At 65.6% G+C, this 56498-nt stretch carries 53 protein-coding genes (2 of these 53 only partly in view); 22 read left to right on the top strand and 31 right to left on the bottom strand.

Features of this window, described 5'->3' with window-relative positions:
- The 18 genes from A3AG_RS0122530 to A3AG_RS0122450 form a co-directional block, all read right to left on the bottom strand.
- Positions 1–247, bottom strand: partial view of a hypothetical protein gene (locus tag A3AG_RS0122530; RefSeq protein ID WP_115678552.1) — the 5' end (the start) only. The gene continues 935 nt to the left of window position 1, outside the view; the window shows 247 of its 1182 coding nt (coding positions 1–247); the start codon lies at positions 245–247; its stop codon lies beyond the left edge, outside the window.
- On the bottom strand, positions 244–585 hold the full coding sequence (locus tag A3AG_RS0122525) for a hypothetical protein (protein WP_018007604.1): 342 nt from the start codon (positions 583–585) through the stop codon (positions 244–246). The genes A3AG_RS0122530 and A3AG_RS0122525 overlap by 4 nt, the downstream gene beginning before the upstream one ends.
- Positions 586–1093: 508 nt before the next feature.
- On the bottom strand, positions 1094–2698 hold the full coding sequence (locus A3AG_RS0122520) for a capsule biosynthesis protein (RefSeq protein ID WP_240619934.1): 1605 nt from the start codon (positions 2696–2698) through the stop codon (positions 1094–1096).
- Positions 2586–4706, bottom strand: coding sequence for a capsular polysaccharide biosynthesis protein (locus A3AG_RS0122515; RefSeq protein WP_018007602.1), 2121 nt, complete (start codon positions 4704–4706; stop codon positions 2586–2588). Before A3AG_RS0122515 ends, A3AG_RS0122520 begins: the two co-directional genes overlap by 113 nt.
- Entirely contained in the window at positions 4690–5652 is a 963-nt protein-coding gene (locus A3AG_RS0122510) for a KpsF/GutQ family sugar-phosphate isomerase (RefSeq protein WP_018007601.1), read from the bottom strand. Before A3AG_RS0122510 ends, A3AG_RS0122515 begins: the two co-directional genes overlap by 17 nt.
- A gap of 63 nt (positions 5653–5715) precedes the next feature.
- Positions 5716–6549, bottom strand: coding sequence for a 3-deoxy-8-phosphooctulonate synthase (gene kdsA / locus A3AG_RS0122505; protein WP_081610769.1), 834 nt, complete (start codon positions 6547–6549; stop codon positions 5716–5718).
- Between the two features lie 4 nt (positions 6550–6553).
- Complete coding sequence (locus tag A3AG_RS33595) at positions 6554–7165, bottom strand: acyltransferase (protein WP_240619933.1); 612 nt, start codon at positions 7163–7165, stop codon at positions 6554–6556.
- Positions 7166–7178: 13 nt separating this feature from the next.
- Positions 7179–9419, bottom strand: a complete 2241-nt coding sequence (locus tag A3AG_RS33590; RefSeq protein ID WP_081610768.1) for a capsular polysaccharide export protein, LipB/KpsS family — start codon at positions 9417–9419, stop codon at positions 7179–7181.
- Positions 9420–9421: 2 nt separating this feature from the next.
- The gene (locus A3AG_RS0122495) at positions 9422–11176 is read right to left on the bottom strand and encodes a polysaccharide biosynthesis/export family protein (protein WP_018007598.1); all 1755 of its coding nucleotides are present in this window, start codon (positions 11174–11176) and stop codon (positions 9422–9424) included.
- Positions 11177–11179: 3 nt separating this feature from the next.
- Positions 11180–12313 carry a KpsE/RkpR family capsule polysaccharide export protein gene (locus A3AG_RS0122490; protein ID WP_018007597.1) on the bottom strand — a complete coding sequence of 378 codons (1134 nt, stop codon included), beginning with the start codon at positions 12311–12313 and terminating at the stop codon, positions 11180–11182.
- On the bottom strand, positions 12310–12972 hold the full coding sequence (locus A3AG_RS0122485) for an ABC transporter ATP-binding protein (RefSeq protein WP_018007596.1): 663 nt from the start codon (positions 12970–12972) through the stop codon (positions 12310–12312). The genes A3AG_RS0122490 and A3AG_RS0122485 overlap by 4 nt, the downstream gene beginning before the upstream one ends.
- Positions 12969–13760, bottom strand: a complete 792-nt coding sequence (locus tag A3AG_RS0122480; RefSeq protein ID WP_018007595.1) for an ABC transporter permease — start codon at positions 13758–13760, stop codon at positions 12969–12971. The genes A3AG_RS0122485 and A3AG_RS0122480 overlap by 4 nt, the downstream gene beginning before the upstream one ends.
- A 1003-nt stretch (positions 13761–14763) precedes the next feature.
- On the bottom strand, positions 14764–15852 hold the full coding sequence (locus A3AG_RS0122475; RefSeq protein WP_018007594.1) for an MBL fold metallo-hydrolase: 1089 nt from the start codon (positions 15850–15852) through the stop codon (positions 14764–14766).
- Positions 15853–16011: 159 nt separating this feature from the next.
- Positions 16012–17457: an FAD-binding oxidoreductase gene (locus tag A3AG_RS0122470; protein ID WP_018007593.1), complete on the bottom strand. Its 1446-nt coding sequence runs from the start codon at positions 17455–17457 to the stop codon at positions 16012–16014.
- 25 nt (positions 17458–17482) lie between these two features.
- Positions 17483–18289 (bottom strand): 4-hydroxy-2-oxoheptanedioate aldolase, encoded by an 807-nt coding sequence (gene hpaI / locus A3AG_RS0122465; RefSeq protein WP_018007592.1) that lies wholly within the window; start codon positions 18287–18289, stop codon positions 17483–17485.
- 37 nt (positions 18290–18326) lie between these two features.
- Complete coding sequence (locus tag A3AG_RS0122460) at positions 18327–19799, bottom strand: NAD-dependent succinate-semialdehyde dehydrogenase (protein ID WP_018007591.1); 1473 nt, start codon at positions 19797–19799, stop codon at positions 18327–18329.
- Positions 19800–19832: 33 nt separating this feature from the next.
- Positions 19833–21356 carry a UxaA family hydrolase gene (locus A3AG_RS0122455; RefSeq protein ID WP_018007590.1) on the bottom strand — a complete coding sequence of 508 codons (1524 nt, stop codon included), beginning with the start codon at positions 21354–21356 and terminating at the stop codon, positions 19833–19835.
- A gap of 23 nt (positions 21357–21379) precedes the next feature.
- The gene (locus A3AG_RS0122450; RefSeq protein WP_018007589.1) at positions 21380–22384 is read right to left on the bottom strand and encodes a tripartite tricarboxylate transporter substrate binding protein; all 1005 of its coding nucleotides are present in this window, start codon (positions 22382–22384) and stop codon (positions 21380–21382) included.
- Positions 22385–22527: 143 nt separating this feature from the next.
- Here A3AG_RS0122450 and A3AG_RS0122445 point away from each other — a divergent pair, with 143 nt between their 5' ends.
- On the top strand, positions 22528–23463 hold the full coding sequence (locus tag A3AG_RS0122445) for a LysR substrate-binding domain-containing protein (RefSeq protein WP_026164402.1): 936 nt from the start codon (positions 22528–22530) through the stop codon (positions 23461–23463).
- Here A3AG_RS0122445 and A3AG_RS0122440 read toward each other — a convergent pair.
- Entirely contained in the window at positions 23460–24224 is a 765-nt protein-coding gene (locus tag A3AG_RS0122440; RefSeq protein ID WP_018007588.1) for a sulfite exporter TauE/SafE family protein, read from the bottom strand. The two genes, A3AG_RS0122445 and A3AG_RS0122440, sit on opposite strands and share 4 nt — an antisense overlap.
- Positions 24225–24631: 407 nt before the next feature.
- Between A3AG_RS0122440 and A3AG_RS0122435 the strand changes: the two genes are divergently transcribed.
- From A3AG_RS0122435 to A3AG_RS33585, 3 genes are read left to right on the top strand one after another with little or no spacing between them, the layout of a single operon-like run.
- On the top strand, positions 24632–26065 hold the full coding sequence (locus tag A3AG_RS0122435) for a cytochrome ubiquinol oxidase subunit I (RefSeq protein ID WP_026164401.1): 1434 nt from the start codon (positions 24632–24634) through the stop codon (positions 26063–26065).
- Positions 26066–26069: 4 nt separating this feature from the next.
- Complete coding sequence (cydB, locus tag A3AG_RS0122430; protein ID WP_012355904.1) at positions 26070–27077, top strand: cytochrome d ubiquinol oxidase subunit II; 1008 nt, start codon at positions 26070–26072, stop codon at positions 27075–27077.
- The gene (locus tag A3AG_RS33585) at positions 27077–27232 is read left to right on the top strand and encodes a DUF2474 domain-containing protein (RefSeq protein ID WP_018007587.1); all 156 of its coding nucleotides are present in this window, start codon (positions 27077–27079) and stop codon (positions 27230–27232) included. The genes cydB and A3AG_RS33585 overlap by 1 nt, the downstream gene beginning before the upstream one ends.
- 25 nt (positions 27233–27257) lie before the next feature.
- On the opposite strand, the gene A3AG_RS0122420 is transcribed toward A3AG_RS33585, so the two are convergent.
- The 5 genes from A3AG_RS0122420 to A3AG_RS0122400 form a co-directional block, all read right to left on the bottom strand.
- A complete protein-coding gene (locus A3AG_RS0122420; protein ID WP_018007586.1) occupies positions 27258–28022 on the bottom strand; it encodes a fumarylacetoacetate hydrolase family protein in 765 nt (254 codons plus the stop codon).
- Positions 28023–28099: 77 nt separating this feature from the next.
- The gene (locus A3AG_RS0122415) at positions 28100–29548 is read right to left on the bottom strand and encodes an MFS transporter (RefSeq protein WP_018007585.1); all 1449 of its coding nucleotides are present in this window, start codon (positions 29546–29548) and stop codon (positions 28100–28102) included.
- Between the two features lie 110 nt (positions 29549–29658).
- Complete coding sequence (locus A3AG_RS0122410) at positions 29659–31185, bottom strand: amidase family protein (RefSeq protein WP_018007584.1); 1527 nt, start codon at positions 31183–31185, stop codon at positions 29659–29661.
- A gap of 90 nt (positions 31186–31275) precedes the next feature.
- The gene (locus A3AG_RS0122405; RefSeq protein ID WP_018007583.1) at positions 31276–32580 is read right to left on the bottom strand and encodes an MFS transporter; all 1305 of its coding nucleotides are present in this window, start codon (positions 32578–32580) and stop codon (positions 31276–31278) included.
- A 113-nt stretch (positions 32581–32693) separates the two neighbouring features.
- The gene (locus tag A3AG_RS0122400) at positions 32694–33914 is read right to left on the bottom strand and encodes a pyridoxal-phosphate-dependent aminotransferase family protein (protein WP_018007582.1); all 1221 of its coding nucleotides are present in this window, start codon (positions 33912–33914) and stop codon (positions 32694–32696) included.
- A gap of 191 nt (positions 33915–34105) precedes the next feature.
- Here A3AG_RS0122400 and A3AG_RS0122395 point away from each other — a divergent pair, with 191 nt between their 5' ends.
- From A3AG_RS0122395 to A3AG_RS0122360, 8 genes are all read left to right on the top strand, one after another.
- On the top strand, positions 34106–34831 hold the full coding sequence (locus A3AG_RS0122395; RefSeq protein WP_018007581.1) for a GntR family transcriptional regulator: 726 nt from the start codon (positions 34106–34108) through the stop codon (positions 34829–34831).
- Positions 34832–35008: 177 nt separating this feature from the next.
- Entirely contained in the window at positions 35009–37075 is a 2067-nt protein-coding gene (locus A3AG_RS0122390) for a LamG-like jellyroll fold domain-containing protein (RefSeq protein WP_018007580.1), read from the top strand.
- A 99-nt stretch (positions 37076–37174) separates the two neighbouring features.
- Positions 37175–37408 carry a hypothetical protein gene (locus A3AG_RS0122385; RefSeq protein ID WP_018007579.1) on the top strand — a complete coding sequence of 78 codons (234 nt, stop codon included), beginning with the start codon at positions 37175–37177 and terminating at the stop codon, positions 37406–37408.
- A 48-nt stretch (positions 37409–37456) separates the two neighbouring features.
- On the top strand, positions 37457–39613 hold the full coding sequence (locus tag A3AG_RS0122380) for a phosphocholine-specific phospholipase C (protein WP_018007578.1): 2157 nt from the start codon (positions 37457–37459) through the stop codon (positions 39611–39613).
- 157 nt (positions 39614–39770) lie between these two features.
- Entirely contained in the window at positions 39771–40658 is an 888-nt protein-coding gene (locus tag A3AG_RS0122375) for a LysR substrate-binding domain-containing protein (RefSeq protein ID WP_026164399.1), read from the top strand.
- Positions 40659–40801: 143 nt separating this feature from the next.
- A complete protein-coding gene (locus A3AG_RS0122370) occupies positions 40802–41503 on the top strand; it encodes an HAD family hydrolase (protein WP_018007576.1) in 702 nt (233 codons plus the stop codon).
- Positions 41504–41506: 3 nt separating this feature from the next.
- Positions 41507–42526 carry a M14 family zinc carboxypeptidase gene (locus tag A3AG_RS0122365; RefSeq protein ID WP_018007575.1) on the top strand — a complete coding sequence of 340 codons (1020 nt, stop codon included), beginning with the start codon at positions 41507–41509 and terminating at the stop codon, positions 42524–42526.
- Entirely contained in the window at positions 42523–43275 is a 753-nt protein-coding gene (locus tag A3AG_RS0122360; RefSeq protein WP_018007574.1) for an alpha/beta fold hydrolase, read from the top strand. Before A3AG_RS0122365 ends, A3AG_RS0122360 begins: the two co-directional genes overlap by 4 nt.
- On the opposite strand, the gene A3AG_RS0122355 is transcribed toward A3AG_RS0122360, so the two are convergent.
- The 4 genes from A3AG_RS0122355 to A3AG_RS0122330 all read right to left on the bottom strand — a co-directional run bounded on the left by A3AG_RS0122355 (position 43261) and on the right by A3AG_RS0122330 (position 46299).
- A complete protein-coding gene (locus tag A3AG_RS0122355) occupies positions 43261–43848 on the bottom strand; it encodes a TetR/AcrR family transcriptional regulator (protein WP_018007573.1) in 588 nt (195 codons plus the stop codon). The genes A3AG_RS0122360 and A3AG_RS0122355 overlap by 15 nt on opposite strands.
- 208 nt (positions 43849–44056) lie before the next feature.
- Complete coding sequence (locus A3AG_RS0122345; RefSeq protein ID WP_018007571.1) at positions 44057–44677, bottom strand: hypothetical protein; 621 nt, start codon at positions 44675–44677, stop codon at positions 44057–44059.
- 396 nt (positions 44678–45073) lie between these two features.
- A complete protein-coding gene (locus A3AG_RS0122340) occupies positions 45074–45640 on the bottom strand; it encodes a TetR/AcrR family transcriptional regulator (protein ID WP_018007570.1) in 567 nt (188 codons plus the stop codon).
- Positions 45641–45912: 272 nt separating this feature from the next.
- Positions 45913–46299, bottom strand: coding sequence for a hypothetical protein (locus A3AG_RS0122330; protein WP_018007569.1), 387 nt, complete (start codon positions 46297–46299; stop codon positions 45913–45915).
- A 335-nt stretch (positions 46300–46634) separates the two neighbouring features.
- On the opposite strand from A3AG_RS0122330, the gene A3AG_RS0122325 reads away from it, so the two are divergent.
- The 5 genes from A3AG_RS0122325 to A3AG_RS33580 all read left to right on the top strand — a co-directional run bounded on the left by A3AG_RS0122325 (position 46635) and on the right by A3AG_RS33580 (position 49535).
- On the top strand, positions 46635–47561 hold the full coding sequence (locus A3AG_RS0122325) for an alpha/beta hydrolase (RefSeq protein WP_026164398.1): 927 nt from the start codon (positions 46635–46637) through the stop codon (positions 47559–47561).
- Positions 47562–47711: 150 nt separating this feature from the next.
- On the top strand, positions 47712–47996 hold the full coding sequence (locus A3AG_RS0122320; RefSeq protein WP_010812500.1) for a hypothetical protein: 285 nt from the start codon (positions 47712–47714) through the stop codon (positions 47994–47996).
- 119 nt (positions 47997–48115) lie between these two features.
- Positions 48116–48808 carry an alpha/beta hydrolase gene (locus tag A3AG_RS0122315; RefSeq protein ID WP_018007567.1) on the top strand — a complete coding sequence of 231 codons (693 nt, stop codon included), beginning with the start codon at positions 48116–48118 and terminating at the stop codon, positions 48806–48808.
- A gap of 58 nt (positions 48809–48866) precedes the next feature.
- Positions 48867–49235 (top strand): hypothetical protein, encoded by a 369-nt coding sequence (locus tag A3AG_RS0122310; protein WP_018007566.1) that lies wholly within the window; start codon positions 48867–48869, stop codon positions 49233–49235.
- 108 nt (positions 49236–49343) lie between these two features.
- A complete protein-coding gene (locus A3AG_RS33580; RefSeq protein ID WP_081610767.1) occupies positions 49344–49535 on the top strand; it encodes a hypothetical protein in 192 nt (63 codons plus the stop codon).
- A gap of 94 nt (positions 49536–49629) precedes the next feature.
- Here A3AG_RS33580 and A3AG_RS31905 read toward each other — a convergent pair whose 3' ends face one another.
- On the bottom strand, positions 49630–50757 hold the full coding sequence (locus tag A3AG_RS31905; RefSeq protein ID WP_035849422.1) for an AGE family epimerase/isomerase: 1128 nt from the start codon (positions 50755–50757) through the stop codon (positions 49630–49632).
- 133 nt (positions 50758–50890) lie between these two features.
- Between A3AG_RS31905 and A3AG_RS0122295 the strand changes: the two genes are divergently transcribed.
- Positions 50891–51139 carry a hypothetical protein gene (locus tag A3AG_RS0122295; protein WP_018007565.1) on the top strand — a complete coding sequence of 83 codons (249 nt, stop codon included), beginning with the start codon at positions 50891–50893 and terminating at the stop codon, positions 51137–51139.
- A gap of 240 nt (positions 51140–51379) precedes the next feature.
- Positions 51380–51658 carry a hypothetical protein gene (locus tag A3AG_RS0122290; RefSeq protein ID WP_018007564.1) on the top strand — a complete coding sequence of 93 codons (279 nt, stop codon included), beginning with the start codon at positions 51380–51382 and terminating at the stop codon, positions 51656–51658.
- A 36-nt stretch (positions 51659–51694) separates the two neighbouring features.
- Here A3AG_RS0122290 and A3AG_RS0122285 read toward each other — a convergent pair whose 3' ends face one another.
- Complete coding sequence (locus A3AG_RS0122285) at positions 51695–53329, bottom strand: acyl-CoA synthetase (RefSeq protein ID WP_018007563.1); 1635 nt, start codon at positions 53327–53329, stop codon at positions 51695–51697.
- Between the two features lie 210 nt (positions 53330–53539).
- Here A3AG_RS0122285 and A3AG_RS0122280 point away from each other — a divergent pair, with 210 nt between their 5' ends.
- Positions 53540–54256 carry a Crp/Fnr family transcriptional regulator gene (locus tag A3AG_RS0122280; RefSeq protein ID WP_026164397.1) on the top strand — a complete coding sequence of 239 codons (717 nt, stop codon included), beginning with the start codon at positions 53540–53542 and terminating at the stop codon, positions 54254–54256.
- A gap of 119 nt (positions 54257–54375) precedes the next feature.
- Positions 54376–55020 (top strand): hypothetical protein, encoded by a 645-nt coding sequence (locus A3AG_RS0122275; protein WP_018007561.1) that lies wholly within the window; start codon positions 54376–54378, stop codon positions 55018–55020.
- Between the two features lie 53 nt (positions 55021–55073).
- On the opposite strand, the gene A3AG_RS34610 is transcribed toward A3AG_RS0122275, so the two are convergent.
- Positions 55074–55376 (bottom strand): hypothetical protein, encoded by a 303-nt coding sequence (locus A3AG_RS34610; protein WP_240619929.1) that lies wholly within the window; start codon positions 55374–55376, stop codon positions 55074–55076.
- Here A3AG_RS34610 and A3AG_RS0122270 point away from each other — a divergent pair.
- Positions 55375–56498, top strand: the 5' portion of a protein-coding gene (locus A3AG_RS0122270; protein ID WP_240619927.1) for a hypothetical protein. The gene runs 343 nt beyond the window's last position; the window shows 1124 of its 1467 coding nt (coding positions 1–1124); it begins with the start codon at positions 55375–55377; its stop codon lies off the right edge, out of view. The two genes, A3AG_RS34610 and A3AG_RS0122270, sit on opposite strands and share 2 nt — an antisense overlap.

Here is a 56498-nt window from a genome sequence, read left to right as displayed (position 1 = left end):
AAACCGAATGGCCATCCCATTCACTGTCGACGTTCCAGGCGCTGACATGCTCACTTAGCCGCGAGCGGCCTCCCACGGCGACCGAACCGCCATGATGGACGGCCTGCTTCGCCGACTCTTCGCGATACAGGCGGTGATAGAACGCCGCGCCGCGCGGATCGAAGCCGCTGACGTAATAGACCTTGCGGCGCCTTACGAGGCCAGAAGCGGCCTGCGCCGGTGTTTCCTGAACGGCTGCACTCATCATTGCGTCCGGTTGTGCAGCTTCTTCTTCAGTACCAGATCGACGATCGGCTGCTCACGCTTGTTGGCGCGCCGGCAGTGGTCCTGCTGGAACTTGTCGGTAAACCAGATGATGGACCGCGCCCACCAGCGATGCTGTTCGCGCCAGGCGTGCGAAGACACCGACTCCCACGCGTAGCCATTGAAGAGCGTCGCATTGACAAAATGATCGAGCGCCCGCACCCCTGCCCGGCCGCGCTCGGTCTTGCCGAAGAAACCGATATAGACGATCAGGAGGTATCCGAGGACGGCCAACGGGACGATAAAGATCATCAGCAGGAAGCCGGCGATGCGTTCTCTCATGGCGAGCGGGGGCGAAGAATGGGGGGCTGGGGGCGCAGCGGGGGTAATGCGGTTGGACCTGCTATCCGGTGCCGCTAACGGCGCCAAGGCGGCCAACAGTATAGCGACAGATCAGGTACGGAACAGCCGGATATCGGACCGGCAAGCCGGGTCGGGAATGCCATGGACTTGACTGTTGTAGTTTTGAAACAATATCCAATTCGCTGGCCGCGATCAGCTATTCGGCGGCGAAAAAACCGGGGGCTTACTCAATGCGCAAATTCGCGCCGGCATCCGGGTTTCCTCCAATTTGTGACTGTCCTGCACCAGCCGTTGAATAGAACACGGAGCTGAACGCTCGACAAAGGAATCGCATGCTGACCCTCAGCCTTGTTCTACTTGCGATAGTTGGCCTTGCCGCCCTTGTGATGGTATCCGCTGCGCAAGACTGGTGGGACGAACACACATGATGGAAACAAGCCGGTGACCTCGTCATGCCGAACTTCAGCCGCGCGGCTGGTCGTATGGGTTATCCGATCAGCAGCGCCGCCAGCACGTTGACGGTTGCGTTGATATCCCAGACCCGGCCGCTATAGGCATCCGCCGTGACGAGCCCGGCGACAAACAGCAGTCGCGCCAGTTTCCGCCTTTGCAGATCCTTGCGACGCTGCTCCGGAACGGGCACCAGCATGTCGTCGGCATAGAACGACGAGTTGATCTGCGACACCCGCACCAGGTAGTTGCGAAAGCGCGAATAGACCCGCATGTCGACGGCGCCGGGATCATTCCAGAAGGAATCCAGAGACCCCTGGTAAGTCAGGCCGGGCTTGGCGTAGAAGCAGCGGCCGAGCGCAATGACGGGGACACGGTGAAACAAGGCCTGCAAACCGGTGGTGGAGTTCACCGTCACCAACCCCATGCATCGGTGCAGCAGCGATGGCAGGTGGGCATCGTGAATATAGAGGATGCGGCCGCTGGCACCGAAGCGTGCGGCGCATGCCTCAATAAAGGCTGCGTAGTCGGTATGACCGCGATCCATCGGATGGTGCTTGAACACCAGCACGCTGTCGGCCGGCGCATGCTCGGCAAATGAATGCGCGGTCCACTCGATGAAATCCTCGATCCGGCGCCAGGGGCTATGCACCCGAATCTGGCTGTCGTTGTACACCTGAAGCGGAGCCAGGAAAAAGTGTGGATGCTCGTTCGCCAGCAACTGCTCGCGCAGCGACCGCTCCTGCCAGCGATATACCTGCTTGCGGTATGCCGCCCGTATCCATTGCCCCAGTTCGTGCGCGCCGAACGGCTTGTGATGCTGGTAATGCGGATAGCGGTGCGCACCGGCCATGCCGCCGGCAAAGTACCAGAACGAGTACAGCGCCATCTTGCGGAACGAATGGCGGAACTTGCGTGGCTTCGGCGGCACCGTGACCTTCGGAATCTCCGGGATCGCAAGAGGGGCAAGCGGGGAATCCGCATTCACGCCGCCGCACTCCAGCGTGATGTAATCCGGGCGAACATAGCCCTCTTCGAACGCCCAGAAAGCAATGCCCAGAGCCTCGGCCATCCGCGCGGCAATGCGGTGGTGGCGGCGACTGGTGCCGAATACCACGATGGCGTCGATACGGCGCTCCGCAATCAGGCTACGGAGGACTGATTCCCACAGCACCATCGGCTGCACGAACCTGACAATGTCACCGCGGCGATAGAAGGCATCGTCGCCGCCGTTAAAGTTGACTTTGGTGACTTGGCAGCCCTTGGCCGTGAGCAGGTCGCGCAGGCGTGCGAAGAACGGGCCGTTCGGTCCTTGCAGCAGCAGGATGCGGTGATGCCTGGCGATCTGGTCCAGGCATGCCGGCTCCGTCGCGACAGGCACGGTGACGTCCTGCGGCGTGGCGCTTCCGCTCCCCGGCAATAGACTGGGGAGGTCGATGCTTCCGGATGGTTTCCTGAACGACAACATTTCCGCGACCCTCTTGCTGCTCTTGTATTCCGTTGTGATTCTGTCTTTGTCCTGCAGCGGCTTATTGCTCTGGCGCAGGTACCCGTCGATGCGCCGTGCAATGCTGTGGATGCGCCAGGCCGGCAGTGTCGGCTCCTCGGGGCCTGCGACTGTCTCGTCCGGCGGCGCCGTCACGCCAGCGGATCCATGGCCGCAGCAGCGACCGGATCAAATGGCGGCGGAGTCCCGAGGCACGGGCCGGCGCCTCATCGCGCCACGACAAGATGTGATCCACCACAATTTCCGGCGTCGCAAATCCATGCTTGCCATCGCGCAAGACATAGCGCGGATAGAGGATCAGCGCACCCGCAACGAGCATGTCGAGTGAAACACGACGTTGCCGGCGCGGCATTTCGCAGCGGTCATCCGTGAGGCCCCAGCCGGCATAGAACGGCGCGCCGTGAGTCGTGACCGGTTTGCCACGCAGCAGGGCCTCGAACCCGGCAAGTGAAGTCAGGACATGGATGCCATCGACAGCGGCGATAAGCCGGTCCATCGGGCAGTCCGTCACCAGTTCGTCGCACAGCGCGGCGAGCGCCTTCTCCTCATCGCGATTGCCGCGCAAACCGCTCATAACATCGGGATGGGGCTTATAGACCAGATACGCGTCAGGTGCCTCGGCGCGCACCGCCTCAAGCAGCGCGCGGTTGGTGCGGATGCCAGGTGCGCCGAAACGCAGCGACGCATCCGCCTCTACCTGGCCGACTACCAGAATCACGCACCCAACACCGGCAGGCCGGGTCCAGTTTCCCGACCCGACGTTGTACTTGGTGAGCCCGGCATGGATGATGGATTTGCGCAGTTGCGCTGCGCGCGAAAGGGTAGCGACGTCGAATTCGGCATCCGCCAACAGTCGCTCCAGGTCGGACTCGGAGGTCGCGTCGTAATAGATGCCGGAACGATCAAACACCCACGACAGCGGACGGACCAGTTGCGCGCCCAGGCCGACGGAACGCAAGAAGCCATCCTCCACCGTGATCACTGCCAGATCGGGTCGCACCGTTGCGTCGACACTCTGGCCCCAGCGCAGCAGCGTCGCGCCTTGCGGTACAGACCGCAGATCGCGATGGAAGACTACCTGGTGACCTTGCAGGAAGTCCTTCAGGATTTTCCGCTTCCAGCGCGAAAAACCGACTGCATGCAGACGCCGCGGAAACTGCTGAGCCATCTGGCGCTGCAGCGCAAGGTAATCGATGGCGTCTTCCACCTCGCAACGGCTTCCGGTATGAGGCTGGACATAGCGCGTGTATCGGACCAGCGTGCCAAATGCCAGTTGCTCTACGGAAACGGGATGCCGCCTGCCCGGGGCCGGCAATGCATCAATCGTCAGGCCCCAGCCAGCATAGAACGGCATGCCGAATGTATGAACCGTCTTGCCGTGCAGGAGCGCCTCGAAGCCAACCTGGGAGGTAACCACGAAGACGGCGCGCGCGCCACAGATCAACGGCACTACGTGGACGTCCTCCTGAAGCCGCTCGACGCGCGGATAGCCGCCATGGTCGAGGATCTGCCCGAGATAACCGCGCTTACGTCCGAGCGCGACCTCAGGGTGCTCCTTGACCAGGATCCTGCAATCCGGATATGCCTGCAACGCAGACTCGAGCATGCGGTGGAAACTGCCTCCGTCGGCCAGGCCATACTGCACCGAGGCATCGTTCGCAGTCTGGTCAACCACCAGCACGTATGGCTGGGCCGGCAGCGATGCCGGCGCCGGCGCATAGTTGTACTTGGAGATGCCCGCGCCGCGCCAGCGTTCGATCAGTTGCCGGGCCCTTGCCTGCTCGGATGGCAGCAACGGCGCGGAAACCAGCTCTTCCAGCCGGGAAGGCTGTGACGCGTCGTAATAGATGCCGCGATCATCGACTACAAGCGAGCAAGTCGGGGACGACGAGCCGGGATACAGCGAGCGCAGGAAGCCATCTTCGAGACACAGGAAGCGCTCGATGCCACGGGAATTCGCGAACGCCTGGGCCTTGCGGGCGGTAGGCCGCCGCCCCCATGCGGCAACGGCAGAGAGCGGTACCGCTGCACCTCGCAACGGATGCACGGGGACCACCGGCTCGCCCAGGAAGGCGGACAGGTGTTCAATTCGGCGAATGCCGTGGGAAAGAACGCCGATCGCGCCCTCAGACGGCAGGCTCATCACTTCCCAGATCGTGGATTTGCAGGATGCCGACAACCCGATCCGATTCATCCTTCACCACCAGTGCACCGATCCTGGCGGCATGGATCCGCGCTTCCGCATCGGCGAAGCGTTCACCCGGCGATACGGTCTTCGGATCCGTGGACATGATGTGCCTGGCCATGATCGCCTTGTAGTCGCGGTCCGAGTCGAACGCGCGGCGCACGTCGCCATCCGTGATAACGCCCTGCAGTTGCTCGCCTTCCATCACCAGCGCCATGCCGAGGCGGCCGCGGTTGATCACATGCACTACATCGCGGAACGATGCGTCCGGGCGACAAACCGGCAGGTTCTCCTTGTGCATGACATCCGTCACGCGGGTCAGCAGTTTCCGGCCCAGGCTTCCGCCCGGGTGGAATCGCGCGAAATCCTCGGGCTGGAAACCTCGCTTGACAGACAGGACCACAGCGAGCGCATCGCCCATTACCAGCGTGGCGGTGGTGGAACTGGTCGGTGCCAGGTTGTTATTGCAGGCTTCGCGTTCGACCGAGATGTCCAGCACCACATCCGCGTGCCGCGCCAGCGTCGAATGTACCTTTCCGGTCATCGCGATGACCGGATTCTGTTGGTGCTCGAGAAACGGCAGGATGCGGATCAGTTCTTCCGTTTCTCCGCTGTTCGAGATCATCAGCACGACATCAATCGGCTTGATCATGCCGAGATCGCCATGAAAGGCTTCGCCCGGATGCACGGAAAACGCCGGTGTACCGGTCGACGCCATGGTTGCGGCGATTTTCTTGCCGATCAGCCCGGACTTGCCCATGCCGACCACCACCACGCGGCCACGCGCATTCAGGATGATCTCGACCGCCTTTTCAAATCCGGCATCGATCCGGCCCGACATGCGGTCAAGCGCCTGGATCTCGGTGGCAACGACGTTGCGTGCCAATGCAATGACTTCAGTCATCGTTCTCTCACATTCCCTAATTGCTATACGTGCCGGTCATTGCCCACCGATGACCCCGACCTCTTATTCGATATGAAGCGGCGCGAACGACTTCACCAGGTCGTCCACTGCCTTTACCTGTGTCAGAAATGGCTCGAGCTTGTCCAGCGGCAAGGCACTCGGTCCATCGCACATGGCATTGGCAGGGTCCGGATGCGCTTCGAGGAAGAGGCCGGCCAGACCGACCGCCATGCCCGAGCGCGCAAGTTCTACGACTTGCTGGCGTCTGCCACCCGACGCAGCGCCATTAGGATCGCGCTGCTGCAAAGCATGCGTGACGTCGAAAATGATCGGCATGTCGTTGGTGACACGCTTCATCACGCCGAAACCGAGCATGTCGACGACGAGGTTGTCGTAGCCAAAGCAGGTTCCGCGATCGCAAAGGATCAGCTGATCGTTGCCCGCCTCTTTGAACTTTTCGACGATGTTGACGACCTGCGTCGGGCTCAGGAATTGAGGCTTCTTGATGTTGACGGGCTTGCCGGTTTTCGCCAAAGCGACAACGAGGTCGGTTTGACGGGCGAGGAATGCGGGTAGTTGGAGGACGTCGACGACCTCGGCTGCCGGTGCGGCTTGCCACGGCTCGTGGATATCCGTGATGACCGGCACACCGAAGGCCGTTTTTACAGCTTCGAAAATCTTCAGCCCTTCTTCAAGGCCGGGGCCTCGATAAGAGTGAATCGATGAGCGATTCGCTTTATCGAAGCTTGCTTTAAAGACATAAGGCACATTTAGCTTTTCTGTAACGCGCACATACTCTTCGCATGCACGAAGCGCTAGATCACGCGACTCCAACACATTTACACCCCCGAAGAGCACAAACGGAAGTGTATTTCCAATGTGAAATTTAGCAATCAATTTCTTAACCCAGCAATGGCCGTTGCCAATTGATACCGGACCTCAATTTTCTGGCGGGCGCCCCACCAATAACAAGACCTGACTCATGAAATTTATCGGTTACAACCGACCTTATTGATACAACGCTGTCGCGACCTACATGAGCGCCTTTCAAAATTGTCGCATGTGCCCCAACCCAAACATGGTCTTCGATCACAATATCCGCAGCGCAATTAATTCGCTCACCACTTGCCACATCAATGATCGCATGCGAATCAGTTGTCCTTACCTCAAGATTCCACGCCAACATACAATCGTTACCGATCGCTATAGCGGTTCCCTCACCGCAAATAAAATTACACCCGCCAATTGTCGTACCCGCACCAATAGTAATGGAATTATTATCCACCAACTTCATTATTATGGAGGCGGTTATTCGGCAACCAGACCCAATCTCCACAATATTACCATTACTCAGCAATTGCATCCGAACATTAACGAGGGATACACCTTGGCCGACGATAATCTTGTTATTATTGCCGGCGACTACAATTTCGCTATTTAAACAACGCCCAGCACCAGATAAATCAACAACATTATCGGCACCAGAATCCTTTAAATTTACCCCCTCAATCACACCCCACCCCCAACTATTTAACGACTACACTATTTCCAATCGCCCTGAATACGGCATGCCTTGAATCACGAAGGAACATAATAGGATTATTCATCAGCTTCCTCGCCTTTCTTCGCCACGATGGCATCGCCTTTGCAGGCGGATGTTTCGGCAGAGCAACTGTCTGCTTCGCCGGCTCCGCACGCGCTGAGGCAGATTTCGGTTGTGCCTCCTTGATTATCTTTACCGCTGCCGACGCCTTTTCAATTGCCAAGACCTGAGCTGAAGAAGCCCGATATCGATCAAATAGGACTGAGTCAGACGAAACCTCAACGGATTCCCGAAGGTGTCTGGTCATTTCGGGCCGCCCCGGGAAGCGAATCTTATAAAAATCAATAGCCGTTGTAGCGGTCATAAACGACCCATCATGCCACTTCACCCTTCTTGTCTTAAATTTACCAAAGGAGTAGAAATCGTTAATCAAGTAGCTAAGGAATCGCAGCGATTTTTCGAAATCTGGCTTAAAACAATTCAGGGCATTAACGACATCATCTTCGTTCAACACCTCACGCGTGAGGCCAGGGGCACTATAAAATGCATGACCACAATGGAGGACCGGTTTGCCGAACGCAAGTCCAAGCACTCCAACCCCGGAATTTACTGCGATCATTGCATCACACAATTCCAAAAGATCTTTAGTGTTGCATTNATCGACACTAATTGCCCCGGGAATGTTGACGACATCTACCTCCAGCGGATGCTGCTTCACAAGCAATACCCAGTCTTGCCGAAGCGCGAAAGGAAGCCTGGCGAGCAAACGAAGAAAATCATCATAAGTTCCCATCGAACCCATGAAGTTTTCAATAACTGTGTCTGTTGGACGTTGCAAGAAGGCTACCAGAATCTTCTTGCCGCGACCGATACCCAATTTTTTGCGCAGGGAAGCTGCACCAAGTCTCGCCGATTGAGCTTCAAGTGATTCATCGTCGCTTACAGCGCGCTGTATATACTGTAGCGTTGCAGTTCGTTTTTCATGCGAAAGCTCCCTATCCCATTTCTCAGGTGAGTAGCTCGAACTATCCGCATTAAACCCGCAAGGATCGAAAAATACTGAGTCGGGCAAAGCCCCCCTCTCTACAACCAAGAAGGGGAAGTTGTTTACGCGAACAAGGTCATAAAGGGCTTTAACCCTGGAATTTGCATAAGGATTATGAAACACGACGCGGTCAAATCTCGACTCCTTGAGAAAATTCATGAATGTCTCAGAAGGCAGATAGTCCTCGTCAATATGAACAATCTCACCGAGAAATGGTGCAATCCAGCGATTGGTTACCCATGGATTGTTCCTGAGAACGAGGGACTTCCCACTCCCATACATCGGCAGCGGATCCGGCTCGATTTCTTTGTCCCGAAAATCTGCAAGCTTCTTCTCGAATAATTGGCGATTTCTAGCCTTGGCTGCCATGTAGTCGCTCTTCTGCTCGACCGGATGCCAAGCATGAAAAAGGACCATCCCTTTCTGGAAGGTCATGTCGCCGAAGAGTCTGTAAATGCTCTTCCAACCCTTGTATTCGACAATAGTCTGGAAATTTCGATAGTCCAGCGCAAATTCGCTGGGCAGTGGAAACTTCTTTCTCCGCCTAATCGCCCGGCATGCGTATTCCAGATCTTCATAGCCCCAACCATTGAAGTCCGGATCATTGCCACCGGTAGCGAGGAAGTAGTCTCGTCGCCAGACTGTAACTGAAGTACCCGTGGAGAACTTTTCGATTGCCTCTTTTTCGTTTTCCAACAGCAACTGAATGTACTTCTGCCGACGAAATTCCGGTTCCATGTCGCGAAAATCCCGCGTCGCTGATTCAGTCAGATAAATCACGCCGAACATGAGAAAATTGTCGGCAGATTCATCAAGGCCATTAATAACAGCCTCGCGCAATACATCGCGATAGAAGCCGGTGTATGGCATGAGATCCGCATCTTGGAACATGATGTAGTCGGATAAGCCACACTGAGCCGACGCATTTCTCGCGCGTCCAATCGAAAAGGGCAAATGCTCTGTTTTTAAACGGTGGTAGCTGTAGCCATGTTTTCTACATTCTACTTCCAGCCGCTGAGCAAGATCCTCGGGGGACCCATCGTCAACCACCAGAATTTCGACGTCTTCCGGAAGATCTCCGTCCATCTTGACGAATGTCAGACGATCAAGGAGATCTGAACGCTCGCTCGCCCAGCGGACAGGTATCGCAACGGTGAGTTTCTTTTCCTTAGTATTCACTTTTATAGCCCCAGTACGACCTTCGCACTAATCGCAATCTGATAAAGAATTTGAAACACATCCTTAGCAAACTGCCGCGTCTTGAAATCAACTTTCGGCAACACCATAATCTCGTCGCCCGCCTTCACCGCATCATCCTTCTTGCCATCCGAGAAACTCCCGTCCCGATGTGCAATGATGATTCGCGATGTATCCGCGTTCTGCGAAAAACCGCCCGCCTGCTGAATAAAGTCGTCCAGATCCAGACTCTTGTCATAGGCAACGGCATTGGGGAACAGCACTTCCCCGCTGACAAGCACCAGCCCGTCCTTGACCGGCACACGGAGGATGTCGCCGTTTTCCAGCAGCAGATCATTGCGGGCGGTCGATTTCGCTATCAGCGTCTGCCCCGAGGGCTCGATCTTCTTGGCGCGTTCCACCCACTGCAGCACCAGTGCCGCTTCTTCCTTGCGCAGCTGGGCCTCTTCAGCCGTACCGGAACGTGCGGTCAGCACGCTCGATTCGAGGCTCTTAAGCGTGGCGCCCAGCAGCGTCTTCTGGCGCGCCTTCACGCTTTGGCGGAAGAGCTGGATGCTTTCGCTATCGGACTCCTGTGTGAAATGCACCTGGCTGAGCAGCTGACCCATGCGGCTGCCATACGGCAGCACGTATTCCTGCGGGCCGGTGTGTTCGCCTTCGACGCGGACGGTGATGGTGCCGGGCCGCTTGTCGGCGGTGAATTCGATTTCGTCGCCGTTGCGCAGGTCGATCTGGTTGCCCTGCGAGATCGGGAAATATTCGACATTGCGCACCGTGCCGGTATTGCGTACCACGCGAACGTTGGTGGCTTCGGGCAGCGGTTTGGCCAGCCGCACGATCTGGTCAAGCCGGGCTTGTTCGCCTAGGAATTCGAAGCGCTTGGCGTTTTCAGCCAGGCCGCTGACCTTGACGGTCTTCTTGCGCGACTGGACGAAAATGACGTCGCCGTTGTTCAACTGCCGCGAAGTCAGGTCGCCCTTGAGCAGGAAGTCATAGAGATTGACGACTTCCAGCGTCTGGTTGCCGCGCTTGATCGCAACGTCCAGGAAGGAGCCGCGGTCAGGGTCGATGCCGCCGGCCTGGTCGAGATAGCGCAGCACGCTGTCGCTGGAGGTGCCGTCGTACATGCCGGGGCGGCGGACCGCGCCGGTAACGTAGACGCGCACCGGCTGCGCGGCCAGCAGGCTGGCGTAGATCGACACCTTGCTGGCAAAGACGCGCCGCAGTGCATTGCCGACGGCGGTCTGCAGATTGCCGTTGGTGATGCCTTGCACGCGGAACGGCCCGATTTCCGGCAAAACAATGTTGCCGCCGGCGTCAACGGTCAGCACGGTATCGACGTTGTATCCGTTCCAGATGCGCAGCTGGATGCGATCACCGACGGAGATGACATGGCTGGGATTAAACACGGAAGCACTGTCGCGGCTGAAGGCGCCGGTGAACAGCTGCGCGCCAAAGGCGTCGCTGGCCATGTTGGCGGTGTAGTCGTTGTTCTGCGGCGCGCTGTCCGGCAGCGGGGTGTCGGCACGTGCCGGGATGGTGGCAACGCCGCCGATCGAGCCGGGATTGCCGACAACTGCGCCACTGGGCGTGGTAGCGCCCTGGGCGGCCAGCGCGGCATATTCCATCGGGCCGACGGCCGGCGACTGCGGCAGGCGCATGCCGCCCTGGGCATGCGCGCCGTGGGCGCCGGCCAGGCTGGCCGCGGCGACCGCGATAGCAAGGATTGTTCGAAGCATGGATCAGTCTCGGTGGTCGCGGATGATGGCGCTGAGCAGTTGCACGACGCCTGCCAGCATCAGCGTCATCAGGACGAACACCACGATGTTGTAGATTCGCCGGGGCTGGAGCGGATACTCCGGCCGGGTCGGGCTTTGCACGACCGCTACGTTCTTGAGTTTTCGCGTGGCCTCGATGCGCGCCTTCTCCAGCGCGCCGATCGCGGTCTTGTAGATGTCGAAGGCAAACTCGGCGGCAGCCTGCAGGCGGTCGTGTTCTTCCACCACCCGGTTCAGCCCGCGCCCCTTGGTCGAGACCATGCGCCCGCGCTGCTCCGCCATCTGGCGCTCGACTGCGGCGATCTGCGCGTCGATCTGCTGGATCGCCGGCGACTGCGGTGTGAAGACATCCTTGAGCGAATTGCGCTTGACGTGCAGTTCGGCCAGCGTGGCCTCTGCGTTGGCGACGACGGTGGACAGGCTTTCCACCTCGCCGCGCGGCGACACCAGGCCGTTGGCGTTCTGGTAGGCCACCAGCGCCTGGCGGGCGGCCTTCAGCCGTTCGCCCTGGTCGTGTACCTGTTTCTCGATATAGACCACCTGTTCGCTGGCGATGCGATGGGTCATTTCGTTCATGAAGCGTTCGCCGTCGGCGACCAGCTCCTGCGCGATGGCGTGCGCCATCTCCGAGGTGTAGCCCTGCACCCGGATCACGAGCACGCGCGCGAAGTCGTCGTATTCGACGCTGACGCGTTTCAGGTAGTAGTCATGGAAACGCTCCAGCGAAGCATCCTCGAACCACAAGCGCGACAGCGGATCCCGGCCGCTGTCGGCGTAGTGCTTGCGCAGCCCCAGCTTCGCGTCGAGCTTTTTGAGCATGTCGGCCGACAGCAGGTACTCGCGCAGCAGCAGCAAGTCCTGAGGGGCCGTATTTCCGACCAGCAACGACGTGAAATCCGCCGCGCTTGCACCCACACCGTCGCTGCGCTCCACCACCACGCGCGCTTCGGACACATACAGGTCGGACGCGATCACGCTCCAGTACACAACGGCAAGCAGGCACGCGGCCACGGCCACTTGCCAGATCCGGTTCAGGGCGTTTACTCGTGTCAGGCGCCCGATCTGCCCCGTGGCGCCCGACGTAATCGTCTTCATCATGCTGGAATGCTGTCCCTGTACGCGTGCAGGGCCTCTTCAACGGAATCGAACCAGTGCGCCTGGCCCTGATGCAGCCAGACTGCCGACTGGCAGAAATTTTTGAGGGTGGATTCGCTGTGCGAGACCATTACCAGCCCTGCACGGCCGGCGAGGTCTTCGAAGGCTTTCTGCGACTTGCGCTTGAACGCTGCGTCGCCGACGGCCGTCAGTTCATCCACCAGGTAAGTATCGAAATCGAAGGCGAGCGACATGGCGAATGCCAGCCGCGAGCGCATGCCCGACGAATAGGTCTTGACCGGATCGTCGAAGGCGTCGTGCAGCTCCGAGAACTCGCGTACAAACTCGAGCTTCTCGGCCAGCGCGCCGTGGATGCCATGAATGCGGCAGACAAACTTGGTGTTCTGGCGCCCGCTCAGCGAGCCCTGGAATCCGCCGCTCAGGCCCAGCGGCCACGACACCCGGCAGTTGCGGACGATGCTGCCGCGGTTGGGCTGGTCGATTCCGCCCACCAGCCGCAGCAGGGTCGACTTGCCCGCGCCATTCGCGCCGATCAGCGCCACCCGGCTCTTCTGCGGAATCCGGAGCGTCACGCCCTGCAGCACCCACTTCGAGCCGTGGATGGTGCGGTAGCGCTTGTGGACATCGGTGATCTCGATCATTGCGCGGTCAGCCGGGTTGCGTACCGCATATGCATGGCCAGGCCAAGGAACACCGTGGCCAGCGCGCAGAAAGCCAGATAGCCCAGGCTGATATGCGCTTCGCCGTGGTAGGCGGCAAACCAGCCGCTGCGCATGGCTTCGAGGCCGTGTGTGATCGGGTTGACCAGCACCACCTCGCGCATACTGCGCGGCAGACTCGATACCGAATACATGACCGCAGAAAGAAAGTAGAGCGGCGTGAAGACAATGCGGATGACTTTACCCAGCCCCGGCAGAAGCGTCTCGATGACTGAGAACATCAGGCCCAGGCCCAAACCGAACGCCCACAGTAGGAACGCCGCCCATAGGACGAGCAGCGGATCGGCAGGCCGCACGTCAATGCCGAGTAGCGCAAGGGCGGCGAGCAGTACGGCGCCGACGATGACATACAGGAAGGCCTCGACCGTGGCGCGTACCAGCACCGTGTCAACCGGTTGGACCTGGCGGTACGCGAACAGGGCTTGGTTAGCGTTGATGGCTTCCATTCCACGTTGAGCAATGTTCCGTACGAGGAAGAAGCCCCAGACGCCAACGAAGACAAACATTTCAATGTTTGCGTCTTGCCGGACCTGATGCCGGATGACCCCGAACACCACCATCAGGAAAATAATGTGGGCGGCCGGCTCGATCAGGATCCAGATCCAGGCCGCGCGCGCCCCCGCAAGGCGAGCGCTGGCCTCGCGCAGGAACAGCGCGCGCCATACGGAAACTGCGATGGAGACGTCCGACCGGACTGAGGTCCGGCTCATTGCAGGCGATTGCGACTTTCTGCGATCTGTACGCAAAAGCGGGCCCGGCCGCCCACGGCACCCGATTGGCACCGACAGCCACCTTGGACCGCCCCCGCCATGCCCGCGTCAGGGACTTCCGTCGCCCTGTAGCTGGCCCGGTGCTCGTACAGGCCTGCCACCAAGCTCCCTGCTGCCGCGCATTCAACGCTTTCCCGAACTGCTGCGCTCATTATTCGCTTCTGTTTTTTGCTGACCCTGACCACTTTTCTGTGGCCGCTTACTTTTTGCAGGCCGCAATAGTAAGCGTCCGGGACGCAGCGCGCAACATCCGGTAACAAAATTCAATTTCTCCCCCAGTAGGGGGATGACGTCACTCAAAAGGCGTTTTTGTGGCTTTCGGTCAACCTGAAGCTAGCTGCTACGAGCAGTATTCCGCACCCACAAACCGGCTTGGCAGAAGGGTTCCAGCAACAATGTAACCAAACGTAGATAAAGACTTCTTAATCGGCCAACGCAATGATTTGCGTTTAATCAACCACCTTTCAAAATCACCTTTTTTAATGTCATTTACAAAATACATTGATTGCCGAAGAAGATAATCGTTAAGCCAAAAGGCTTACGCCCGAACTAATCGCCGTCAAATATCTGGAAATTTCCTGGCGCTGTTTTATTTCTATAGAAACTAGGTATATATATCGTTTCTACTGCAATATACGAGGGAAGTTCCAGGAGAGCGGCAAGGCATACACAGCAAACAACGGCAGCAACACCGTTGGTCGCGCCAGGCGCAGCATCCCGTCTGCAATAGTTGCCACCTCGATCGCGATTGTTCACGGCCAAAGAAACCAATCCAATTACAATGGGATTTACATCGAGATCTCGGCCCGCGACACAGAGGCAATCAGGTTGTGATGGCAGGTCGGTGTCTACCTCGGCGATCGGCGACGCGTTGCGGACTGCCAACGCTTGGCCAAACAAGTGGTCATGTATGTCAATTGCGGGGCCAGAACGACCGCGCTGTTCAGACCATGCGGTACCAGTAGCACTGCCCTTCCCCAACCTCCCGCACCGCCTCCCCCCGCGCCAGCAGGTAGTTCAAATGCGCAACGCTCTCCCCCGTCGCCATCCCCAGCAGCCCACCACTCCCCGTAATCGGCCGCGAGAACAATTCCCCAAACACATCCACCGCCCGCCTGGGTTCGGCCAGCGCGCCGCGCAGCCGGTCCAGCGCCTGCATCTGGCTGGCGCGCAGATAGTCGATCCGTGCATGCAGACCGCGGAACGGTTCGTTGTGCGCCGGCAGCACCAGCACGTCGTCCGGCACGGCGGCGCGGACCTTGTCGAGCGAGGCCAGCCAGTCGGCCATCGGGTCGGCGTCGGGTTCGGTAGGGAACACGGATACGTTGGACGAGATGCGCGGCAGTACCTGGTCGCCCGATACCAGCAGCTTCAGCGCCGGGCAGTACAGGCAGGCATGTTCGGGCGAGTGGCCGGTGCCGACGATGACTTGCCAGTCGTGCGCGCCGATGCGCACGGTATCGCCGTCGGACAGCCGGCGGAAGCTTTCGGGCAAGGCATGCACGTATTTGCCGAAGCCGCCGAAGCGGGTGCGGTACACCTCGATCGCCTCGTCATCCCAGCCGGCCTTGCGATAGAACGCGATGGCATCGTCAGGTGCGGCGCGCCCGGTGTCTGCGGCGAGCACGCGGCACGTCAGGTATTCCAGCCGCGTCATCCATAGCTGGCAGTCGAACTTGCCGGTCAGCCAGCCCGCCATGCCGATGTGGTCGGGATGCATATGGGTGACGAACAGGCGGGTCAGCCCGCCGTCCAGCGCGCCGCCCCCGGCAAACAGCGCGCGCCAGGCCTGCGCGGTCTCCGGGGTCTGCAGGCCGGCATCGACGGCAGCCCAGCCATTGCCGTCGCGGATGGCCCACAGGTTGATATGGTTCAGCCCGAGCGGCATCGGCATGCGCAGCCACAGTACGCCGGGGGCGACTTCGCGGGCGCGGCCGGGTTCGGGGGCGTCCCCGCAGGGGTAGTCGAGTTCGGGCTTTTCGAGGGAGATGGGGGCAGCTGCGAGCGCGATGTCGGGGGATTGGGCGGTCATCGGTGTCTGGGCCGGTGGGCCGGCCATGCTGTGCGCCGTGGATGCGGGCAGCGATGCCCCGGCCCGGTTGCGTTTGGATAGCTGACACCTTAGCCCAGATGCGCGTTTCCTGCCACGCGCGCCCTGCCCTGCTCGTTCCGCCGCTTGCGATGCGGCGCGCTATCGTGCCGCTGGCGGCAGCACCTTGCCGGGATTGAGCAGGTTGAGCGGATCCAGCGCCTGCTTCACTTGCCACATCAGTTCCAGCTCCACCTGAGACTTGTAGCGCGTCAGATCGTCGCGCTTGGCCACGCCGATGCCATGCTCGGCGGAGATCGAGCCGTTTTCCGCGTGGGCCATGCCGTCAACCAGCGCGGAGACCGGTTCATACCATTGCGCCAGGAAGTCCCGCGCGGGCTGGTCCTTGGGGCGCAGCGGGTTGAAGTGGACGTTGCCGTCGCCCATATGGCCGTAGATCACCATGCGGGCATCGGGCACCAGTTCCAGCACCCTGGCCGATGCTTCTTCCACAAACGCCGCGATGCGCGACAGCGGCACCGAGACATCGCACTTGATGCTGCCACCGGTGCGGGTCTGCGCGTCGGAAATCTCTTCGCGGATGCGCCAGAAGGTCTGCGCGTCGGAGAGGCTGGCGGCCACCGCGGCATCCAGCACCAGGCCCTGGCTGAAGCCCGATTCGAGGATCTCCATCAGCGTGGCGTTGAGGCTTTCGGCATCGGTGCCGGAGGTCAGCTCGACCAGGACCATCCAGTCGTGCCGGTCCTGCAACGGCGAGGCGACGTTGCCGAGGTATTCCAGCACCAGGTCCAGCGCCGGCCGGGAGACCAGTTCGAACGCCGTCACGGCCTGGCCGGACAGGCGCTTAGCCTCACCGAGCAAGGTCATGGCAGCGGCGGGGTCCGGCACCGCGACGAAGGCCACGGCACTGCTGCGCGGCTGGGGCATCAGCTTGAGCACGGCACCGGTAATGATGCCGAGCGTGCCTTCCGCACCGACGAACAGCTGCTTCAGGTCGTAGCCGGTGTTGTCCTTGCGCAGGCCGCGCAGCGACGAATAGATGCGGCCATCGGGCAGTACCACCTCGAGGCCCAGCACCAGGTCGCGCATATTGCCGTAGCGCAGCACCGCGGTGCCGCCGGCATTGGTCGACAGGTTGCCGCCGATCTGGCACGAGCCTTCCGAGCCGATGCGAAGCGGAAACAGCCGCTGCTCCGCCTCGGCGGCGCTGCGGGCGGCGCTCAGCGTGACGCCGGCCTGCACGGTCATGGTGTCGTTGACCTGGTCCAGTGCCAGCACGCGGTTCATGCGGCTCAGGTTGACGACCACGGCAGTGCCGCTGTCATCCGGCACGGCGCCGCCCATCAGCGAGGTATTGCCGCCCTGCGGCACCACCGGCACGCGCTGCGCATGGCACCACTGCAGCACGCGGCTGACTTCTTCCGTCGACGATGGCAACACCACCACCTGCGCCTGGCCGCGATAGATGCCGCGGTAGTCGGTGACGTAGGCCTGCGTGTCGGTGTCGCCGCTGCGGCAGGCGTGGGCGCCGACAATGGCCTGCATCGCGCGCAAGGTGGTGTCTGGGGTCGGTAGCTCGACGGTCATGGGACTGAGGCGAAGATAAGTCTGGTCAGTATGCGGCGGAAGGCTTGCCGGCCGTGGCGTCTGCCTGCGGCTCACGGAACGAAGCGGCAAGCTTGCGTGCGGCATTGGCATACAGCATCACGTCCACGCCCGTGGCGACGAAGGTGCAGCCGAGGTCGAGGTAGCGGCGCGCGAGCGCGGGATCCGACGTCAGCGTGCCGGCGGCCTTGCCGCTGGCGATGATGGTGCGCATGGCGCCTTCGATGGCGGCCTGCACGTCGGGATGGCCGGGGCGGCCGCGGTAGCCCATCGAGGCGGCCAGGTCGGCCGGGCCGATGAAGACGCCGTCGACGCCGTCCACCGCGCAGATCGCTTCCAGGTTCCGCAGCGCGGTGACGGTTTCGGCCTGCACCAGCAGGCAGATTTCGTCGTCGGCCACGTCGAGGTAATCGGTGCGCGCGCTCCACTGCGATGCGCGCGCAATGGCGCTGCCCACGCCGCGGATGCCATGCGGCGGGTAGCGCGTGGCGCTGACCAGCGCGCGCGCCTGCTCGGCGGTATCCACCATCGGCACCAGCAGGCTGCGCGCGCCGATATCGAGCAGTTGCTTGATCAGCGGCACTTCGCCGGCCACGGCGCGCACCACGGGCTGGACCGGATACGGCGCCACGGCCTGCAGCGCGTGCAGCGTCGAGCGCAGGTCGTTGGGCGCGTGCTCGCCGTCGATCAGCAGCCAGTCGAAGCCGGCGGTGGCCGAGACTTCGGCCAGGTACGGCGTCGCCATCGACAGCCACAGGCCGATCTGCGCCTCGCGCGCGGCCAGTGCGGTCTTGAAGGGATTGTTTGCGGGCATGGGGATTTCCTGATGCGAAGAGGAAGCGCCGGGCGCTTCAGGCTAGCTGGCCCTGGCAAAGGTACTTGGTATGCATGTAGTCGTCCAGCCCGTGGCGCGAGCCCTCGCGCCCGTATCCGGATTCCTTGACGCCGCCGAACGGCGCTGCCTCGGCCGCGATCGCGCCTTCGTTGATGCCGACCATGCCGGTCTCCAGCGCCTGCGCCACGCGCCAGATGCGGCGGATGTCGCTGGAGTAGAAATACGCGGCCAGGCCAAACGGGGTGTCGTTGGCGTCGCGGATCACCTCGGCTTCGTCGCGGAAGCGGAAGATCGGCGCGACCGGGCCGAAGGTCTCTTCGCACGACAGTTCCATCGCCGGCGTGGCATCGACCAGCACCGTTGGCGCGTAGTAGTGCGGACCGTCGGCGGCGCGCACGCGCTTGCCGCCGGTCAATACGCGCGCACCCCTGGCGACCGCGTCCTCGACATGGCGCGCAATCTTGTCGACGGCGCGCGCATTGATCATCGGGCCGATCTGTGCGGCGTCCTCGGTGGCCGGGCCGACATGGAGCGCGCCGACGCGCTGCGCCAGGCGCTCGACGAAGGCGTCGTGCACGGTCTCATGCACATAGACTCGGTTCGGGCACACGCAGGTCTGCCCGCCGTTGCGGAACTTGGATGCCATCAGGCCATCGACCGCTGCATCGAGGTCGGCGTCGTCGAAGACGATGAACGGCGCGTTGCCGCCCAGTTCCAGCGACAGTTTCTTCAGCGTCGCCGCGGATTCGCGCGCCAGGTGCTTGCCGACCGGCGTGGAGCCGGTGAACGTGACCTTGCGCACGCGGCTGTCGGCAAGCCAGGCATCGACCACGCCGGGCGTGTGCTCGCGCGATGCCGTGACGATGTTGACGACGCCCGCTGGCATGCCGGCCTGCTGCGCCAGCCACGCCAGCGCCAGCGCGGTCAGGGGCGTGTCTTCGGCGGGCTTGGCCACCACCGTGCAGCCGGCGGCCAGCGCGGGCGCGATCTTGCGGGCGATCATCGCCAGCGGGAAGTTCCACGGCGTAATTGCCGCGACTACGCCCACTGGTTCCTTCAGCACCAGCAGTTTGCGTCCAGGCACGGCTTCGGCGACGATGTCGCCGCAGATGCGCGTGGCTTCCTCGGCAAACCACTCCACGTACGACGCGCCGTACTGCACCTCGCCGCGCGCTTCCTTCAGCGGCTTGCCCTGTTCTGTCGAGATGATGCGCGCCAGGTCTTCCTGGTGGTCAAGGATCAACGCAAGCCAGCGCTTGAGCAATTGGGCGCGTTCGCGCGCGGGGCGGCGGCTCCAGGCCGGGAAAGCCGCGGCCGCGGCGTCGACGGCAAGGCTGGCGTCGCCGGCATCGCTGTCAGCAACGTTGGCGAAGGCCTCGGCGGTGGCCGGATCGGTCACGGCAAAGCGCGCACCCAGGCCGGCATCGCGCCACAGGCCGTCAATCAGGTTCTGGCTGCGCAGCAGCGCGGGCTCGGATAGCTTCAGCATCGATGTCTGTGAGAAGAGATGGGTGGAGCGCGCTCAGCTGACGATGCCGAGGTGCCACGGCACGAACTCGTTGTCGCCGAGGCCGAGCAATTCGCTCTTGGTCGGTTCGCCCGAAGCCGCGCGCAGGATATGGTCGAAGATCCGCTGGCCCATCTGCGGCACGCTCAGCTCGCCGTCGAGCACCAGGCCGCAGTTGATGTCCATGTCTTCTTCGAGCCGGTGGTACATCGCGGAATTCGAGGCCAGCTTGATCGTCGGCGCCGGCTTGGAGCCGAACATCGAGCCACGCCCGGTGGTAAAGCAGATCAGGTTGGCACCGCTGGCGATCTGGCCGGTCACGGCCACCGGGTCATAACCAGGCGAGTCCATGAACACAAAGCCGGCCTGGTCGATCGGCTCGGCGTACTCGTACACCGCCTGCAGTGGCGTGGTGCCGCCCTTCATGGCCGAGCCCAGCGATTTCTCGAAGATATTGGCGAGGCCGCCTTGCTGGTTGCCGTGGCCGACCACGCCGTTGAACTGCGCGTTGTGGCCGGCGGTGTACCGCTCCCACCAGGCGAGGCGGTCCAGCAACTTCTGCCCCACTTCCGGCGTGACCGCGCGGCGGGTCAGCATGAACTCCACGCCATGGATCTCCGGGGTCTCGGACAGGATTGCGGTGCCGCCATGGCGCACCAGGATATCCATCGCCGCGCCCAGCGCCGGGTTGGCGCTGATCCCGGAAAAACCGTCGGAGCCACCGCACTCCAAGCCGATCTTTAGATGGCTGGCCGGCACCGGCTGGCGCACCGCGGCGTTGGCCGCCGGCAGCATCGATTCGATCGCGCGGATTCCCGCCGCGATGGTGGCGCGCGTGCCGCCGGTATCCTGCATCACCAGCGTGTGCATCGCGGGCCCCGGCTCCAGGCCTTGCGACTCCACCAGCGACGCGACCTGGTTGCGCTCGCAGCCCAGCCCCACGATCAGCACGCCTGCGAGGTTGGGATGGCGCGCATAGCCGGCCAGCGTGCGGCGCAGCACGTCGAAATGCTCGCTGGGCGACGACATGCCGCAGCCGCTGGTCTGCGCAAAGGCGACCACGCCATCGACATTCGGATACTCGGCCAGCCGCCGCGGCGTGAAATGCGCCGCAATCTGGCGGATCACGGTGGACGAGCAATTGACCGACGACAGGATGCCGATGAAGTTGCGCGTGCCCACGCGCCCATCCGCGCGCACAAAGCCGTTGAAGCTGGCGCGCTGCGCCTCCGGCACATAGTCCACCGGACGCACGTCCTGGCAGAAGGCCGGATCGCGATAGAAATCGACCAGCGTCAGGTTATGCGCATGCACGTGGTCGCCCGGCGCGATATCGCGCGCGGCCACGCCGATGACGGTGTCGAACTTGCGCACCGGCGTGCCGGCCGCGATGGCGCAGGCCGCGATCTTGTGGCCGGCCGGCACCTGCGCGCGCACACGCATGGCGGGATCGGCCAGCTGCTGGCCCAGGCCGAGGTCGCTGCGCGCGACCAGCACGTTGTCGTTGGGGTGCAGCCGGATGACGGGATTGGCGTTCACTGGGTCTTGGGCTTGTCGGGCCATCAGCTTTGCTGCAGCAGTTCTTTCAGCTTGAGGCGCTGGATCAGCTGGGTTTCCTGTTCATAGACGCTGGCGACGTACTTCTTGTAGTCGGGTCCGTCCAGGTACATCACGGGCGCGTCCAGCCGCGCCGCGACCTGCCTGAACTCGTTGCTGGCAACCGCGGCGCGGAAGGCATCGCGCAGCTTCTTTTCCACGGCGGGCGGCAGGCCCTTGGGCGCACCGATGCCGTTGGGCGCTTCCACCACCACGTTGTAGCCCAGCTCCTTGAGCGTGGGCGTGTCCTTGAAGCGGGTCGCGCGCTGTTCGCCCCACGTTGCCAGCAGGCGCAGCTTGCCGGCTTCGACGTGCGGCGCCCATGAGCTGGAATCGGCCAGCAGTTCCACCTGCCCGGCCAGCACGTCCTGCAGCGCTGCGGCGCCGCCCTTGTAGGCGATGGCATTGAACTGGATGCCCGCGGCCAGCGCGAACTGTTCCATGCCGACATGGGTGGCGCCGCCGATGCCGGCGTGCGCATAGGTGACCTTGCCCGGACTGGCCTTGGCGGCGGCCACCACATCCTGCAGCGTCTTGTAGCGCGAGTTGGCCGGCACCGCGATGCCGAAGGTCTGTCCCGAGGTGCGCGCCAGGTAGGTCAGCTCGGTGCGCGGGTCCAGCTGCAGCATGCCCAGTTGGGCGAAGCGCGTCACCGAGATCGGGATCTGGCCGATGGTGTAGCCGTCGGGATTGGCGCGCGCCAGCGCCTTGGTGCCGATCATGCCGGACGCGCCGGCGCGGTTCTCCACCACGATCGACTGCTTGAGGATGCCGCCGGCTACCTGGCACAGCGCGCGCATCGACTGGTCGGCGGTGCCGCCAACGGGCCACGGGCAGATAAAGGTGATGGGACGCTCGGGGTACTGGTCGGCCAACGCGCGTGTGGCCGGCAACAGCACGCCGGCGGCACCCGCGGCGGCTCCGATGAGCAGGCGACGGCGCTTGGCATCGATGGAGAATGCTTGAGTCATTTGCGGGTGTCTCCGATGTTTTGATTATCGGCGCGGCCGGCGCTGCCAGCCTCGTCATGCCCGCATTCTGTCGGCGCGGGCCATAACAATCCAATCGCTAATTGGCATTGCTTCATAACCTTATGGTTAGCTAGACTGCGGGCATGGTACAGATCGACCGCGCGCTGCGCTCCAATATCAAGCTGCGCCACCTGCAACTGCTGGTGGCGCTCGACGAGTTCCGCCATCTCGGGCGCACCGCGGAGTTCTTGTCGGTCAGCCAGCCGGCGGTGTCCAAGGTGCTGACCGAGGTCGAGAAGATGCTGGGGCTGACGCTGTTCACGCGCTCTACCCGCGGCACCGAGCCCACTCCCGCGGGCGAGTCGCTGGTGCGCTTTGCGCGCTCGGTGCTGGCGCAATACGAACAGACCCGCGACGAGATCGCGGCGGTGCAGAGCGGCGCTTCCGGGCGCATCCGCGTGGGCTCGATGGGTGCGGCCCTGCCGGTGCTGCTGGCGCAGGCCGTGGGCACGCTCAAGCAGCGCCACGCGCACGCCACCGTGCTGGTCGAGGAAGGCGACCTGACCCACCTGCTGCCCAAGCTGCGCCTGCGCGAGCTCGACCTGATCGTGGGCCGGCTGGAGCCCGGCTATGCCGCGCCGGACCTGCTGACCGAAGCGCTTTATGACGAGCCGATGGTGGTCGTGGTGCGGCGCGGCCACAAGCTGGCGCGCAAGGCCCGGCCCGGCTGGGCCGACCTCGCCGCGATGCCGTGCGTGCTGCCGCCGCCGTGGGCCTCGCTGCGGGTAAAGATCGAGCAAGCCTTCTTCCGCCACGGCCTGCATCCGCCGCAGGACGTGATCGAGACCTCCTCGTACCTGGCCCAGGCCACCTTCATCGACCAGCGCGGGGCCGCCGCCTTCATGGCCGCATCGGTTGCCATGGCGATGCAGCAGGAAGGCCGGCTGCAGGTACTGAAGATGGAGGTGCCGGTCGACCTGCCACCGGTGGGCATCATCACGCTGCGCGAACGCGCGCCGTCGATCGGCACCGACCAGCTGGTGACGTGCCTGCGGCAGGCGGCCGCGGCGCAGCCCTAAACCGCGCCGCGCGCCACCAGCACCGGCACCGAAGTCACCAGCAACGCCACCCCGGACACCGTCAGCAGCGACAGCACGATCTTGCGGAAGGTGGCCTCGCTGATGCCCAGGTAAAGCCGCGTGCCCAGCAGCGTGGGCACCAGCATCGCCGGCGCCACCACCAGGAACATCGGCAGCATCTCGCGCGTGACGATGCCCTTGCCGACATAGGCGGCCATGGTCATGGCCAGCGTGGCGAGGTTGAAGTTCTGGATCACGGCCCGCTGCTCGTCCTTGTCGAAGCCGCGCAGCGTGCACCACAGCGTGGGAATCACGCCGGTAAAGCCGCCGATGCCGCCCATCACACCGCCGGCGGCGCCGGCCACGCCATCGGCCACGCGCCCGCCCACGCCGATATGCGGCAGCCGGCGCGCCATCAGCATCACCGGGCACCACAGCGTCAGGAAGGCGCCCAGCACCGCCTTGAACCACTGCGCGTCGAGCAGCGGCAGCACCGCTACGCCCAGCGGGATGCCGGCCACGCCGCCGGCGACGAATGGCCACAAGCGCCGCCACGACAGGCCGCGACGCACCGACGCGGCCGCCAGCAACTGGCCGGTGAGCGCGCCGAACACCGTCATCGCCGCGGCCAGCCGCGGTTCGATCGCCCAGGCCCAGAACGACATCGCCACCATGCCGAAGGCGAATCCGGACAGCCCCTGGACGAAGCCGGCCACGGCGGCGCCGGCAATGACGATCAGCAAGGTGGAATCGAAGGACACGAGGGGGCGCAGGACGCTGACGAGACAGGGCGCATAACTATGCACTTCCCCGCCCTCCTTGTCAGCCTTCAGCGCTGCTGCGACGCCGCAATCTGATACGGTGTTTTTGCGCAGACTTGATTCTGTTCCGCGACGCGATGCTTCGCTACGATCGTGCTCATTGGCACTGGCCTGCGCGGTGGAATGACGGTCGCGCGCGCCCGGAGGTGCGGCGATATGTCGCCCGGTTGCACCCGGGCATGACGCTGCCCTTTGCGGCCCGCGCGGCGTACACTACGCTTACCGCACGCGCCTACGCCCCCGCGCCCCCGGCGCGCTCCTGCCCACGTGTCGAACTGCCAAGGACTCTTCAAGGCAGTCCGCACCCGTCCAAGGCATGCGCCAGGCCAGCGCCACGGAGAACACACATGTTTGGTTTGACCGCGCTCGACCTCGCCCGCATCCAGTTTGGCTTCACCATTTCCTTCCACATCGTCTTTCCCGCCATCACCATCGGCCTGGCCGCCTACCTGGCGGTGCTGGAAGGCTGCTGGCTGCGCACGCAGCGGCCGCTGTACCGCGACCTCTACCACTTCTGGTCCAAGATCTTCGCCGTCAACTTCGGCATGGGGGTGGTTTCCGGCCTGGTGATGGCCTACCAGTTCGGCACCAACTGGAGCTTCTTCTCCGAGTTTGCGGGCAGCATCACCGGGCCGCTGCTGACTTATGAGGTGCTGACCGCCTTCTTCCTGGAAGCGGGCTTCCTCGGCGTGATGCTGTTCGGCTGGAACCGGGTCGGCCCGGGGCTGCATTTCTTCTCCACGGTGATGGTGGCGCTGGGCACGCTGATCTCGGCGACGTGGATCCTGGCCTCGAACAGCTGGATGCAGACGCCGGCGGGCTTCGAGATCCTCGACGGCCGCGTGGTGCCCACCGACTGGTTCGCCGTCATCTTCAATCCGTCGTTCCCGTACCGCCTGGTGCATATGAGCGTGGCAGCCTTCCTTGCCACGGCGCTGTTTGTCGGCGCGTCCGCGGCCTGGCACCTGCTGCGCGGGCGCGACAATCCCGCCATCCGCAAGATGCTGTCGATGGCGATGTGGATGCTGCTGATCGTGGCGCCGATCCAGGCGGTAATCGGCGACTTCCACGGCCTCAATACGCTCAAGCACCAGCCCGCCAAGATTGCCGCGCTGGAAGGGCATTGGGAAAACAAGGGCAACGAGGCCCTGCCGCTGCTGCTGTTCGGCTGGCCCGACATGGAGCGTGAAGAAACCCGCTTCGCGGTCGAAGTGCCGCACCTGGGCAGCCTGATCCTGACCCACAGCTGGGACGGGCAGATCCAGGGCCTGAAGGAGTTTCCGCCGGAGGACCGGCCCAATGCGACGATCCTGTTCTGGTCGTTCCGGGTGATGGTGGGACTGGGGCTGCTGATGATCCTGCTGGGCGTGTGGAGCCTGGTATTGCGGCGCCGGGACCGTATCTATCGCGTCCGCCCGTTCCTGCATATGGCGCTGTGGATGGGACCGGCCGGCGTGATCGCCATCCTGGCCGGCTGGTACACCACCGAGATCGGCCGTCAGCCGTGGGTGGTGTACGGGCTGCAGCGCACCGCCGACGCGGTGTCGCCGCACGGCGTGCCGGAACTGGCGACGACGCTGGCGATCTTCGTGGTTGCGTATTGCTTCGTGTTCGGCGTCGGCATCGCCTACATGATGCGGCTGGTGCGCAAGGGCCCGCTGCTGGAAGAGCCCAAGCCGCATGGCGGCCCGGGCCGCGAGCATACGCCGGCGCGGCCCCTGTCGGCCGTGGACGACGATGAAGTGCTCGCCCCCACCCCAACCGCACGCACCCGGAGCTGACACCATGGGCATCGATCTCTCGCTTCTCTGGATCGTCATCATTTTCTTCGGCGTGATGATGTACGTGGTGATGGACGGCTTCGACCTGGGCATCGGCATGCTGTACCCGTTCGTGCCCGACCGGCATGACCGCGACGTGATGATGAACACCGTGGCACCGGTCTGGGACGGCAACGAGACGTGGCTGGTGCTGGGTGGCGCCGGACTGCTGGCGGCATTCCCGCTGGCGTATTCGGTGGTGCTGAGCGCGCTCTACCTGCCGCTGATGCTGATGCTGCTGGGCCTGATCTTCCGCGGCGTGGCGTTCGAGTTCCGCTTCAAGGCCAATGACCGCGAACGCCCGGTGTGGGACGCCGCCTTCATCCTCGGCTCGGCCACCGCCACCTTCTTCCAGGGCGTGGCGCTGGGCGCCTATATCGACGGCATCAAGCTGGAAGGCCACCGCTTTGCCGGCGGGCCGCTGGACTGGCTGGCGCCGTTCCCGCTGTTCTGCGGCGTGGGGCTGATCGTGGCCTACGCTGTGCTGGGCAGCACCTGGCTGATCATGAAGACCGAGGGCGACCTGCAGCAGCGCATGATCCGCCTGACCGGCACGCTGGCGTGGCTGCTGCTGGCGGTGATCGCGGTGATCAGCCTGTGGACGCCGCTGACCCATCCCGAGATTGCCGAGCGCTGGTTCAGCCTGCCCAACCTGTTCTGGTTCTCGCCGGTGCCGATCCTGGTGGCGCTGTGCATGTTCATGCTGATGCGGGCGCTGCGCCGCGAGCCTGATATCTCGCCCTTCCTGTATGCGCTGGGGCTGGTGTTCCTGGGCTACAGCGGGCTGGCGATCAGCGTCTGGCCCAATATCATCCCGCCCGGGATCTCGATCTGGGAAGCCGCGGGCCCGCCGCAAAGCCAGGGTTTTGCGCTGGTGGGCGCGCTCTTCATCGTGCCCTTCATCCTGATGTACACGGTGTGGGCCTACTACGTGTTCCGCGGCAAGGTGCGCCACGGCGAGGGCTATCACTGATGGGCGCGCCGCATACGGAAAGCGGCACCCGCACCGGCACCTGGCTGCGCCGCGTCGGCTGGCTGGTGCTGATCTGGGCCGCCAGCGTGGCGGCGCTGGGCGTGGCTGCGTGGGTGCTGCGGCTGATCATGCGGGGCGTGGGCTTCCACAGCTGATGCCCCGCGCATCGGTGCATGGGCCTCAGAGCTGGACCGAGGCTTCGCCGATGCCGTCGAACGCCACCGTCACCAGGTCGCCCGCGGATGCATCTAGGATGCCGACCCACGTGCCGGTGGTGACCACCGTGCCGGCCTCGACCCGTGCCCCGTCGCGCGTGGCATGGCGCAGCCACGCAAGCAGCCCATAGGCGGGGTCGCCCAGCGCATGGGTGCCGCGGCGCTCGAAGGTCTGCGCGCCGATCTGCACCACGCAGCGCTGGCTGGCCCAGTCGCGCGCGGCATAGTCGCGCCACGCTCCCAGTACCAGCGCGCCGTGCGCCTGCAGATCCGCCAGCTTCAGCAAGGCGGGTGCCTTCACGTACTGCTGCCAGCGCGAATCGACGATCTCGATAGACACCGCCATCGCATCGACCAGCGCCGCAGCACCGGCATAGTCAAGGCTGGCGGCTTGCGCCGCGTCCACGCCCTGCCTCAGCCGCAGCGCGATCTCCGCCTCGATGCCGCGCCATGTAAAGGGCCAGCCGCCGGCGTTGGCCGGGCTGGTCCAGACCCCGGCCGCCGGCAGCCGCGCATGGGTCAATGTCGCCTCGCGCGAAGGGCCGCCGGATTTCCAGTACGCGGCGCCCCGCTGTTGCCAGCCCATAGCTTGCGCGACGATGGCTTGCACCGCGTAGGCCTGCCCGGCGTTGTCGAGCGCCGCGGCAAATGCCTGCGCATCCGCGCAGCGGTGTTCGCGCCGCGCGCTGAGCAGGGCCTGGGCGACGCGATCGATCTCGGTGGTTGTCATGACTTGGATGATTCCTTGTGGCTCAACAATTATTGACTGGCAAGCCGCGCCCGCACGCTGGCGGGCGCGGCCGGGCTTCAGGAAGCGCTGGCGTTGGCCGCCTCGCCGCGGACCTCGCGCTGCCCTTCGGCATCGTCGTCGCTCTCGCCCATGGCGCGGCCGAAGGTCTCAGGCGCGAACTGCACCGCCAGCGCGAACACGCCATACATGGCCGCCAGCATGCTGAACATGCCGCCGACGCCGTAGGTCTCGAACACGCGCCCGCTGACCAGCGGCGTCAGCGCCCCGGCCAGCGTGCCAAGCGCCAGGATCAGCGAGGTGCCGAAGGCGCGCACATGGGTAGGATACTGTTCCGGCGCGAAGATCCAGATCGAGGTATTCAGCAACACCACGCAGAAGGTGAAGGCCGCGCCGAACAGCAGCACCAGCGCCACGTTATACGTCAGGAAGCCGAAGCACAGCCCCGCTGCGCAGGCCAGGCCCGCGCCCACGGTCAGCACCCGCTTGCGCGGGATGTGATAACCGCAGTACGACGCCGCCAGCGCGCCGAACAGGCTGCCGCTCTGCATCACCATGGTGAAGAGAAAGCTCTTGGAGATGGTATAGCCCTGCGCCATCAGGATGGTCGGCATCAGCGTCAGCACCGAGATCTGCGCCCCGTACGTCATCGACACCGCAATGCCCAGCGCGATGGTGCGCCGCCCCAGCCGGCCCTTGAAGATATCGCTGAGCCGCACCTTGGCGCGCGGCGCTTCGTCCTGCACCGCGGCCTTGATGTAAGGCGTGGGCTCGCCGTCGAGCTTGCCGAGGCGGCCCGCTGCCAGCACCGACAGCACCCGGTTGGCCTCGTCCACGCGGCCCTTGGACAGCAGGAAGCGCGGCGTCTCCGGGATAAAGCGCCGGTAGAAGATGACGAAGAACGCCGGCAGCACCAGGCAGGCAAAGAGCCAGCGCCAGCTGTCCGGTCCCGGGAACATGGCGAATACCGCCAGGCCGAACGCCGGCGCCAGCATATTGCCGAGGCCGCCGCTGCCGACGCTGACCAGGCCCACCGCCGTGCCGCGGAAGCGGGTCGAGCACAGTTCCGCCAGCATGGTGACGGCGATCGAGATCTCGCCGCCCAGGCCGATGCCGACGATAAAGCGGCCCGCCGCCAGCACCCAGTAGTTCGGCGCCAGCGCGCAGATGATCGCGCCCAGCGTGAACAGCAGCAGGTTGGCGCTCAGCATCGCGCGCCGGCCGTAGCGGTCGGCGATATAGCCCGAGCCGATGCGACCCAGCGCGGCGGCGCTGAACGTCAGCGTGTTGAGAAAGCCGATTTCCGCCACCGAAATCCCCCACTGCTCGCGCAGCATGGGACCGATCAGGCCGACGGCGTTCTGCTCGAACACATCGAACATCACGCCCAGCATGATCATGAAGATGATCTTCTTGTGCGAGGCGGTCACGCCGATGCCGTCCATGGCCCGGTCCAGCTCATGCTGCTGGGGGGAATTCGGCGATTGCACTACCGTTTCTGCGCCCATCTTTTGTCTCCTCCTCGTCTAGAGGTCGCCGCGGTGTGTCCGCGAGCCTGGCGCCGCCGCGAGCGGCGGGCGTTGGTCGAGCAGCGATAAAACTTCGTTCCGGCGCGCCATTACTCCAGCGCCGGCGTCGAGTGCGGCGGCCGGCGGGCCTGCAAGGACTGCTCGGCCCCGAACGCCAGGCGCAACAGCACGGGCTCCGTGAAAGGCAGGCCGAAGAATTCCAGCCCCACCGGCACGCCTTGCGGCGCATTGCGCTCCGGCGCGGAAAACCCGGCCGGGATGACGATGGCGGGGAAACCAGTGGCCGACGCAAGCACGCCGTTGCGCTCGGCCTGGGTCTCGCCGACGGGCACCACCAGCCGCCGCTGGTGCGGAAACACCAGCGCATCAAGCCGATGCCGCGCCATCAGCTCCCGCAGCCACTGGCGCAGGTTGTGCTGGCGCTGCATGCGCTCGCGGTATTCGGCCTGCCGGTCGCTCAGCGCGACCGCGGTGGCCAGCGTTCCCGCCACGCTCGGATGCACGCCGCCCGCGGCGATGATGTCCTGCATCGATCGCACCGGCACGGCGGGCGCCAACTGCGACAGGTAGGCGTCGAGATCGCGCGCCATCTCGTAGTGGTGTACCAGCGTGGAAGCCAGCAATTCGTCCGGGCTGATCGCGTCGTCGATGTCGACCAGCGCGGCGCCCTGTGCGGCGATGACGGCCAGCGCCTGCTGCATCACGGCGTTGACCGGACGATGCACGTCCTGGGCGCCGAAGAAACTGCGCAGCACGCCGATGCGCGCGCCCTTGAGCCCATCACGGTCCAGGCTTGCGGCATAGCTCGCGGGGATATGGCCGGCACCTTCGCTGGTGACCGGATCGGCCGGGTCATGGCCGGCGATGACGTCGAGCATCAGCGCGGTATCGGCAACGGTGCGTGTGATCGGGCCGATGGTGTCCTGCGTCAGTCCGCACGGGACCAGCCCGGCACGGCTGATCAGCCCCATGGTCGGGCGCAGTCCCACCAGGCTGTTTGCGGAGGCCGGGGAGCGGATCGAATTGACCCCGTCGGTGCCGATGCCGAGCACGCCGAAGCTGGCGGCGATGCCGGCGGCGGTGCCGCCGCTGGAGCCGCCCGGCGTGCGTGCCAGGTCATAGGGATTCAGCGTCTGCCCGCCCAGCGTGCTGACGGTCTCGCCACCGGATGCAAGCTCATGCAGGTTAGTCTTGGCCAGCACCACCGCGCCAGCCTCGCGCAGCCTTCGGATGACGAAAGCATCGTTGCCGGACAGGTTGCCTTGCAGACATTCGGCGCCCGCCGTGGTGGCCATGCCGGCGCATTCGATGTTGTCCTTGACCAGCACCGGCATGCCATGCAGCGGCGCCAGCGCTTGCGAGGGATTGCGTGCGGCGATGGCGTCGAGGCGATCCGCTTCTGCCAGCGCCTGCGGATGGACCTGCAGGATGCTGCGCAGCGCGGGGCCGCGCTGGTCATAGGCGCCGATGCGGTCCAGGCAGCGGCTGGCCAGCTGCCGCGCCGTCAGCGTGCCGTCGCGCATCGCGGCGTGCGCGCCGGCAACGGTGGCTTCCACCACGCTGAACGGCGCGTGCTGGTCCGGGCCGGGCGGCGCCGGTTGGTACGAGGTTTTCATGAGGGATTCCATGCGCCGGCATGGGCGCGCGAAGGGTTGGTGGGGGTGCGGCTGGGACGCGGCAAGGTAGCCGCGCCCCGCCTTGCGCTGCTATCGGTTGACCAGCCTGGCGGGAATGGTCCAGATCGCGAAGGCCCCGAGGACCAGCATGCCGGCGATCATGTAGTACGCGCTGTTGCCGCTCTGGGTCACGTCGCGCAGGTAGCCGATCATGTAGCCGCTGGTAAAGCCGGCCAGGTTGCCGATCGAATTGCTCATGGCGATGGCCGTGGCCGCCGCCGCGCCGCTGAGGAACGCCGTCGGCAGGGACCAGAACAGCGGCGTGCAGGTCAGGATGCCGGCGGCGGCGATCGACAGGAACACCAGCGACAGCGCGGTGTTGTGCATCACCCATGGCAGCGCCAGGAAGCCGATCGCGCCCATCATGCAAGGGATGATCAGGTGCCAGCGCCGTTCGCGGTGCTTGTCGGCGCTACGGCCGAAGCAATACATCGCGACGATGGCGGCCATGTACGGGATCGCGCTCAGCAGGCCGATATGGAGCGGGTCGGCAACGCCAGTCGACTTGATGAAGGTCGGCAGCCACAGCGTGATGCCGTACTGGCCCGTGACATAGCAGAAGCAGATCAGGCTGATCAGCCAGACGCGCGGATCGGTGAACACCTTGCCGACGCGCGCCTGCGGGTCCGCCGCCTTGACGTCCTCCGCCTTGGCCTGTTCGAGCACCTGTTTTTCATCGCTGGTCAGCCACTTGGCCTTGGCGATGGAGTTGTCGAGGTAGTAGAAGCAGAAGCAACCCAGCAGCACTGCCGGCACCGCCTCGATGATGAACATCCATTGCCAGCCGCCCCAGCCCCCGACCCCGGCCATGCTGCCCATCAGGAAGCCGGACAGCGGATTGCCGATGATGCCGGACAGCGGCGAGCCCATGCAGTAGATGGCCATGATCTTGGCGCGCCGGTGCGACGGATACCAGCACGACAGGTAATACACGATGCCGGGCGTGAAGCCGGCCTCGGCCAGGCCCAGCAGGAATCGCAGCGTGTAGAACTGGGCTGGCGTCTCGACGAAGGCAAAGCCCGCGGACAGTATCCCCCACGTGATCATGATCCGGCCGATCCATACCTTGGCGCCGAACTTGTGCAATGCCAGGTTGCTCGGCACTTCGAACAGGAAGTAGCCGATAAAGAAAATCCCGGCGCCCAGCCCATAGACGGTTTCGCTGAAGCCCAGTTGCTGCGACATCTGGAGCTTGGCAAAACCCACGTTGACACGATCGAGATAGGCGATCAGGAAGCACACCATCAAGAATGGCACCAGCCTCCAGCTCACCTTGCGATAGGTCGCATCCTCGAACGTCCTGATCCTTGTTCCCGCCTGCAGGGTCGTATCCACAGCGTCTCCTCTGTATTTTTGTCGGGTACGGCAGTGCTGCGCTGATCGGTTGCGATCAGTTTCCGGCCGGGACGTGCATGCGCCCGTCCCGGTGACGGATGGAAAGAGCTGCGTCAGGCGGCGGCCTGGAGCGACAGCGGCACGGTATGCGCGGCGAGGTAATCCATGGCGGCAACGGTGCCGCTGGCGGCAACCGGCACGCCGGAGATCTTCAGCCCCATCTCGCAGCCCGCCAGCGTGGCCATCAGCGTGAGGTCGTTGCAGTCGCCCAGATGGCCGATGCGGAACATGCGGCCCTTGACCTTGCCCAGCCCGGCGCCCAGCGACATGTTGAAGCGCTCGTAGATGTGCCGGCGCACCACGTCCGCATCGACGCCGTCGGGCATCATCACGCCGGTCAGCACCGGGCTGTACACCGCGGGATCCGCGCACTGGATCTCCAGGCCCCAGGCCCTGACCGCGCGGCGGCAGGCCTCGGCCAGGCGCTGGTGGCGGGCAAAGACGTTGTCCAGCCCTTCCTCCAGGATCATGTCGAGCGCTTCCGACAGCCCGTACAGCAGGTTGGTGCTGGGGGTGTAGGGCCAGTAGCCGGTCCGGTTCATCTCGATGATCTCGTTCCAGCCCCAGAAGCTGCGCGGCAGCCGGGCCGAACGCGAGGCCTCGATCGCCCTGGGCGACACCGCGTTGAAGCTGATGCCCGGCGGCAGCATCAGGCCCTTCTGCGAGCCCGACACGGTCACGTCGACGCCCCACTCGTCATGGCGGTAGTCGGCGGAGGCCAGCCCGGAGATGGTGTCGACCAGCAGCAGCGCCGGGTGTCCGGCCGCATCGATGGCGCGGCGCACCGCCGCGATGTCGGAGGTCACGCCGGTCGAGGTTTCGTTGTGCACCACGCATATGGCCTTGATGGCATGCGTGGCATCGGCGCGCAGGCGGGCCTCGATCATGTCGGCCTGCACCCCGTTGCGCCAGCCTTCGACGCCCGGCAGGCCGAGGAACTCAGGGCGGATGCCCAGGTTCTCGGCCATCTTCTTCCACAGCGTGGCGAAGTGGCCGGTCTCGAACATCAGCACGGTGTCGCCGGGACTCAGCGTGTTCGACAAGGCGGCTTCCCACGCGCCGGTGCCCGAGGCCGGATAGATCACCACCGGGTGTTCGGTCTTGAAGATCTTCTTGATCCCGTCCAGCACCTTCAGGCCCAGCGCACCGAATTCCGGGCCGCGATGGTCGATGGTCGGATAGCTGATGGCGCGCAGGATGCGGTCCGGAACGGGGCTCGGCCCCGGGATCTGCAGGAAATGGCGGCCGGCGGGGTGAAAGTTGAGGTTCAGCATGGAGCTCCTTCGTTTGAGTTTTGAATGCAAAATACTCTATCAAAGGAGCGGCAAAAAAACAGGGCTTGTTACGACCTTTTTCCGTAGCGTTTACCCGTGATATCTCGGCTGGATAAGGGTTTACGAGCGACCTGGCGTTCATGTTAAGCGCCTGCTAAAATTGCATTCAAATCGTCCATCGGACAAATTGAATGCAAATCCAAGCCAATTCCCACCCAGATCTGCCGCGCGAACTGCCCCCGGTCGAACGCCAGCGCCTGCACGACACCGTGGTCAGCCACCTGCGCACGCTGATCATCGAGGGCGCGCTGGAGCCGGGCCGAAAGCTCAACGAACGCGAGTTGTCCGAGACCCTGGGCATCTCGCGCACGCCGCTGCGCGAAGCGCTGAAGGTGCTGGCAGCGGAAGGACTGATCGAGATCTCGCCCAACCGCGGCGCCAGCGTGGCGCGGCTGTCCGCGACGGAAATCCGCGATACCTTCGAGCTGTTGAGCAACCTGGAAGCGTTTTCCGGCGAACTGGCTTGCGAGCGCATCACCGCGGTGGAGCTGGCCGAGCTCAAGGCCCTGCACTACGCCATGCTGGCCTGCCGCGCCCACGAAGACCTGCCCGGCTATTACCGCCTGAACCACCAGATCCACGACCGCATCAACCTGGCGGCCCGCAACGCGGCGCTGCGCCAGACTTACCTGTCGGTGAACCGGCGGCTGCAGGCGCTGCGCTTTCGCTCCAACTACCGCAAGCCCAAATGGGACAGCGCCATCCACGACCATGAAGAGATGCTGGCGGCACTGGAAGCCCGCGACGGCAAGCGCATGGCCGCGATCCTGCGCCAGCACCTGCTGGACAAGCGTGACGCGGTGCTGTTGATGCAGGCGGGCGCCGGCGCCGAAGCCGGCGCCACCCCGCAGAACTAGCTTGCGGCGGCCGGCACCGCCTCAAGAATCCGAATAGCCCCATCAGCATTCTTTGCTCCGCTGTCACCACGGTGACAACCCCGCTTCTTACTCTGCGAGCGCATTGCGGCACACGCAATCCGCCGCGCGGCCATTGCCGCCGGCGCACAACAACGCAGACGAACAGGGGAATGAACGATGGCAGGGAACCTTGCACCGGGCTGGCTGGCGGGCTGCTTGTCGGGGACGGCGCGCGCCCGTGCGCTGGCCGGCACCGTCATGGTCATGCTGGCCGCGACGCTGGCCGGCTGCGGCGGCGATGACAGCGCGCCGTCCGGCACGCCCAGCGATACCAACCCCAGCAAGCCCGCGCCGGAGTCCGAGCGCGCCAGTGGCCAGCGCGTGCTGCTGGTCGGCGTCGACGGCGCCACGTATGCGCAGGTGCAAGGCGCGGTATTGCGGCGCGAGCTGCCCAACCTGGCCAGCCTGAACCTGGTGCCGACCGCCACCGGCGGCATGCCCGGCACCATCACCGCCCAGCCCACGCTCGACGCGCCCAGCTGGGCCACGGTGCTGACCGGCGCCTGGGCCAACCGCCACGGCATCGACGACGACACCGGCAGCACCGCGCTGCGCGCGCCGACCGTGTTCCACTACCTGCGCGCAGCCGGCAAATCCGGCGGGCAGCAAGGCGCCGTGGTCAGTGCGCCGGTACTGCCGGTGCTGCTCAAGACCGACCAGGAAACCGGCGTGCTCGATACGCTGGTAGATTGCGCGGGCGTCGACCGCTGCGTCACCCAGAATGCCGTGCGCCAGGTGCAGTCGGGCTATGGCGTGGTGTTCGCGCAGTACAGCGCCCCGGCGCAGGCCGCGCAAGCCAGCGGCTTCGGCAACGGCGCCTATGCCACCGCGCTCGGCGAGACCGACCAGGCGCTGGGCGAACTGCTGGCCGCCGTGGCCGCGCGCCGCCAGGCGCAGCCAGGCGAGGACTGGCTGGTGCTGGTCACCACCAGCCACGGCCTGGATGCCACCGGCGCCACCACCACCGTGCCGACGGTGGAAAACCGTACAGCCTTCCTCGCCACCAACAAGACGCTGAACGGCGCGCTGGCCCGGCCCGGCGCCGCGGCCCCCGACACCCCGGCGGACCTGTCCGCGCTGCCGACCGAGGCCGATATCGTGCCGACCATGCTGGCCCACGCCGGCGTCGCGCCCGACCCCGCGGCAATGCGCCTCGACGGCTCCGCGCTGACCACCGCCAGCGCCGGCGTGCGCGCCATCGGCGCCGGCATCAGCCAGTACAACGACGCCATCACGCTGACCTGGCAGAACCCGAGCCCGGCTTACGGCGTCACGCGCGTGCTGCGTGACGGCGTGCAGATCGCCGCGCTGGGACCCGAGGTGCGGACCTTCACCGACAAGGCCTTCGACATGCCCACTGGCCTGTACCAGTTCAACTACACGCTGGTGCGCAACGACGTGCCGGTGTCGTACCTGGCGCAGATCCACTACGTCAAACCCGTCACGCTGATGCCGTCGCTGCTCACTGGCCTGGCGTCGTATTTCAGCCTGGACAGCAAGCCGTTCGCCGACGCGAGGAACGCGGCCACGCTGGGCCCGTGGGCGGCAAGTCTTGACGGCGGCACGCTCGCCGCCGACAACTTCGGCCGGCAGTCGCTGCAGCTGGACTCGCGCATCGACAGCTACCAGCTCAAGCACAACGCGGCCGATATCGCGCAAAGCCCGCAGTTCACCATCGGCCTCTGGTTCCGCACCGACTGCACCCAGGGCAACGGCACCGGCGAGCCGATCCTGTCGAACAAGAATTACATCTCGGGCGGCAATGCCGGCATCGCCATCGCCCTGTTCGGGAGCTGCGAGATCCGCTTCAACCTGGGCAGCGGCAGCGGCAAGCGCGACGACATCAATGGCATGAAGGTGTCGGCCAACCAGTGGGCCTACCTGGCGCTGTCGGTGGACGCGGCGGCGAAGCGCTTCAGCGCCTACGTCGTCGACCCGGTGCTGGGCCTGCAGAAGACCGAGAACAAGGCGATCGCCAATACCGACGTGACCAAGCTGGTCGGCCTCGGCACCGGCTGGGGCGTCAACGACGATGCCACCCACAACTACGTCGGCAACAACCCGGGCGCGCTCAAGGGCGTGATGGGCCTGAACGACCTGGCGATGTGGACGCGCGTGCTGACCCTCGACGAGCTGAAGGCCATCACCGGCGCACGCCAGCCGCTGTCGACGCTGAATCCCTGACCCCCCGAATCGGCAGCGCCCCGTTTCCCCCGGGGGAACGGGGTGCCGGCCGGCCTTGACCCTCTCCACACCCCGATCCCCCTGCAGGAGATTGACACCATGACCTTTCGACCTTCCACCCTGGCCCTGCCGCACTGGCTGGCCGCCGTGCTGCTGAGCGCGGCGCTCGCCGGCTGCGGCGGCGACTCCGGCGAGGGCACCAGCGGCGTCCCGGCCGCGGCCCCGACCACGCCCGGCGCGCCCGGCACCGGCGGCAATCCCGGACAGGGGAACGGCAGCGACCAGCCAGGCGAGACCCCGGCGGTCAAGCCGCAGCTGCGCTGCGCGCCCTGAACCCGGCCCGGCCGTCTACCTCCCCGCAACCATCCGGCACCGAATCCCATGAATCCCCAAAGCAGACGCAACTTCCTCAAGCTTGCCGGCGGCAGCGCCGCCGCCACCGCCGCGCTGGCGGCCTTCCCGCCGTCGATCCGCCGCGCCCTGGCGATCCCGGCCAATAACGCCACCGGGACCATCCGCGATGTCGAGCACGTGGTCATCCTGATGCAGGAGAACCGCTCGTTCGATAACTACTTCGGCACGCTGCGCGGCGTGCGCGGCTTCGGCGACCGCTTCCCGATCCCGCTGGCGGGCGGCCTGAACGTCTGGCAGCAGACCTATACCAACGGCAGCACCACCCGCACCGTGCTGCCCTACCACCTGGACAGCAGCGCCGGCAATGCACAGCGCGTCAGCGGCACCCCGCACTCCTATCCGGACGCGCAGAACGCCTGGGACCTGGGCCGCATGAACAAGTGGCCTACCTACAAGCAGACCCAGTCGATGGGCTACTACACCGAAGCCGAGCTGGATTTCCAGGTGGCGCTGGCCAATGCCTTCACGCTGTGCGACGCCTATCACTGCAGTTTCCATGGCGGCACCAATCCCAACCGCCTGTTCCACTGGACCGGCACCAACGATCCGGCCGGCGCCTTCGGCGGCCCGGTGATCGACAACAGCGGCGACTCGTTCACGGGCTCGAACACGCCCTACACCTGGAAGACCTACCCGGAGCGCCTGGAAACCGCCGGCGTGAGCTGGAAGGTCTACCAGAACATGCCGGACAACTTCACCGACAACCCGCTCGCGGGATTCAAGCAATATCGCGACGCCAATGCCGCGCGCGGCAACCAGGCCAACGGCAGCCCGTATCCGCCGTACACCAGCGCCGACGACGCGGTCAGCCCGCTGCTCAAGGGCGTGGCCAACACCATGCCCGACGGCGGCTTCCTGCAGGCGCTGCGCGACGACATCGCCGCGGGCAAGCTGCCGCAGGTGTCGTGGATCGTGGCGCCGGCGACGTACTCGGAGCACCCCGGGCCGTCCAGCCCGGTGCAGGGCGCCTGGTACACGCAGGAGGTGCTCGACGCCCTGACCGCCAATCCCGCGGTCTGGAGCAAGACCGTGCTGCTGATCAACTTCGACGAGAACGACGGCTATTTCGACCATCTGCCGCCGCCGTGCGCGCCGGCCTATGATGGCGACACGCTGGCGGGCGCCACCACGCTCGACCCGGAGCAGCTCAGGCCGGAGTACCACGTCGACAAGCGTCCCTACGGCCCCGGCCCGCGCGTGCCGATGTACGTGGTCTCGCCGTGGAGCCGCGGCGGCTGGGTCAATTCGCAGGTGTTCGACCACACCTCGGTGCTGCGCTTCCTGGAGGCGCGCTTCGGCGTGGCCGAGCCCAATATCAGCGGCTTCCGCCGCGCGGTGGCGGGCGACCTGACCTCGGCCTTCAATTTCGTCAGTCCCAACACCAACCCACTGCCGCAACTGCCGAGCCGCGACAAGGCCAGCGCCGACGCCATCCGCACCGCGCAAGGCGTGCTGCCTCAGGTGCCGCTGCCGCCGGCCGGCAGCCAGCAGATGCCGCAACAGGATCCCGGCACGCGCCCGTCGCGCGCCCTGCCCTATGAACTGCACGTCAGCGCGCGCGAAGACGCCCGCGACCAGCGCGCGGTGTGGCTGCTCTTCAGCAACACCGGCACCGCGGCGGCGGTGTTCCACGTCTACGACCGGCTGCACCTGGACCGCGTGCCGCGCCGTTATATGGTCGAGCCCGGCAAGGAGCTGCATGGCAGCTGGGACGTCTTTGCCACCGACGGCGGCAAGTACGACCTGTGGGTGCTGGGCCCGAACGGCTTCCACCGCGCCTTCCGCGGCGACGTGGCGGCGGTGACCGCGGCCGGCGCCAGCGCGCCGGAAATTCGCGTCTGCTATGACATCGCCAACGCCGCGGTGTACGTGGACCTGATCAATACCGGTAGCGCGCCCTGCACCTTCACGGTCCAGGCCAACGCCTACCGCACCGACGGCCCGTGGACGTACGAGGTGCCGGCGGGCATGCAGCTGCAGCAGCACTGGCCGGTGGCGCGCCAGGGCAACTGGTACGACTTCACCGTCACCACCGCGCAAGGCGGCTTTACGCGCCGCTTTGCCGGGCGCATCGAAACCGGCAAGGACGGCGTGTCCGACCCGGCGATGGGCGCGGCCGGCTGACGCCAACGCCCGCCCGGCCGCAACGCCAGTCCCGCCCCGGCCGGTCCCAAGCGGACCCGGCCCGGGCGGGCGTAGCCGTTTTGTCATATTGGGCCGCTAGACTGCGCGGTCGTCCGGCCCGGTCCGGACCTTCCCCCCCAACTCCGCGCGGATGACCATGCTAGGCGACCTGCTGTTGACCTTTTTCGAAGTGGCGCGCCAGGGCAGCATCACCATGGCGGCGCGGCAGTTGCGCGTGAGCCAGCCCACGGTCACGGGACGCATCCGCCAGCTGGAGGAAACCTACGGCGTGGAGCTGTTCCATCGCCGCGCCAGCCGCGTCGACCTGAGCGACGTCGGCGTGGCGCTGATGCCGGTGGTCGAGCAACTGATGCAGCAGGAAGGCAATGCCGACTACCTGCTGCGCAACGCCGGCAACCTGCGCTTCGGCAACCTGCGCATCGGCGCCACCGGGCCGTATTACATCCTGCGCGCGGTGGCGGCGTTCCGGCAGCGCTATCCGGCGATCGATGTGAGCCTGGACATCGGCAACTCGCAACAGATGCTCGAAGCGCTGTTCGAGTATCGCATCGACGCGGCGGTGTCGTCGCACCCGGTGGACGATGACCGCCTGGCCCGCATCCGGCTGGCGAGCGACCCGATGGTGCTGGTGGTGCATCCCGACCATGCGCTGGCACGGCTTGCGCAAATCGACCTGCCGCAGTTGCGCGGCTGCCACCTGCTGGTGCGCGAGCACGGCTCGATGACGCGCAAGACGATCGAAACCGCGCTGGCAGGCTGCGGGCTGGAATTGCCGCCGCACACCGTGATCGGCAGCCGCGAGGCCATCTACGAGGCGATCCGCCAGGGCCTGGGCGCCAGCGTGGTGCCGCTGGGCGAGGTGCCGCGCGACCCGCTGCTGCGCGTGGTACCGTTTGCGTCGGGCGCGCCGGTCTTGCACGAATACCTGTACTGCCTGCAGAGCCGGCGGCAGACGCGGCTGGTCGGCGCCTTCCTGGATTGCGTGGCGCTGGACGAACCGGCTGCCGCGGTCCAGGCTGCCTGAAGCAACGCATGGTGGTGAAAATAGCGCCCACGCGTGCCGCGTTGCAGCCGCCGATGCCGGCATCGGAAAACTTCGGTCCTTCATCACCGCGCGGTCACCGCGCCGCGCCAAGCTTGGCGGTTTCGCCTACGGAGCCCTCCCGCATGCCTGCCGCACCTCGCCTCGCCCTGTTCGACCTGGACCACACCTTGCTGCCGCTCGACAGCGAGTACGAATGGGCGCGCTACCTCGTCGCCGTCGGCGGCGCCGATGCGGCCGAGATCGACGCGCACAACGCGCGCTGGCTGGCCGCCTACCAGGCCGGGCGCCTCGACTTCGCCGCCCATGCGCGCTTTGCGCTGGGCCTGCTGGCACGCCATCCGCGCCAGCGCCTGACGCAATGGCGCGCCGACTACATGCGCGACGTGATCGTGCCCGCGATCCCGCCCGCCACGCGCAGCCTGCTGGCGCGCCATCTCGGCGCCGGCGACCTGTGCTGCATCGTCACCGCCACCTGCCGCTTCATCACCGAGCCGATCGCGCGCGAGCTGGGCGTGCCGCACCTGCTGGCGGTAGAGGCCGAGCTCGACGTGCGCGGCGAATTCACCGGCGCGCTGGCCGGGGTGCCCGCCTATGGACCGGGCAAGGTGCTGCGCGTGCTGGCTTGGCTCGATACGCTCGGCCTGGCGCACACGGAACTGACCCACGCCACCTTCTACAGCGACTCGCGCAACGACCTGCCGCTGCTCGAAAGCGTCGGCCACCCCGTCGCCGTCAATCCCGACCCGACCCTGCGCGACACGGCCGGCGCGCGTGGCTGGCCGGTCATGCAGCTGTTCGCGGCGGCAGGCGTGCCGGCCACCTGATCCATGCACCCGCGCGCCGACTTCCCGGAATATGATCAGTTGCTGACCTTGCTGGATGCCGGCAGCCACGTGCTCGATACCCAGGTGGTGTGCGAGACCACCGTGCAGGGCCACCGCTTTGGCGTGCATGTCGCCACGCTGGGCAGCCGCGACCCGGGTGCGCCGGCCATCGGCATCTTCGGCGGCATACACGGGCTGGAGCGCATCGGCACGCAACTGGTGCTGGATTACCTGCGTTCGGTGCTGTCCCGCCTGGCCTGGGACGAGCTGCTGCACCGCGAGCTGCAATCGGTGCGGCTGGTGTTCATGCCCATCGTCAATCCCGGCGGCATGTGGGCCGGCACGCGCGCCAACCCCAACGGCGTCGACCTGATGCGCAACGGCCCGCAGGATGCCGACGCGCCCGTGCCCTTCCTGGCCGGCGGACAGCGTATCGGCGCCTGGCTGCCGTGGTACCGCGGCGCCGCGGGCGCGCCGATGGAGCTCGAAAGCAGCGCCCTGCTGCGCGTGGTCCGGCAGGAACTGCTGCCGCGCCCGCTCAGCTTTGCGGTGGACTGCCATTCCGGCTACGGCTGGCGCGACAGCATCTGGTTTCCCTACGCGCGCACGCGCCGGCCGATGCCGCACCTGGCCGAGATGTACCTGCTCAAGACCCTGTTCGAGCAGGCGCACCCGCACCATGGCTATACCTTCGAGCCGCAGAGCCACCAGTACCTGTTGCACGGCGACCTGTGGGACCACGCCTATGACCTGGCCCCGCGCGGCAACCTGTTCCTGCCGATGACGCTGGAGCTGGGCTCGTGGCTGTGGATCAAGAAAAACCCGCGCCAGCTGTTCTCGCGCGAGGGCATCTTCAACCCGATCAAGGCGCACCGCACCGCGCGCGTGCTGCGCCGGCACGTCAGCCTGTTCGACTTTCTCGGCCGCATCGCCTATGCGTCGGACCGCTGGCTGCCCCGCGGCGCGCAGCGCGACGAACTGCTGCAGCAGGCACACGCGCACTGGCACACGGAGCCGCCATGAGCCGATGGGTATTCTTGCGGGGACTGACGCGTGAATCGCGCCACTGGGGAACGCTGCCGGCGCGCTGGGAGGCAGCCGGTCTGGGACGCCCGCTGTTGCCTGACCTGCCCGGCAATGGCGCGCTGTCGGCGCAGCCCGCGCCGTGGAGCGTGCGCGACATGGTGACCGCGGTGCGGCGCCAGCTGACCGCCGCCGGGGTGCCGGGACCATACCGCGTGCTGGCCATGTCGCTCGGGGCGATGGCCGCGACCGAGTGGGCCAGCGCGTATCCGGAGGAAGTGAGCGGCCTGGTGCTGGTCAACACCAGCATGCGGCCCTTCTGCACGCCGGCGCAGCGCCTGCGTCCGCGCAACTGGGGCAGGCTGCTGCGCGTGGCGCAGCGCTGGCGGGATCGCGCGTATTGCGAACGGACCATCCACGCCATCACCTGCGCGCGCACCGATACGCTGGCCGCCGACCTCGCGCAGTGGCAGGCCATCGCGGCGGACGCACCGGTCAGCCGGCAGGCCGCACTGGCGCAACTGCTGGCTGCCGCGCGCTACTGCGCGCCCGCCGAGCCGCCGCGCTGTCCGGTATTGCTGCTGGCCTCGGCGGCGGACCGCCTGGTCAACCCGGCCTGTTCGGCGCGCATCGCGCAGGCCTGGGATGTACCCCTGCTGACGCACCACTGGGCCGGCCATGACCTGCCGCACGACGACCCGCAGTGGGTATGCGATGCGGTCGCGCGCGCCGGATCACGCTTCGGCTAGCGCTTCCTCGACCGGCATGGCGCTGGCCAGCAGCGCCGCCGCGGCATCGACGCGTTCCCACGTGCCGAACAGCCGCGCGCTGATCAGCCCGTTCTGCAGCGCGCCGAATACCACCTGCGCCAGCTGCTGCGGCGGCAGCGCAAACGGCGCCGCGCCCCGGGCGGCGGCCTGTTCGAACAGGCGCGCCAGCCACTGCTCGTTAAGGCGGGTGAAGTCCTGCATCGCGGCGCGCACGGTGTCAGGCATGGTCAGCACGTCGGCCGACAGCATGCCCACCACGCAGGCCTGGTCGGTGCAGGCGCCGTCGCGCAGCGGCTGCAGGTACTGCCGCGCCTGCTCGGCGCACGGCAGGCTGGTATCGATGGCCTGCAGCCTTGCCCGCTTGCGTGCGCTGTACTCACGCACCGCTTCGAGCACCAGGTCGTCCTTGGACGGGAAGTAATAGTGGATGCTCGAGGTCTTCACGCCGACCAGTTCGGCCAGGTCGCGATAGCTGAAACCGTTGAAGCCCCGGCGGCGGATCAGCACCAGCGCATGTTCGACCAGTTGCTCGCGTACGGTTGGCGTATTCATGGCATCGACTCCTCGGCTTGCCGCCGGGCCATTCAGGCCGGCAGCGTTTGTGCGATCAGCGTGATGAGGGACCCGCTTGCCAGGCAAAGCCCTACCCATCCGCCCAGGATCAGCGCAGTGTCACGCCAACGCATGATCAACTCCTGAAGCGGGGCCGCACCGTGGCGGCCCGGTGTTTGTCGATGGCCGGCACCAGGCCGGCCGGCTTTCAGGCGATGGCGCCGTCGGTGTACGGATCCACCGTGCCCACGCGTGCACCGTCCGTGTACGGGTCGAAGCTGCGGGCCGGCGCCGCCGACACGCCGCTGCGATCCAGGCCGGCCACCGTGCGGGCGCCGTCGGTGTACGGATCAGCCTTGCCGACGCGCGCACCGTCCGTGTACGGGTCGAAGCTGCGGGCCGGCTCGGCCGACACGCCGCCGCGATCCAGGCCGGCTACCGTGCGGGCACCGTCGGTGTACGGGTCGGGCTTGCCTACGCGGGCACCATCAGTGAACGGATCGGCGTTGCCGCTGCGGTAGTTGTAGCCGTAGCTGTCTGCCGGCACCGCGGCCGCGACCGTGCGCGCGCCGTCGGTGTACGGGTCGGTCTTGCCGACGCGTGCGCCTTCGGTGAACGGATCGAACTGGCCGCTGCGCGCACCTTCCGTGAACGGGTCGAACTTGCCCGTGCGGGCGCCGTCGGTAAAGGCATCGGCGTTGCCGACGCGATAGCTGTAGCCGTACTTGTCGCCGGCGTTGGCGTTCACGCTGGCGGCCTGCGCGACACCGCCGGCGAGCGCGGCGGCAAGGGTGGCGGCGGTAATCAGGGTCTTGGCGGTCTTGGTCATGATGGGCTCCTGGGTGCGATGGTTTCGGATCGCGTGAAATTCGGTATCAGTGGCTGTTGCAGTCCTTCTTTCGATTCCGCATCTATCAGTAGATAGATAACCAGCCTCAAAAAAATGACCGCTTCCGGTCGTGCAATGGGATCGCCGCGTGCCGCCTGGTCTTGCTTGTTGGGGGCGGTGCAGCGCTTCCATGGCCTTGATACTATCTACTACTAGGTAGAGAGTCAAGGAAAAACGTTTCTATCGCTCCGATAGGCATTCCTCATAACGCCTTAAGCCGTTGTTTATGAACAGGTTTTCCGTAACGACGGGGTGCGCGGCAGGCAGATAAAAAAACCGTCATGCCGCTCGCGCCACATGACGGCTTCAGACGCGCCACTGATATCGCGCGCAAACTCAACCGGATACGGCAGCCATCAGCGTGTCGGCAGCGGCTTCAACGCGGTCCGACGTGCCGAACAGGCGTGCCGCGATCAGTCCGCTCTGCAGCGAGCCGAATACCACCTGTGCCAGCCGCGCCGGGGGCACCGGGAACGGCGTGCTGCGATGGGGCTGGGCCCGTTCCAGCAGCCCGGCCAGCCATTGTTCGTTGAGCAGAAAGAAACCCTGCAGCATCTTGTGTACCGATTCCGGCAGGCACAGCGTCTCGGTCGACAGCATGCCGCACAGGCAGATCTGGTCGGAGCCGCAACTGGCGCGGAACGGCGCCAGGTAGATCGCGGCTTGCTCGGTAACCGGCAGGCTGGTGTCGATGCCGTTGATGCGCTCGGCCAGGCGGGCGCTGTATTCCTTCACCGCTTCCTGGACCAGGTCTTCCTTGGTCGGAAAGTAATAGTGGATGCTGGAGGTCTTCACGCCCACCAGTTCCGCCAGGTCGCGGTAGCTGAAGCCGTTGAAGCCGCGCCGCCGGATCAGGATCAGGGTGTGCTCGAGCAATTGCTCGCGTACGGATTGGGTTTTCATGCAAGCAGTTTATCTACGCGAAGATAGACGCTCAAGTTGAAATGCCCCGGGGCTGGGGTAATTCCCTAGCCTCGGGGCACAGTGCATTACATGGGCGATTAGCCAGGCAGGACCTGCGCGGCGAAGGTAATCATCGAGCCACTCGTCACGCAAAGGACCAGCCATCCGCCAAGCAACAGGATGCTGTCACGCAAACTCATGATGGACTCCATCGGACGGCGGCCACGGGCCGCCATCGTAAGTGGTGGGCCGCCGGCCGGTGCCGGCAGCAATCAGGCCAGGGCGCCGTCGGTATAGGGGTCGGCCTTGCCGACGCGCGCACCGTCCGTGTACGGGTCGAAGCTGCGGGCCGGCTCGGACGAGACGCCGGTACGGTCCAGGCCCGCCACGGTGCGGAAACCATCCGTGTACGGGTCGGTCTTGCCGACGCGTGCGCCTTCGGTGAACGGATCGAACTGGCCGCTGCGCGCACCCTCTGTGAACGGGTCGAACTTGCCGGTGCGGGCGCCGTCGGTGAAGGCATCGACCTTGCCGACGCGATAGCTGTAGCCGTACTTGTCACCGGCGTTGGCGTCCACTCCGGCGGCCTGCGCGACACCGCCGGCGAGCGCGGCGGCAAGGGTGGCGGCGGTGATCAGGGTCTTGGCGGTCTTGGTCATGATGGGCTCCTGGGTGCGATGTTCGGGATCGCGTCAAATTCGGCGTCGGTGGTGATTCGGCGGGTCGCTTTCCAGACTCGCATCTACTAGTAGATAGATTACCGGGCCTGAAAAAATGACCGTTCAGGTCATGCCATGGAATCGCCACATTCTCGTGCCTTCTTGATTTCGTTGGCGGTGCAGCGGTGCCATGGACTGAATGCTATCTACTGATAGGTAGATAGTCAAGGAAAAAGATTTCTATCGACGGGATAGCCAACTGCGTCCTCCCGGGAAAAGCGCTTCTGAATGAACAATTCTTCACTTGCAGAGCCCGGCCTGCTAGCCTGAAGAAGATGAATCCTGACCGGCCCCCCACTTCTCAAACCGTGCGTCACCGCTGGCTGGCTGCGGCAGCAGGCATGGCCGTGGCGGCCGGGGTCGCGCGGCATCTGCTGTTTCGTGCGCTGGAGCGCAAAGCGTTTGTCACGCCAACGGATGAGACAAGCCCCGCGGAACCACCCGACAATTCCGCCCCGATGGTGCGGCACGCCACCTTCGCCAGCGGCGACCGCATCCTCCACGCGGCCTTCATGCCGGTGGCAGATCCCGAAGCACCGGCCCTGATGGTGTGCCATGGCGACAACGAATGCCTGCCCGACTGGGCACCGGTTCAAGCCATGCTGGCCGATGCGGGCATCGCTTCCTATGTGTTCGACTACAGCGGCTATGGGCGCAGCAGCGGACGGCCCAGCGTGCGCCGGTTGCGGCAGGATGCGCTGGCCGCTTACCGGCAGTTCATCGCCGCCACGCCGCAATCGAAACGGCGCGTGGTGCTGGGACATTCGCTGGGCTCGGGCATCCTGCTCGACGTGGCGCGGCGCTTCGAGCCGCAGCCGGATGGCTATGTGATAGCCGCGGGCTTCAGCTCGGCGCGGCTGGCCGCGGTGCAGACCGGGCGCATTCCCGCATGGGCGGCGTGGCTGCTGCCGGACCCATGGAACAACGCGGCGCGCGCGAGCAAGCTGGAACGGCCGCTGCTGGTGGTGCACAGCCGTGACGACGTGGTCATCGTGCCGCCCCACGCGGAACGCGTGGCAAGCGCTGCCAGGCATCTGCATGCGCTGGTCATGCACGATGCCATGCCGCACGATGCGGCCATACTGCCGGAGCATATCGACACCTTCTGGCCGCCGATCCTGCGCTTCATGCATGCACAGGCAACCGGCCCCGAAGCGCCATCGCAGCAAGCGCGTGATGCCGGACACATCATGGCCGATTAATCTAACGTAGAGTCCCGCAAGCGGCAATCATCCTTGTGGGCGAGGCGCCACGGCCAAGTGTCCGAGGGACGCGTTATCGATTTCTTGTCTATATTGGTCCTCATGGCGAAAGCACGCAAACTCGCTGTTGACAGCACTGGAGGTACTGCCATGCGTTGGCTTGCAAACTTGTTCAGTCCGCCGACCCCGGAAAAAATCGCCGAAAGGGAACTGCAAGACATGAGGCTGACGCTATTCCAGGCCGAACGGCGCTTGCTAGAGGCACAGATGCAGGTGGCCTACTACCGCGACATGGTGGCGTTCCTGGAAGATGTCGCGGCCAAGGGCGTGGAAGACGTGGTCGACAAGCGCCGCGCCACGCCACCCGCCATGCCCGAATTGCCGGCACGCACGCCCGGCCTGACCACGGTGCCGATCGTTCCGTCCGCAGCCTGAAGCGGACTCCTGCCGCGGCACGTGCCAGGGCATGCGGCAAGGCAGGTCCGGACCTGTGCGATACTCGCGCTGCCTGACGCCCCCGTGGCGCAGGCAGACCACCCACAGGAACCGGCCCCATGAGCGAACTGCTGCCCGCGATCGAAATTGAAACCGCGCCCAATCCCGGCTGCGCCGTCATCTGGATGCACGGACTGGGCGCCGATGGCAGCGACTTCGCCCCGGTGGTGCCCGAGTTGCGGCTGCCGGCCGCGCCCGGCGTGCGCTTTATCTTCCCACATGCGCCGGCAATACCGGTGACCTGCAATGGTGGCTACGTCATGCCGGCATGGTATGACATCGTTTCCCTCGACCAGGCCGGCCGCCGCGCCGACGAGACCGGCATCCGCGCATCCTGCGAGGCCATCCGCGCCCTGATCGCACGAGAAAATGCGCGCGGCATCCCGACCGGGCGCATCGTGCTGGCCGGCTTCTCGCAAGGCGGCGCCATCGCCTACACCGCCGGACTGACCCACGCGGAGCCGCTGGCCGGCATCGTTGCGCTGTCCACCTACATCCCCGCACCGTCGACGCTCGCTGCCGAAACCAACTCGGCCAACGCCGCCACGCCGGTGTTCGCCGCCCATGGCACGCAGGACGACGTGGTGCCGCTGGCCATGGGCGTGGCCGCACGCGATTTCGTGCAGGCGCGGCCGAATCCGGTGACATGGCACACCTATCCGATGGGCCATGCGGTGTGCCTGGAAGAGATTGCGGATATCGGCGCCTGGCTGGCTTCGCGCTTTGCGCAGGCCGGCGCCGCGCCCGACTGATCCCTTCGACAAGACGACGACCGGCACTCGCCGCGCCGGTCCGCACCAAGCTGCAAGCATGACCCTCGCCCCACCCCGCCGGATCGATTTCAATACCCGCAAGGCGCTGCTGTTTGCGCTGGCCGCGGAACGCCTGTCGGCCTACTACGAACACCGCAAGTGGATGACCGACGCCCAGGGCGCCACGCTGGCCGGTGAATGGCTGTCGCGCTCCAGGCTGCAGCTGCCGCTGTCGGAACGGCGCCTGCTGTCCGAACTGAGCGACCAGTTTGCGCGGCAGCTCGCCGAGACGCTGTCGCGCGAAGCCGGCCTCTATGCCGCGCACGAGATGATGGAAGCGCTCGATCCCAACTACCAGTCCGCGTTCGCCTACGACATGCTTGAGGAATGCGAGCGGCTGCTGCACGAGCACGGCGTGACGGAATAAGGACGACCGCGAAGCCTGCAAGGCAGGCTGCGTTTGCAAAGGTTGACAATCGCCCGGCGTATGCGCGCTTAAACTTCGCGCACCAATGACGCCCCACTGTCCGCCACCATGGAACGCAAGCACTGCCTGGCCTGGATTGCGCTGAGCATGATCGCGGCAGCCTTGCTGACGCTGCTGTGCCTGATCCTGAACGACCACGCCGAAACCCGGGCGCAGCGGCGCGTCGAACAAATGGCTGTCCGCGTCAAGCCGGCAGGCGCACTCCCGCCCGCAACTTCAGAACGACGACCAGGTAGTTAAGAAGGATTGCGATGCGGACCGGAGCGCGGGCTTGAGTGTAGACGCGCGCTCTGACGGCAACTGCAAAGAATTGACAACGCCCTGGTCCGTGGGGTCAGGCAGCCGGCGCAGGCCATTGCAGCCCGGCAACGACAGCCAGCGCCTGGTAAGACGTGGCCAGGTGATAGGGCGAGGTCGACGGCATCTCGGCACGCACCACGTCGCCGGTCGGCGCCAGGCACTCATGCCAGCCTTGCGCAGACAGAAAACGGTTGCGGAACAGCGCGGCCCAGTCAGCCAGCGTGGCCAGAGACTGCGCCGAGCCTTCCACTGCCAGCGCGCGCGCGAACTCGGTCTGCGCCCAGATGCGCTCGGTGCCGTCGATCCGTGCGCCGCCCGCCTCCAGCGCCGCGCAGACACCCAGCGTGCCCGCCGCCACGCCGTGCTGCTGCGCGAACGCGAAGGCGCGGCGCAGGGCATCCGCCAGCGGCAGGTCGCCAAACAGCGCCGGCCTGCCGGCCACCAGCGAGAACCACTCGAACTGGTGCCCGGGCTCGACGCGGTTGTCCGCGCTGCCTTGCGGCAACTCCGCCACGCAGCCGCTGGCGGCATCGACAAAACGCTCAAGCACCGCCATCGCGATCTCGCGCAGCCGTTCCGCATACCACTCGTCGCCGGTAGCATCCAGCGCAGCCAGGTAGGCCTCGGTCAGGTGCATGACGGGGTTCTGCAGCACGCCCGCGCCCTTGGGGCGGAAGTGCTCGGTCAGCGCGGCGTGGTACAGGCCTTGTCCGTCAGCGAAGCGGTCCTCGACGATATCGACGGTTTCATCGAGCACCGCCAGCGCATCCTCGTTGCCGAAGCGCGCGTAATACGCGGCGCAGGCGAAGATCACGAAGGCATGGGTGTAGAGGTCGCGTGTGCTGTCGAGCGGCGCGCCGGCCGGGTCGACGCTGTAGATCCACGCGCCCTCGCCATTGCCGAAATAGGCCTGCAGCGAGCCGAACAGCGTATCGGCATGCGTCTGCTGCCCTGCCAGCGAAAACACGTACAGCTGGCGCGCACACGCCATGGCGCGGTAGCGCGACGGCGGCAGCGGCGCGGCGCTGCCGCCGTCGAGCGCTTCATAGGGCAGCAGCAGGTCGGGATTCCAGCCGGAGGCGGTCCATAGCGGCAGCACGACGGCATCGTAATGTGCCGTCAAAGCGGCGATGCGTTGGTTGAGCTCAGGCGAGAGAGGCATGTTGAGGCGACAAATCCGGCGCGGCGACTGCCGCAAAGGCCGTATCTTGCCATGGCGCGGGCGCAATGCCTCATGGCATTTGCGGCGCGCACTTGCTAGCATCAATGCGCCTACCTGCGAACGGGAGACACCCATGTCGACTTTGCCTCTCACGCTGACCGACAAGCATCGCACCCTGGTGCTCCATGTCCTCGAGGACGCACCGGGCCAGTACACCTGGCGCATCGTCATGGAAGAACGCTGCGGCGCCGCCGACGAGGACTGCACGGTCGCGGCGCCAGGAACCTACAGGTCCTACGCGGAGGCCGAGGCCGCGTGCTGGGCCGCCGGCAATGGCATCCTGAACGGCCCGCGCGCCGCAGGCGAATTGCGCATCACCTGAAGCCGGCGAAATCTCGCGATTCACTTGCACTACGCGCCGCGTGACCTAGTCTGGAAGCGTGGCAGTGGCAACGCGGGCGATGCATTGCCCGCGATTCTCCATTCCGGCCACGTCCCGGGCACACACTGTTGCCCGGTGCGCTTTTCTGCCACCTGCCTGTCATCTTCCTGGCCTTTACTGACCTGGTCGCCATGCCGCCCCAAGAAATGGGTACGGTGGCCAAGGCCGCAGGAGCATGCAATGGACAAGCCGGTCGTCACACCCCAGCGCTTCGTTGAACTGATGAACGAACGCCTCACCAAGCACCCGCTGTTCCGCGAGGGCATGCGGGTCTACGCCATTCCGCAGCACAGCGATCATCCGCGCAGCCTGGTGTGCGTGGGACCGCGCGGCACCGAATGCGTATGCGCCACCATCGAGAGCATCGTGCGCGGAGAATGCGAGGTGTTCCCCGACATCGGCCCGGACTGGCATCGACCGCCCAGGACCGCAACGCCGCCCGAGGTGCGGGCGCGCTAAATGGACGACGCGGCGCCGTATGGCGCCGCTTGCATTTCAGACGTCGATCGCCGAATCCGACTTTACCTTGCGGCGCAGCTCGAATTTCTGGATCTTGCCGGTGGAGGTCTTGGGCAAGGGCCCGAAGTAGACCGCCTTGGGCACCTTGAAGCCCGCCAGCAGCGTGCGGCAATGCGCGATCAGTTCTTCCGCGCTGACGCTGGCTCCATCCTTCAGTTCGACAAAGGCGCACGGCGTCTCGCCCCACTTGGCATCGGGCTGCGCCACCACCGCCGCGGCCAGCACCGCAGGATGCCGGTAGAGCGCGTCTTCCACTTCCACGCTCGAGATGTTTTCTCCGCCGGAAATGATGATGTCCTTGCTGCGGTCCTTGATCTTGATGTAGCCGTCGGGCATGCACACGCCCAGGTCGCCGGTATGGAACCAGCCGCCGGCGAAGGCTTCGCGCGTGGCCTTTTCGTTCTTCAGGTAGCCCTTCATGCAGATGTTGCCGCGGAACATGATCTCGCCGATGGTCTCGCCATCGGCAGGCACCGGCTGCATGGAATCGGGGTCGAGCACGGCCACCTGCGACTGCAGGTGGTAGCGCACGCCCTGGCGCGCCTTCTTCACCGCGCGGTCCTGCTCTGACAGCGTGCTCCAGTCGTCCTGCTCGGCGCAGACCGCGGCCGGGCCGTAGACCTCGGTCAGGCCGTAGACATGGGTCAGCTCGAAGCCCATCGCCTCCATCTGCGCCAGCACCGCGGCCGGCGGCGGCGCGCCGGCCACCATGCCGCGCACCGGCCCGCGCACGCCCTCGCGCCATGCCGCGGGCGCATTGACCAGCGCGGTATGCACGATGGGCGCGGCGCAGTAGTGGGTCACGCCCTCATCGCGCATCAGGTCGAACACCAGCTTGGGCTCGAACTTGCGCAGGCACACGTTGACGCCCGCGCGCGCCGCTACCGTCCACGGGAAACACCAGCCGTTGCAGTGGAACATCGGCAGCGTCCACAGGTAGACCGGGTGCTTGGGCAGGTCCCATTCGAGGATATTCGAGACCGCATTGATGGCCGCGCCGCGGTGATGGTAGACCACGCCCTTGGGATCGCCGGTGGTGCCGGACGTATAGTTCAGCGCAATCGCATCCCATTCGTCGGCGGGCAGTTGCCAGGCATACGCCGGGTCGCCGCCGGCGAGGAAGGCTTCGTAGTCGGTGTCGCCGAACGGCGCCGATGGCGGGCCCAACACGTCGTGCACGGCAATCACCTTCAGCCCCGGTAGTTCCACCGCCATCTGCCGCGCCACCTCGGCAAACTCGGTATCGGCCAGCAGCACGCGCGCCTCGCCATGGCGCAGCATGAAGAGCAGGTTGGCGGCGTCGAGCCGGATATTCAGCGCATTGAGCACGGCACCGGCCATCGGCACGCCGAAATGCGCTTCCACCATCGCTGGCGTATTGGGCAGCAGCGCGGCCACGGTATCGCCCTTGCCGACGCCCGCGCGTGCCAGCGCGCTGGCCAGGCGTCGCGCCCGCGCATAGGTGTCGCGCCAGTTCTGGCGCAGCGGGCCGTGGACGATGGCCAGGCGATCGCCATACACCTCGGCGGCGCGGACCAGGAAATCAATGGGTGTCAGCGGCACGAAATTAGCCGCGTTGCGGGCCAGGCCGCTGTCGAAATCGGTTGGCATTGCTAGTGTCTCCGCCTTGTCGCTGTCATTCCGGGTCATTCGGGCGCTGTGTCGTTCTGGCGCCTTGCGGCGCTGTCACTTTTTCTGATGGAAGGCTATCATCGCACACGCCGGCGCACTGTCGTCGAGACGACAAACCTGCCGCAAACCCGCGCCAGGCAAGGCTTACACGATTCTTACAGGATGCAGCGCGGCGCGCCCGCCCCTGCCATGAGCGAACCCGCAGACCCCACTTCCCTTCCCGTCCCGGCATCCGCCGCAGTGCTGGCCGGCCATGCCTGGTTCGGCGAACTCGCCCCGGCACACCAGGCCCTTGCCGCGCGCGAAACCTTGCTGCAGTCCTTTGCCGCGGGCAGCTTCATCGCCCGGCGTGGCGAACCCTCGCGCCACTGGATCGGCGTGGACAGCGGCCTGATCAAGCTGGCGGTGTACACGCCCGACGGCCGCGGCTGCACCTTCTCCGGCGTGCCTGCCGGCGGCTGGTGCGGCGAAGGCAGCGTGATCAAGCGCGAGCACCGCCGCTATGACGTGATCGCGATCCGCGATTCGCAGGTGCTGCTGGTGCCCGAGCCGGTCTTCAACACACTGCTGGCGCAGAGCCTGCCGTTCGCCAGCTTTGTCGTGCGTCAGCTCAACGAACGCATGGGCCAGTTCATCGCCACCGTGCAGAACGACCGCCTGCTGGGCGCCGATGCGCGCGTGGCGCAAGCCATCGCGCAGCTGTTCCATCCGGACCTGTATCCCCGCACCAGCCCGGTCCTGGAGCTGTCTCAGGAAGAGATCGGCCTGCTCACCGGACTCTCGCGCCAGCGCGTCAACCAGGCGCTGCGCCGGCTGGCCGATGCGGGCATGGTGAGCCTGTCGTATCAAAGCATCCGCGTCACCGACCTGCCACGGCTGCGCCACTTCGGGATGTCAGAGCTGTAACGCTGCAGCCACCAGGGCTGGCCCTTACTTCAAACGCGCCCGCCGCGGCCTTGCGCCGCCCGCCGAATCCTGCGACAGTTACCCGCCGCACCGCCGCCAGCTTCCGGGTCGTCTTCCGCATGCCGCTTGTCAGCCGTCACCACGTCCGCTTTGCCCGCCTGCGCTTTCCCTTTGCCGTCCAGGTGCAAGCCCTGCACGGCACCGCCAGCCTGCGCGACGCCAATGCCCGGCGCGAAGTACGGCCCGGTGACCCGTTCGTGGTGCACGCCTTCGCCCACTTCGACTGCGACCTGCCCGGTACCTGGCAGCAACCCTGCGCCATCGTCCTGACCGCCGTACCGGACAGCGACTGCCCGCGCCTGGCCGGCAAGCCCGCCGAGCGCCCCTGGTCGCGCCAGTTTGCCGGCCTGGTCTTTTCCCGCCCCGAGACTGACTGGAACGCCGAACGCCTGGCGGCGCAATGGCACGTGCCGGCGCGCCTGGTGCGCGCGCGCCTCTTTGCCGAAGGCGAGGCGCTGCATCCGCTGCTGCGCGAGCAACGCGCCGCGCATGCGCTGCACGCGCTGGCCAGCGCCGGCGGCCTGGTGCCCGCGCTGGACCAGCTGGCCGCGCACGCGGGCCTGCGCTCAGCCAGCGCACTGGCGCGCGCCTGGCACGACTGGTTCGGCATCGACGCCATGCGGCTGCTCGAAGATTGCCGCGCCGGTGGCCGCGCTCACGCGCCGCCGGCAATGTGGCCTGGGCTGGCGCGGGCGGCTGCCTGATTCGTCCTGCCCGCGGCGGCAAGCCGTTCGCCACGCCGCGCGTGGTTTGTCAATCACCTCAACGCGGGTTGGGCACGCTGTGGTATTTCACGCAAAATCGCGCCGGCAGGGCGGGTCAGCCACCCTGTGGGCGGGTCCTGCACGAGCCATTGTTCCACCACGCAGTCCCCCGCCATAACAAAAACCACAGAAATCAATACTGGGATGAAAACAAAACATCTGTTTTTGACGGGTCTGGCGGCGGCCGTACTGACGGCCTGCGGAGGCGGCGGCGGCGATTCGGCGCCCACCACCGCGCCCGCTGCCACCAAGATCAGCGGCACCGCGGCCGTTGGCGCTGCATTGGGCAATGCCATGGTCCAGGCCAAATGCGCCGCGGGGAGCGGCACGGCCACTACCGCCGCGGACGGGAGCTTCACACTCAGCATCAATGGCGCCACGCGCCCGTGCGTGCTCAGCGTCAAGACGCCTGACGGCACCACGCTGCATTCGGTGGTCGAGGCCGGCACCGGCACTACCGCCGTGGCCAACATCACCCCGCTGACCGAGCTGGTGACCGCGTCGCTGGCGCAGGGCAGCACCACGGCCTTCTTCGACCAGTTCGACGCCGCCGCGCAGGCCAAGCTGACTTCCGGCAACCTGACCAGCGCCACGGAATCGGTGCGCCTGGTGCTGACCGGCGTGGTGGACCTGAGCGGCGTCGACCCGCTCAAGGATCCGCTGGTGGCCGCCAACGGCGCCAACGCCGGCAATGCGCAGGACAAGCTGCTGGACCAGTTGGGCGATCGCCTGGAAGCGTCCAAGACCACGCTGGGTGAGTTGTCCTCCGCGGTGGCTGCCAATGCCGACGCCGCGGCGGTCAAGACCGCGCTGCAGCCGGCGGCGGCGACCTGCGCCGGGCTGAAGACGGGCAAATACCATGTGATCGGACTGGGCTCCGCAGCGACGGAAGCCGGCGACCTCGACGCCGCCGCGCTCAAGCTGCAGGTCGGCAACGAGACCGTCCCCTTCACCGCCGTCGCCAACGACAACTGCCGCTTCACCGTGCCCGGCGCGAACGGGACCACCAACACCGTGATGGTCGCCAAGTCCGGCATCGCGCTGGCCGTGCCGCCCGCTGGTGCGATGAGCGACCTGCCCACCCTGCTGGTGCCCGCCCAGGCCGTTGCCCTGGCCGACCTGGCAGGCGACTGGAACGGTCTCGGCATGGAGCGGGACCACAGCGGAACCCCGTATGCATCGCGCCGCGTGACCTTCAGCATCGATGCCGCGGGCAAGCTGACCAAGGGTGCCGACTGCTCCGGCGTGAACACCTGCGAGGCATGGCTGCCTGAAGAACTGCCGACGCTCAGCGCCAACGCCGACGGCAGCATCAAGATCAGCGACAGCTTCGGCTCGCAGCTTGCCTATGCATTCAAGGGCACCGACGGCCAGGTGACGGTCGTCATCACGCACGACGATGGCTTCATGATCGCTGC

This window comes from Cupriavidus neocaledonicus, assembly GCF_000372525.1.
GTDB lineage: Bacteria > Pseudomonadota > Gammaproteobacteria > Burkholderiales > Burkholderiaceae > Cupriavidus > Cupriavidus neocaledonicus.
Note: the sequence above shows the minus strand (reverse complement) of the source record. Positions and strands in the feature narration are given on the sequence as shown.

Bases quoted from the DNA above. Each gene is read 5' to 3' on its own strand.
- A3AG_RS0122525 (WP_018007604.1), bottom strand. From the start codon at position 585: ATGAGAGAACGCATCGCCGGCTTCCTGCTGATGATCTTTATCGTCCCG.
- A3AG_RS0122515 (WP_018007602.1), bottom strand. From the start codon at position 4,706: ATGAGCCTGCCGTCTGAGGGCGCGATCGGCGTTCTTTCCCACGGCATT.
- A3AG_RS0122510 (WP_018007601.1), bottom strand. From the start codon at position 5,652: ATGACTGAAGTCATTGCATTGGCACGCAACGTCGTTGCCACCGAGATC.
- A3AG_RS0122495 (WP_018007598.1), bottom strand. From the start codon at position 11,176: ATGCTTCGAACAATCCTTGCTATCGCGGTCGCCGCGGCCAGCCTGGCC.
- A3AG_RS0122490 (WP_018007597.1), bottom strand. From the start codon at position 12,313: ATGATGAAGACGATTACGTCGGGCGCCACGGGGCAGATCGGGCGCCTG.
- A3AG_RS0122485 (WP_018007596.1), bottom strand. From the start codon at position 12,972: ATGATCGAGATCACCGATGTCCACAAGCGCTACCGCACCATCCACGGC.
- A3AG_RS0122480 (WP_018007595.1), bottom strand. From the start codon at position 13,760: ATGAGCCGGACCTCAGTCCGGTCGGACGTCTCCATCGCAGTTTCCGTA.
- A3AG_RS0122475 (WP_018007594.1), bottom strand. From the start codon at position 15,852: ATGACCGCCCAATCCCCCGACATCGCGCTCGCAGCTGCCCCCATCTCC.
- A3AG_RS0122470 (WP_018007593.1), bottom strand. From the start codon at position 17,457: ATGACCGTCGAGCTACCGACCCCAGACACCACCTTGCGCGCGATGCAG.
- hpaI (WP_018007592.1), bottom strand. From the start codon at position 18,289: ATGCCCGCAAACAATCCCTTCAAGACCGCACTGGCCGCGCGCGAGGCG.
- A3AG_RS0122460 (WP_018007591.1), bottom strand. From the start codon at position 19,799: ATGCTGAAGCTATCCGAGCCCGCGCTGCTGCGCAGCCAGAACCTGATT.
- A3AG_RS0122450 (WP_018007589.1), bottom strand. From the start codon at position 22,384: ATGACTCAAGCATTCTCCATCGATGCCAAGCGCCGTCGCCTGCTCATC.
- A3AG_RS0122445 (WP_026164402.1), top strand. From the start codon at position 22,528: ATGGTACAGATCGACCGCGCGCTGCGCTCCAATATCAAGCTGCGCCAC.
- A3AG_RS0122435 (WP_026164401.1), top strand. From the start codon at position 24,632: ATGTTTGGTTTGACCGCGCTCGACCTCGCCCGCATCCAGTTTGGCTTC.
- cydB (WP_012355904.1), top strand. From the start codon at position 26,070: ATGGGCATCGATCTCTCGCTTCTCTGGATCGTCATCATTTTCTTCGGC.
- A3AG_RS33585 (WP_018007587.1), top strand. From the start codon at position 27,077: ATGGGCGCGCCGCATACGGAAAGCGGCACCCGCACCGGCACCTGGCTG.
- A3AG_RS0122420 (WP_018007586.1), bottom strand. From the start codon at position 28,022: ATGACAACCACCGAGATCGATCGCGTCGCCCAGGCCCTGCTCAGCGCG.
- A3AG_RS0122415 (WP_018007585.1), bottom strand. From the start codon at position 29,548: ATGGGCGCAGAAACGGTAGTGCAATCGCCGAATTCCCCCCAGCAGCAT.
- A3AG_RS0122410 (WP_018007584.1), bottom strand. From the start codon at position 31,185: ATGAAAACCTCGTACCAACCGGCGCCGCCCGGCCCGGACCAGCACGCG.
- A3AG_RS0122400 (WP_018007582.1), bottom strand. From the start codon at position 33,914: ATGCTGAACCTCAACTTTCACCCCGCCGGCCGCCATTTCCTGCAGATC.
- A3AG_RS0122395 (WP_018007581.1), top strand. From the start codon at position 34,106: ATGCAAATCCAAGCCAATTCCCACCCAGATCTGCCGCGCGAACTGCCC.
- A3AG_RS0122390 (WP_018007580.1), top strand. From the start codon at position 35,009: ATGGCAGGGAACCTTGCACCGGGCTGGCTGGCGGGCTGCTTGTCGGGG.
- A3AG_RS0122385 (WP_018007579.1), top strand. From the start codon at position 37,175: ATGACCTTTCGACCTTCCACCCTGGCCCTGCCGCACTGGCTGGCCGCC.
- A3AG_RS0122380 (WP_018007578.1), top strand. From the start codon at position 37,457: ATGAATCCCCAAAGCAGACGCAACTTCCTCAAGCTTGCCGGCGGCAGC.
- A3AG_RS0122375 (WP_026164399.1), top strand. From the start codon at position 39,771: ATGCTAGGCGACCTGCTGTTGACCTTTTTCGAAGTGGCGCGCCAGGGC.
- A3AG_RS0122370 (WP_018007576.1), top strand. From the start codon at position 40,802: ATGCCTGCCGCACCTCGCCTCGCCCTGTTCGACCTGGACCACACCTTG.
- A3AG_RS0122365 (WP_018007575.1), top strand. From the start codon at position 41,507: ATGCACCCGCGCGCCGACTTCCCGGAATATGATCAGTTGCTGACCTTG.
- A3AG_RS0122360 (WP_018007574.1), top strand. From the start codon at position 42,523: ATGAGCCGATGGGTATTCTTGCGGGGACTGACGCGTGAATCGCGCCAC.
- A3AG_RS0122355 (WP_018007573.1), bottom strand. From the start codon at position 43,848: ATGAATACGCCAACCGTACGCGAGCAACTGGTCGAACATGCGCTGGTG.
- A3AG_RS0122345 (WP_018007571.1), bottom strand. From the start codon at position 44,677: ATGACCAAGACCGCCAAGACCCTGATTACCGCCGCCACCCTTGCCGCC.
- A3AG_RS0122340 (WP_018007570.1), bottom strand. From the start codon at position 45,640: ATGAAAACCCAATCCGTACGCGAGCAATTGCTCGAGCACACCCTGATC.
- A3AG_RS0122330 (WP_018007569.1), bottom strand. From the start codon at position 46,299: ATGACCAAGACCGCCAAGACCCTGATCACCGCCGCCACCCTTGCCGCC.
- A3AG_RS0122325 (WP_026164398.1), top strand. From the start codon at position 46,635: ATGAATCCTGACCGGCCCCCCACTTCTCAAACCGTGCGTCACCGCTGG.
- A3AG_RS0122320 (WP_010812500.1), top strand. From the start codon at position 47,712: ATGCGTTGGCTTGCAAACTTGTTCAGTCCGCCGACCCCGGAAAAAATC.
- A3AG_RS0122315 (WP_018007567.1), top strand. From the start codon at position 48,116: ATGAGCGAACTGCTGCCCGCGATCGAAATTGAAACCGCGCCCAATCCC.
- A3AG_RS0122310 (WP_018007566.1), top strand. From the start codon at position 48,867: ATGACCCTCGCCCCACCCCGCCGGATCGATTTCAATACCCGCAAGGCG.
- A3AG_RS33580 (WP_081610767.1), top strand. From the start codon at position 49,344: ATGGAACGCAAGCACTGCCTGGCCTGGATTGCGCTGAGCATGATCGCG.
- A3AG_RS31905 (WP_035849422.1), bottom strand. From the start codon at position 50,757: ATGCCTCTCTCGCCTGAGCTCAACCAACGCATCGCCGCTTTGACGGCA.
- A3AG_RS0122295 (WP_018007565.1), top strand. From the start codon at position 50,891: ATGTCGACTTTGCCTCTCACGCTGACCGACAAGCATCGCACCCTGGTG.
- A3AG_RS0122290 (WP_018007564.1), top strand. From the start codon at position 51,380: ATGGACAAGCCGGTCGTCACACCCCAGCGCTTCGTTGAACTGATGAAC.
- A3AG_RS0122285 (WP_018007563.1), bottom strand. From the start codon at position 53,329: ATGCCAACCGATTTCGACAGCGGCCTGGCCCGCAACGCGGCTAATTTC.
- A3AG_RS0122280 (WP_026164397.1), top strand. From the start codon at position 53,540: ATGAGCGAACCCGCAGACCCCACTTCCCTTCCCGTCCCGGCATCCGCC.
- A3AG_RS0122275 (WP_018007561.1), top strand. From the start codon at position 54,376: ATGCCGCTTGTCAGCCGTCACCACGTCCGCTTTGCCCGCCTGCGCTTT.
- A3AG_RS34610 (WP_240619929.1), bottom strand. From the start codon at position 55,376: ATGGCATTGCCCAATGCAGCGCCAACGGCCGCGGTGCCGCTGATCTTG.